The sequence below is a fragment of the Streptomyces sp. NPDC056628 genome, from assembly GCF_042792555.1.
Taxonomy (GTDB): Bacteria; Actinomycetota; Actinomycetes; order Streptomycetales; family Streptomycetaceae; genus Streptomyces.
The window spans coordinates 344,087-399,344 of sequence record NZ_JBHTWG010000002.1 but is presented as its reverse complement, the minus strand read 5'-3'; the positions used below and the strand labels follow the sequence as shown (position 1 = coordinate 399,344).

The 55,258-nt window shown below is 74.2% G+C and carries 50 protein-coding genes (1 of these 50 only partly in view); 22 read left to right on the top strand and 28 right to left on the bottom strand.

Annotation, left to right across the window (positions count from 1 at the left end):
* Window positions 1-202 precede the first annotated feature (202 nt).
* Both rho and ACFRAC_RS05210 read left to right on the top strand, forming a co-directional pair.
* Window positions 203-1,339: a transcription termination factor Rho gene (gene rho / locus ACFRAC_RS05215; protein WP_382920899.1), complete on the top strand. Its 1,137-nt coding sequence runs from the start codon at window positions 203-205 to the stop codon at window positions 1,337-1,339.
* A gap of 93 nt (window positions 1,340-1,432) precedes the next feature.
* Window positions 1,433-2,590: a D-alanyl-D-alanine carboxypeptidase family protein gene (locus ACFRAC_RS05210; RefSeq protein WP_382920896.1), complete on the top strand. Its 1,158-nt coding sequence runs from the start codon at window positions 1,433-1,435 to the stop codon at window positions 2,588-2,590.
* A gap of 10 nt (window positions 2,591-2,600) precedes the next feature.
* On the opposite strand, the gene ACFRAC_RS05205 is transcribed toward ACFRAC_RS05210, so the two are convergent.
* The 7 genes from ACFRAC_RS05205 to ACFRAC_RS05175 form a co-directional block, all read right to left on the bottom strand.
* On the bottom strand, window positions 2,601-3,533 hold the full coding sequence (locus tag ACFRAC_RS05205; RefSeq protein WP_382920893.1) for a glutaminase: 933 nt from the start codon (window positions 3,531-3,533) through the stop codon (window positions 2,601-2,603).
* Window positions 3,534-3,587: 54 nt separating this feature from the next.
* A complete protein-coding gene (locus ACFRAC_RS05200; protein ID WP_382921147.1) occupies window positions 3,588-4,604 on the bottom strand; it encodes an asparaginase in 1,017 nt (338 codons plus the stop codon).
* 50 nt (window positions 4,605-4,654) lie between these two features.
* Entirely contained in the window at window positions 4,655-5,410 is a 756-nt protein-coding gene (locus ACFRAC_RS05195; protein WP_382920890.1) for a FadR/GntR family transcriptional regulator, read from the bottom strand.
* A 57-nt stretch (window positions 5,411-5,467) separates the two neighbouring features.
* On the bottom strand, window positions 5,468-5,842 hold the full coding sequence (gene crcB / locus ACFRAC_RS05190; protein ID WP_382920887.1) for a fluoride efflux transporter CrcB: 375 nt from the start codon (window positions 5,840-5,842) through the stop codon (window positions 5,468-5,470).
* Window positions 5,839-6,204 carry a DUF190 domain-containing protein gene (locus tag ACFRAC_RS05185; RefSeq protein ID WP_361349016.1) on the bottom strand — a complete coding sequence of 122 codons (366 nt, stop codon included), beginning with the start codon at window positions 6,202-6,204 and terminating at the stop codon, window positions 5,839-5,841. The genes crcB (ACFRAC_RS05190) and ACFRAC_RS05185 overlap by 4 nt, the downstream gene beginning before the upstream one ends.
* On the bottom strand, window positions 6,201-6,662 hold the full coding sequence (crcB, locus tag ACFRAC_RS05180) for a fluoride efflux transporter CrcB (protein ID WP_382920884.1): 462 nt from the start codon (window positions 6,660-6,662) through the stop codon (window positions 6,201-6,203). The genes ACFRAC_RS05185 and crcB (ACFRAC_RS05180) overlap by 4 nt, the downstream gene beginning before the upstream one ends.
* Window positions 6,663-7,047: 385 nt before the next feature.
* Window positions 7,048-7,335, bottom strand: coding sequence for a helix-turn-helix domain-containing protein (locus tag ACFRAC_RS05175; RefSeq protein ID WP_382920881.1), 288 nt, complete (start codon window positions 7,333-7,335; stop codon window positions 7,048-7,050).
* A 313-nt stretch (window positions 7,336-7,648) separates the two neighbouring features.
* Here ACFRAC_RS05175 and ACFRAC_RS05170 point away from each other — a divergent pair, with 313 nt between their 5' ends.
* Window positions 7,649-7,999, top strand: a complete 351-nt coding sequence (locus ACFRAC_RS05170) for a VOC family protein (protein ID WP_361349005.1) — start codon at window positions 7,649-7,651, stop codon at window positions 7,997-7,999.
* 88 nt (window positions 8,000-8,087) lie between these two features.
* Window positions 8,088-8,477, top strand: a complete 390-nt coding sequence (locus ACFRAC_RS05165) for a MarR family winged helix-turn-helix transcriptional regulator (RefSeq protein WP_382920878.1) — start codon at window positions 8,088-8,090, stop codon at window positions 8,475-8,477.
* A 31-nt stretch (window positions 8,478-8,508) separates the two neighbouring features.
* On the opposite strand, the gene ACFRAC_RS05160 is transcribed toward ACFRAC_RS05165, so the two are convergent.
* Window positions 8,509-8,910: an SseB family protein gene (locus tag ACFRAC_RS05160; protein WP_382920875.1), complete on the bottom strand. Its 402-nt coding sequence runs from the start codon at window positions 8,908-8,910 to the stop codon at window positions 8,509-8,511.
* A gap of 196 nt (window positions 8,911-9,106) precedes the next feature.
* Between ACFRAC_RS05160 and ACFRAC_RS05155 the strand changes: the two genes are divergently transcribed.
* The gene (locus ACFRAC_RS05155; protein WP_382920872.1) at window positions 9,107-10,444 is read left to right on the top strand and encodes a phosphoribosyltransferase family protein; all 1,338 of its coding nucleotides are present in this window, start codon (window positions 9,107-9,109) and stop codon (window positions 10,442-10,444) included.
* 119 nt (window positions 10,445-10,563) lie between these two features.
* Window positions 10,564-11,454: a peptidoglycan-binding protein gene (locus tag ACFRAC_RS05150; RefSeq protein ID WP_382920869.1), complete on the top strand. Its 891-nt coding sequence runs from the start codon at window positions 10,564-10,566 to the stop codon at window positions 11,452-11,454.
* A gap of 61 nt (window positions 11,455-11,515) precedes the next feature.
* Here ACFRAC_RS05150 and ACFRAC_RS05145 read toward each other — a convergent pair whose 3' ends face one another.
* A complete protein-coding gene (locus tag ACFRAC_RS05145) occupies window positions 11,516-12,208 on the bottom strand; it encodes a type 1 glutamine amidotransferase domain-containing protein (RefSeq protein ID WP_382920865.1) in 693 nt (230 codons plus the stop codon).
* Window positions 12,209-12,323: 115 nt separating this feature from the next.
* Here ACFRAC_RS05145 and ACFRAC_RS05140 point away from each other — a divergent pair, with 115 nt between their 5' ends.
* The gene (locus tag ACFRAC_RS05140) at window positions 12,324-13,301 is read left to right on the top strand and encodes a LysR family transcriptional regulator (protein WP_382920862.1); all 978 of its coding nucleotides are present in this window, start codon (window positions 12,324-12,326) and stop codon (window positions 13,299-13,301) included.
* A gap of 337 nt (window positions 13,302-13,638) precedes the next feature.
* On the opposite strand, the gene ACFRAC_RS05135 is transcribed toward ACFRAC_RS05140, so the two are convergent.
* Window positions 13,639-14,598 (bottom strand): LysR family transcriptional regulator, encoded by a 960-nt coding sequence (locus ACFRAC_RS05135; RefSeq protein ID WP_382920859.1) that lies wholly within the window; start codon window positions 14,596-14,598, stop codon window positions 13,639-13,641.
* A gap of 159 nt (window positions 14,599-14,757) precedes the next feature.
* On the opposite strand from ACFRAC_RS05135, the gene ACFRAC_RS05130 reads away from it, so the two are divergent.
* On the top strand, window positions 14,758-16,203 hold the full coding sequence (locus ACFRAC_RS05130; RefSeq protein ID WP_361348981.1) for a glyceraldehyde-3-phosphate dehydrogenase: 1,446 nt from the start codon (window positions 14,758-14,760) through the stop codon (window positions 16,201-16,203).
* Here the strand turns inward: ACFRAC_RS05130 and ACFRAC_RS05125 are convergent.
* Window positions 16,182-17,045 (bottom strand): aminoglycoside adenylyltransferase domain-containing protein, encoded by an 864-nt coding sequence (locus tag ACFRAC_RS05125; protein ID WP_382920855.1) that lies wholly within the window; start codon window positions 17,043-17,045, stop codon window positions 16,182-16,184. The two genes, ACFRAC_RS05130 and ACFRAC_RS05125, sit on opposite strands and share 22 nt — an antisense overlap.
* 315 nt (window positions 17,046-17,360) lie before the next feature.
* Here ACFRAC_RS05125 and ACFRAC_RS05120 point away from each other — a divergent pair, with 315 nt between their 5' ends.
* The 8 genes from ACFRAC_RS05120 (at window position 17,361) to hypE (ending at window position 25,940) form a co-directional block, all read left to right on the top strand.
* Complete coding sequence (locus tag ACFRAC_RS05120) at window positions 17,361-17,873, top strand: hypothetical protein (RefSeq protein WP_382920852.1); 513 nt, start codon at window positions 17,361-17,363, stop codon at window positions 17,871-17,873.
* Window positions 17,874-18,036: 163 nt separating this feature from the next.
* Window positions 18,037-19,719, top strand: a complete 1,683-nt coding sequence (locus ACFRAC_RS05115) for a hydrogenase maturation protein (RefSeq protein ID WP_382920849.1) — start codon at window positions 18,037-18,039, stop codon at window positions 19,717-19,719.
* Window positions 19,716-20,360 carry a hydrogenase maturation protease gene (locus ACFRAC_RS05110; protein ID WP_382920846.1) on the top strand — a complete coding sequence of 215 codons (645 nt, stop codon included), beginning with the start codon at window positions 19,716-19,718 and terminating at the stop codon, window positions 20,358-20,360. The genes ACFRAC_RS05115 and ACFRAC_RS05110 overlap by 4 nt, the downstream gene beginning before the upstream one ends.
* Window positions 20,353-21,081 (top strand): hydrogenase nickel incorporation protein HypB, encoded by a 729-nt coding sequence (gene hypB, locus ACFRAC_RS05105; protein ID WP_382920843.1) that lies wholly within the window; start codon window positions 20,353-20,355, stop codon window positions 21,079-21,081. Before ACFRAC_RS05110 ends, hypB begins: the two co-directional genes overlap by 8 nt.
* On the top strand, window positions 21,078-23,414 hold the full coding sequence (gene hypF / locus ACFRAC_RS05100; protein ID WP_382920840.1) for a carbamoyltransferase HypF: 2,337 nt from the start codon (window positions 21,078-21,080) through the stop codon (window positions 23,412-23,414). The genes hypB and hypF overlap by 4 nt, the downstream gene beginning before the upstream one ends.
* A gap of 3 nt (window positions 23,415-23,417) precedes the next feature.
* Window positions 23,418-23,738, top strand: a complete 321-nt coding sequence (locus ACFRAC_RS05095; protein WP_382920837.1) for a HypC/HybG/HupF family hydrogenase formation chaperone — start codon at window positions 23,418-23,420, stop codon at window positions 23,736-23,738.
* Window positions 23,735-24,877 carry a hydrogenase formation protein HypD gene (gene hypD, locus ACFRAC_RS05090; RefSeq protein ID WP_382920834.1) on the top strand — a complete coding sequence of 381 codons (1,143 nt, stop codon included), beginning with the start codon at window positions 23,735-23,737 and terminating at the stop codon, window positions 24,875-24,877. Before ACFRAC_RS05095 ends, hypD begins: the two co-directional genes overlap by 4 nt.
* Complete coding sequence (gene hypE / locus ACFRAC_RS05085; protein ID WP_382920831.1) at window positions 24,870-25,940, top strand: hydrogenase expression/formation protein HypE; 1,071 nt, start codon at window positions 24,870-24,872, stop codon at window positions 25,938-25,940. Before hypD ends, hypE begins: the two co-directional genes overlap by 8 nt.
* A 10-nt stretch (window positions 25,941-25,950) precedes the next feature.
* Here hypE and hypA read toward each other — a convergent pair whose 3' ends face one another.
* The 8 genes from hypA to ACFRAC_RS05045 form a co-directional block, all read right to left on the bottom strand.
* Window positions 25,951-26,301 (bottom strand): hydrogenase maturation nickel metallochaperone HypA, encoded by a 351-nt coding sequence (hypA, locus tag ACFRAC_RS05080; protein ID WP_382920828.1) that lies wholly within the window; start codon window positions 26,299-26,301, stop codon window positions 25,951-25,953.
* A 7-nt stretch (window positions 26,302-26,308) separates the two neighbouring features.
* Complete coding sequence (locus tag ACFRAC_RS05075) at window positions 26,309-26,458, bottom strand: hypothetical protein (protein WP_382920825.1); 150 nt, start codon at window positions 26,456-26,458, stop codon at window positions 26,309-26,311.
* A gap of 73 nt (window positions 26,459-26,531) precedes the next feature.
* Window positions 26,532-26,738: a hypothetical protein gene (locus ACFRAC_RS05070; protein WP_382920822.1), complete on the bottom strand. Its 207-nt coding sequence runs from the start codon at window positions 26,736-26,738 to the stop codon at window positions 26,532-26,534.
* A gap of 38 nt (window positions 26,739-26,776) precedes the next feature.
* A complete protein-coding gene (locus tag ACFRAC_RS05065) occupies window positions 26,777-27,370 on the bottom strand; it encodes a DUF5947 family protein (RefSeq protein WP_382920819.1) in 594 nt (197 codons plus the stop codon).
* A complete protein-coding gene (locus tag ACFRAC_RS05060) occupies window positions 27,367-27,930 on the bottom strand; it encodes a NifU family protein (protein ID WP_382920816.1) in 564 nt (187 codons plus the stop codon). The genes ACFRAC_RS05065 and ACFRAC_RS05060 overlap by 4 nt, the downstream gene beginning before the upstream one ends.
* Window positions 27,923-29,716: a nickel-dependent hydrogenase large subunit gene (locus ACFRAC_RS05055; protein ID WP_382920813.1), complete on the bottom strand. Its 1,794-nt coding sequence runs from the start codon at window positions 29,714-29,716 to the stop codon at window positions 27,923-27,925. Before ACFRAC_RS05055 ends, ACFRAC_RS05060 begins: the two co-directional genes overlap by 8 nt.
* Before the next feature lie 65 nt (window positions 29,717-29,781).
* Window positions 29,782-30,870 carry a hydrogenase expression protein HypE gene (locus ACFRAC_RS05050; RefSeq protein WP_382920811.1) on the bottom strand — a complete coding sequence of 363 codons (1,089 nt, stop codon included), beginning with the start codon at window positions 30,868-30,870 and terminating at the stop codon, window positions 29,782-29,784.
* Between the two features lies 1 nt (window position 30,871).
* Window positions 30,872-32,311 carry a hypothetical protein gene (locus ACFRAC_RS05045; RefSeq protein ID WP_382920808.1) on the bottom strand — a complete coding sequence of 480 codons (1,440 nt, stop codon included), beginning with the start codon at window positions 32,309-32,311 and terminating at the stop codon, window positions 30,872-30,874.
* 221 nt (window positions 32,312-32,532) lie between these two features.
* Here ACFRAC_RS05045 and ACFRAC_RS05040 point away from each other — a divergent pair, with 221 nt between their 5' ends.
* Complete coding sequence (locus ACFRAC_RS05040; protein ID WP_382920805.1) at window positions 32,533-32,793, top strand: EF-hand domain-containing protein; 261 nt, start codon at window positions 32,533-32,535, stop codon at window positions 32,791-32,793.
* 68 nt (window positions 32,794-32,861) lie between these two features.
* On the opposite strand, the gene ACFRAC_RS05035 is transcribed toward ACFRAC_RS05040, so the two are convergent.
* Window positions 32,862-36,236, bottom strand: a complete 3,375-nt coding sequence (locus ACFRAC_RS05035) for a pyruvate carboxylase (protein ID WP_382920802.1) — start codon at window positions 36,234-36,236, stop codon at window positions 32,862-32,864.
* Between the two features lie 185 nt (window positions 36,237-36,421).
* On the opposite strand from ACFRAC_RS05035, the gene ACFRAC_RS05030 reads away from it, so the two are divergent.
* Together ACFRAC_RS05030 and ACFRAC_RS05025 are read left to right on the top strand one after the other, a co-directional pair.
* On the top strand, window positions 36,422-38,497 hold the full coding sequence (locus ACFRAC_RS05030; protein WP_382920799.1) for a SpoIIE family protein phosphatase: 2,076 nt from the start codon (window positions 36,422-36,424) through the stop codon (window positions 38,495-38,497).
* A gap of 172 nt (window positions 38,498-38,669) precedes the next feature.
* Window positions 38,670-41,120 (top strand): SpoIIE family protein phosphatase, encoded by a 2,451-nt coding sequence (locus ACFRAC_RS05025; protein WP_382920796.1) that lies wholly within the window; start codon window positions 38,670-38,672, stop codon window positions 41,118-41,120.
* 37 nt (window positions 41,121-41,157) lie between these two features.
* Here the strand turns inward: ACFRAC_RS05025 and ACFRAC_RS05020 are convergent, their stop codons facing one another.
* The gene (locus tag ACFRAC_RS05020) at window positions 41,158-42,789 is read right to left on the bottom strand and encodes a sigma-70 family RNA polymerase sigma factor (RefSeq protein ID WP_382920793.1); all 1,632 of its coding nucleotides are present in this window, start codon (window positions 42,787-42,789) and stop codon (window positions 41,158-41,160) included.
* 386 nt (window positions 42,790-43,175) lie between these two features.
* Between ACFRAC_RS05020 and ACFRAC_RS05015 the strand changes: the two genes are divergently transcribed.
* Complete coding sequence (locus tag ACFRAC_RS05015; protein ID WP_382920790.1) at window positions 43,176-43,967, top strand: thioesterase family protein; 792 nt, start codon at window positions 43,176-43,178, stop codon at window positions 43,965-43,967.
* A gap of 13 nt (window positions 43,968-43,980) precedes the next feature.
* Here ACFRAC_RS05015 and uppS read toward each other — a convergent pair whose 3' ends face one another.
* On the bottom strand, window positions 43,981-45,747 hold the full coding sequence (uppS, locus tag ACFRAC_RS05010) for a polyprenyl diphosphate synthase (protein ID WP_382920787.1): 1,767 nt from the start codon (window positions 45,745-45,747) through the stop codon (window positions 43,981-43,983).
* Window positions 45,748-46,105: 358 nt separating this feature from the next.
* On the opposite strand from uppS, the gene ACFRAC_RS05005 reads away from it, so the two are divergent.
* Window positions 46,106-47,500, top strand: a complete 1,395-nt coding sequence (locus ACFRAC_RS05005; RefSeq protein WP_382920784.1) for an MFS transporter — start codon at window positions 46,106-46,108, stop codon at window positions 47,498-47,500.
* A gap of 57 nt (window positions 47,501-47,557) precedes the next feature.
* Here ACFRAC_RS05005 and ACFRAC_RS05000 read toward each other — a convergent pair whose 3' ends face one another.
* From ACFRAC_RS05000 to lnt, 4 genes are all read right to left on the bottom strand, one after another.
* Window positions 47,558-49,498, bottom strand: coding sequence for a helix-turn-helix domain-containing protein (locus tag ACFRAC_RS05000; protein ID WP_382921144.1), 1,941 nt, complete (start codon window positions 49,496-49,498; stop codon window positions 47,558-47,560).
* 89 nt (window positions 49,499-49,587) lie between these two features.
* On the bottom strand, window positions 49,588-50,397 hold the full coding sequence (locus ACFRAC_RS04995) for a 3-hydroxybutyrate dehydrogenase (RefSeq protein WP_361348908.1): 810 nt from the start codon (window positions 50,395-50,397) through the stop codon (window positions 49,588-49,590).
* A gap of 55 nt (window positions 50,398-50,452) precedes the next feature.
* Window positions 50,453-50,932, bottom strand: coding sequence for an NUDIX domain-containing protein (locus ACFRAC_RS04990; RefSeq protein ID WP_382920779.1), 480 nt, complete (start codon window positions 50,930-50,932; stop codon window positions 50,453-50,455).
* A 72-nt stretch (window positions 50,933-51,004) separates the two neighbouring features.
* The gene (gene lnt, locus ACFRAC_RS04985) at window positions 51,005-52,615 is read right to left on the bottom strand and encodes an apolipoprotein N-acyltransferase (protein WP_382920778.1); all 1,611 of its coding nucleotides are present in this window, start codon (window positions 52,613-52,615) and stop codon (window positions 51,005-51,007) included.
* Between the two features lie 260 nt (window positions 52,616-52,875).
* Here lnt and ACFRAC_RS04980 point away from each other — a divergent pair, with 260 nt between their 5' ends.
* The gene (locus ACFRAC_RS04980) at window positions 52,876-53,943 is read left to right on the top strand and encodes an O-antigen ligase family protein (protein ID WP_382920775.1); all 1,068 of its coding nucleotides are present in this window, start codon (window positions 52,876-52,878) and stop codon (window positions 53,941-53,943) included.
* Between the two features lie 10 nt (window positions 53,944-53,953).
* Here the strand turns inward: ACFRAC_RS04980 and ACFRAC_RS04975 are convergent, their stop codons facing one another.
* The gene (locus ACFRAC_RS04975) at window positions 53,954-54,496 is read right to left on the bottom strand and encodes a hypothetical protein (RefSeq protein WP_382920772.1); all 543 of its coding nucleotides are present in this window, start codon (window positions 54,494-54,496) and stop codon (window positions 53,954-53,956) included.
* 105 nt (window positions 54,497-54,601) lie between these two features.
* Window positions 54,602-55,258, bottom strand: the 3' portion of a protein-coding gene (locus ACFRAC_RS04970; RefSeq protein WP_382920769.1) for a glutamate racemase. It continues 129 nt past the right edge of the window; the window shows 657 of its 786 coding nt (coding positions 130-786); its start codon lies beyond the right edge, outside the window — the gene reads right to left on this strand; its stop codon occupies window positions 54,602-54,604.

Below are 55,258 nucleotides of genomic sequence, written 5' to 3'. Positions count from 1 at the left end.
GCCGGTGCCTGCCTTTCTCCCGAGTCCGCCGGTCGGCGTACCGGCGGCTTTCTCCTCCCACCTCGTGTGACCAGCGGTCCGTACCGTTCGTCGAGGTGCTGTTCTCCGCCGCACGCGAAGGCCCGTTCCACGCCTTCCCGTCTCCGCGGCATCCCTTCCCGCACGCATGACCCCTGCCGTCCGTCCGAAAGGACCCCGCACCATGACCACCACACTCGAACACGCCCCGGCCGCGCAGCGGACCGCCGTCCACGCCGTCACCGGCGTGCTCGACGTCGACGCGAGCGGAAAGGGGCATCTGCGGGCCACGAGCCTGCTCCCCTCGCCCGCCGACCCGCAGGTCTCCCCCGCGCTGATCCGCCGGTACGGCCTGCGCAAGGGCGACCTCGTCGACGGCGAACACGGCGAGCGCCGCAGCCTCACCGACGTCGTCCGCGTCAACGGGCGCGCCCCCGGTGGCGACCGGCCCCACTTCGCCGACCTCACCCCGTTGCACCCGCGCGAGCGCATCCGTCTGGAGCACCCGGCGTCCGGCCCGGCCGGGCGGGTCGCCGACCTCATGGCCCCCGTCGGCAAGGGGCAGCGCGGACTGATCGTGGCCCCGCCCAAGACGGGCAAGACCGTGCTGCTCCAGCAGATCGCGGCGGCCGTCGCCGGCAACCACCCGGAGTGCCGGCTGATGGTCGTCCTCCTGGACGAGCGCCCCGAGGAGGTCACCGACATGCGGCGCTCCGTGCGCGGCGAGGTGTACGCCTCGACCTTCGACCGGGCGCCCAGGCAGCACATCGCGCTGGCCGAGCTGGTCATCGAGCGGGCCAAGCGGCTCGTGGAGGCCGGTGAGGACGTCGTCGTGCTGTTCGACTCGCTGACCCGGTTGTGCCGGGCGCACAACAACGCGGCCGCGTCCGGCGGGCGCACCCTGAGCGGCGGTGTCGACGCGGCCGCGCTGCAGGGTCCGAAGCGGTTCTTCGGCGCCGCGCGGCTCGCCGAGGAGGGGGGCTCGCTCACCATCCTCGCCACGGCCCTCGTGGAGACGGGGTCCCGGGCCGACGACTTCTTCTTCGAGGAGCTCAAGGGCACCGGCAACATGGAGCTGCGGCTCAGCCGGGAGCTCGCCTCCCGGCGGGTCTTCCCCGCCGTCGAGATCGACCCGTCCGGCACCCGCCGTGAGGAACTCCTGCTGTCCCCGGCCGAGTTGACCGCGGTACGGGGCCTGCGCCGGGCCCTGCGCAGCCGGGACGGCCTCAGCGGCACCGAGACCCTGCTGGAGCGGATGCGGGAGACCCCGGACAACGCCACGTTCCTGCGGCGGATCCAGCCGACGCTGCCGAGCGGCTGACACGCCTGCCGGGCATCGCCCGTCCGGGTGCCGGAGCGGCCCGCCCGGCCCGGCCAGCGCCCCGTGACGGCCTCCCGTTCCTACGTTGGCAGTATGACGATCGGATTTACTGCCCGGGCCCTTGTGTCAGCCTGCGCCCTCGGCGCCGCCGGTCTGCTGGCGCTGGCGCCCGCCACCGCGTCCGCGCTCACCGGGCACGACCCCGACCCGCCGCGCGGGCCCCGCGCGACCCCGCCGCCCGCGCTGCTGTACCGGTCCGGCACCCAGGTGCGGCCGCACGCGGACGCGCCCGCGCTGCCCCGGCTCTCCGCGCGCTCCTGGCTGGTGGCCGACGCCGGCTCCGGCGAGATCCTCGCCGCCCACGACGCGCACCGACCGCTGCCGCCCGCCAGCACCCTCAAGACCCTGTTCGCCCTCACGGTGCTGCCCACCCTTCCCGCCGGCGTCCCGCACACCGTGCGCCCCGAGGAGCTCGCGGGCATCGGTCCCGGAAGCAGCCTGGTCGGCGTCGCGGAGGGCCGCACGTACCGCGTCGCCGACCTGTGGCGCGGGGTCTTCCTCAGCTCGGGCAACGACGCCGTCCGGGTGCTGGCCTCGCTCAACGGCGGCTGGCGGGAGACGGCGGCCCGGATGCAGGAGAAGGCGCGCGCCCTGGGCGCCACCGACACCCGGGTGCTGTCGCCGGACGGCTACGACACCCCCGGCCAGGTGTCGTCGGCCTACGACCTGGCGGTGTTCGGCCGGGCGGGGCTGCGCAACGCCGACTTCGCGCGGTACTGCGGCACGGCGGAAGCCCTGTTCCCCGGCGAGGGCGGCCGGTCGTACGGGATCCGCAACACCAACCGGCTGCTGACCGGCGCGGACGGGGTGGCCCGCTACCCCGGGGCGATCGGTGTCAAGAACGGCTACACCACCGAGGCGGGCAACACCCTCGTCGCCGCCGCCCGCCGGGGCGGGCGCACCCTCGTGGTGACGGTGCTCGCTCCGCGGGCGAGCGGCGGGCACCCCGTGTACGAGGAGGCGGCCGCCCTGCTCGACTGGGGATTCGGAGCGTCCGGACACGTCGAACCGGTCGGGTCGCTCGACGGCCACCGGGCCCGGCCCGGACCGGGGCCCAGCACGGAGCCCGTGGTGGCCGCCGCGGCACCCAGGAAGGGGGCGACGGGCTGGGCGGAGGCGTGTGCGATCGCCGGCGCGGCAGGGATGGGAGCGGGTGCCGTGTCGCTGGCGACACGGGGCCGGACCCAGTGACCGGGAGGTGTCAGAAGACCGACACGCCGGTGAGCGTGGTGAACCGGTCGAGCGCCGCCACGCCGGCCACCGAGTTGCCGCGCTCGTCCAGTCCGGGACTCCACACGCACAGCGTGCAGCGGCCGGGGACGACGGCGATGATGCCGCCGCCCACCCCGCTCTTGCCGGGCAGGCCCACCCGGTAGGCGAAGTCGCCCGCGGCGTCGTACGTGCCGCAGGTCAGCATGATCGCGTTGATCTGCTTGGCCTGGCTGCGGCTGAGCAGCCGGGAGCCGTCGGCCCGGAGGCCGTGCCGCGCCAGGAACACGGTCGCCAGGGCGAGGTCCGCGCAGGACGCCATGACGGAACACTGCCGGAAGTAATCATCCAGCAGGACGGGCACGGGGTTGCCGATGTTGCCGTAGGACGCCATCAGGTGGGCCAGGGCGGCGTTGCGGTCGCCGTGCGCGGTCTCGGAGGCGGCCACGTCGTGGTCGAAGTCCAGGCCGGCGTTGCCGCTCTCGGCGCGCAGCAGGGACAGCAGCTCGCCCGCCGCGTCGCCGGTACGGGTGTGCAGGCGGTCGGTGACCACGAGGGCGCCGGCGTTGATGAACGGATTACGCGGGATGCCGTGCTCGTACTCCAGCTGCACCAGCGAGTTGAAGGGGTTGCCGGAGGGCTCGCGGCCCACGTGCTCCCACAGCGCGTCGCCCTCACGGGCCAGGTCCAGCGCGAGGGTGAACACCTTGGTGATGGACTGCGTGGAGAACGGCTCGCGCCACTCCCCCACGCCGTACACGGTGCCGTCGAGCTCGGCGACCGCCATACCGAAGCTGCGGGGGTCGCGGGCCGCGAGCGCCGGGATGTAGTCGGCGGCCAGGCCCCGGCCGGGGGTCCGCTCGATCTCCTCGGCGATGCGCTCCAGGACCGGCTGGAAGGTCAGGGACGACGTCGACGCTGCCATGATCACATCATGCCTCTCCGAGGGTCCCGCGTGCCCCGCGGCCGGGCCCGGCTCTCAGGCGGTGGCCGTGACCGGCGCCGGCTCCAGCGCGTGGACGGGCCGCACCCGGCCGACCTCGCGCCCGCCGCCCAGCAGGGCGGCACCCCGGAACTCGGTGAGCGACGCGGGGTCGACACCCGCCCACGCGAGCGCCGCCGCGGCGACCGGGACACGCGCCCGGTCCGCCCCGTCGGCGATCTTCACCGCGACGGCCCGCCCGTCCGGGAGGGCGGCGACCTGCACACCCTCGAAACCGTCCTTGGCGAGCAGTCCGGGCACCGCCCGCATCAGCGCCGCGACGTCCCGGCCCGAGCCGGAGGCCATCTCGGCGTGGGTGCGCATGGCGTCGGCGACGCGCGCCTCGGGGGTGCCGGGCGCGGCCGTGGTGATTCGGGCGGTGGCACGCGCCAGCCCGTGCAGCGACACGGAGAACAGCGGCGCGCCGCACCCGTCGACGCTCACCCGGGCGACGCACTGCCCGGTGAGGTCCTCGACGATCTCGGCGATCGCCTGCTGGAGGGGGTGGGCGGGGTCGAGGTAGTCGTCCAGCGACCAGCCGTTGAGCCGGCAGGTGTACAGCATGGCCGCGTGCTTGCCGGAGCAGTTCTGGGCGAGCCGCGACGGCGGACGGCCCTCGCGCACCCAGGTGTCCCGCACGACCGGGTCGTACGGCAGGTCCGGGACGTTGCGCAGGTCGTCCTCGGTGAGTCCGGCGAGTTCGAGGATGCGCCGGGTGCCGGCGAGGTGGCGTTCCTCGCCGGAGTGGCTGGCCGCGGCGAGCGACAGCAGCACTCCGTCGAGCGGGAGCCCGGCGCGCACCATGGCGACGGCCTGGACCGGCTTGATCGCCGAGCGCGGGTAGAAGGCGGCCTCGATGTCGCCGAGCTGGAACCGTACGGTGCCGTCGGGGCCGAGGACGACGACGGAGCCGTGGTGGGTGCCTTCGATGACGCCGCTGCGTATGAGGTGGGCGACGGGGGCGTGGAGGGGCGCGCGGACAAGGGGTGCGTCCGCCATGGTGCTGGTGTACATCACTGCCTGGGGGTCGTGGGTCGGTGAGAGGTGGCCGGCGGTCGCGGGGATCACGCGCCGGGCCTGGGGTTCGGGGTCCGGTGCCCGGCGGCGGGGGTGGCGCCGTCGGGGCGCCCGCGGCGCACGATGTCGGTGAGGGTGGTCCCGACGCGGTCGAGATGGTGGGTCATGGCCTTGGTGGCCTCGCCTTCGCTGCCGTCGGTCAGGGCGCGGAGGATCGCGCGGTGCTCGCGGTCGGACTGCTCGCGGCGGCCGCCCAGCTCGTTGAGGAAGGCCGACTGGCGGGCCAGCGCGTCGCGGATCTCCTCGATGACCCGGCGGAAGACGGGGTTCTGGGCGGCCTCGGCGACGCCGAGGTGGAAGAGGGTGTCCATCGCGACCCACGCGGTGGTGTCCGTCTCCCGCTCCATCCGGTCCAGCAGGTGGGCGAGGTGGTCGAGGTTCTCCGGGGTGCGGCGCCGCGCCGCGTACCCGGCGACCGGGATCTCGACGTGCCGGCGCACCTCCATCAGGTCGCCGGCCGTGTAGTCGCCGAACACGGGTTCCTCGACGCCGCCGGCGACGACGAAGGTGCCCTTGCCGGTCTTGGAGACGGTCAGCCCCATGGTCTGCAGGGCCCGCAGGGCCTCCCGCAGCACGGGCCGGCTGATCTCCAGGGTGCGGCACAGCTCCGCTTCGGAGGGCAGCTTGTCGCCCACGGCGTAGTCGCCGCGTTCGATGGCGTCGCGCAGGTGCGCCAGCACGGCTTCCATCGCGCTGACGCGGCGCGGCGGCTGTCCGGCTGTCCGGCTGTCTGACAGGTTCACGGAGCCGATGGTCCGTTCGAGCGGCGGGTTCTGTCAAGCGGCGCTCGCCCGGGCGTTCTACGCCCACACCGCCTCGGCGATCGTGACGCCCAGGAGGACGGCGCCGAGTCCCGCGACCAGGCTGCCGGCCACGTTCGCGACCGCGTAGCGCCCCGCTCCCGTCTCGGTGAGCCGCAGGGTCTCGTAGGAGAAGGTCGAGTACGTGGTGAGGGCGCCGCACAGGCCCGTGCCGAGGAGCAGCCGGACGTGGGAGTCGGCGGCGCCGGCGGCGACGGCGCCGGTGAGCAGGCCGAGGACGAGACAGCCGGCGATGTTGACGGTGAAGGTGCCCCACGGGAACACCGAGTCGTGCCGGGACTGGACCGCACGGTCGGTGAGATACCGCAGGGGCGCGCCGACGGCGGCGCCCGCGATCACCAGGAGCCAGTTCACGCCGGTGTCCCCCCTTCCCCGGGCGCGGTGCGGCCGGTGTACCGGACGACCTCGCAGTCGTCGAGGGTGACAAGCCCCTCGGTGACGAGTTCGTCGAGCTGCGGCAGGAAGGCGCGGACGCGCTCCTCTGCGTCGACGATCACGACGGCCACCGGCATGTCCTCGCTGAGGGACAGCAGCCGTGAGGTGTGGATCATCGAGGAGGCGCCGAACCCCTCGATGCCGCGGAAGACGCTGGCGCCGGCGAGACCTGCCCGGTGGGCCCGGTGCACGATCTCCGAGTACAGCGGGCGGTGGTGGCAAGTGTCGTGTTCACCGACGAGAACGGTCAGGCGCACGGCGCGGCCGGTCGGTCCGGTCATGAGGGCCTCCTCCTCAGGGCTTGGCGGGTGAGCGTCGACGCGAGCCAGACGGCGGTGAGCGCCGCGGCCAGGGTCGCGGCGAGGTACGCCAGCGCGGTACGCGGGTGCCCGTCGCCGACGAGGGTGCGGATGTCGACGGCGTAGGTGGAGAAGGTGGTGAAGCCGCCGAGCACGCCCGTGCCGAAGAAGGGGCGGAGCAGACGGTGGGCCGGCCATCTCTCGGTGATCAGCACCATGAACACGCCGATCAGGGCGCAGCCGGTGACGTTGACCCAGAAGGTCGCCCACGGGAACGCGCCCGGCTCGGTGGACCACCCGAGGGCGGCCGCGTAGCGGGCGGTGGCACCGAGGGCACCGCCGACCGCGACGACCGCGACGACCGGCGCCTGGGCCCGCCAGGCCGGCGGCCGGGGGGTCCGCGCGGGGGCGCGCAGGGGGTCGGTGTCCTGGGTGGTCATACGTCTGTCTCCTACTCGCCTGAGCCCGGCAGCGGGCCGCGCGGGTGCAAGTAGGGACCGTTGGCGGCGCACTGCCGCGGTTCGGGTACGGCGGGCCCCACCGCCGCGCCGCGAGCGTGATCGCGGCCGGACACCAGGGTATCGGCCCCGCCCGTCGCCCGCCTCGCCCGCCCTCCGCCGCGGAGGGCGGCCGGGTGCCGGCCGGTTACGGTCGAGCGGCCCGACGAGCCTGCGGGGCCCGGAACCCGGATGCACGGGCTGCCCGTCGCCTGCCTCGTGGCGATCCGCAACGGCATGACGCTCACGAAGCCGGCCCGGGTCGCGGTGCGCGAGCACCACGAGTCCGGCCGGTAGCCGGTGCCCCACCCGGTAGCGGGCCCGTCGGCTACCAGCCCTTCTCGAACATGCGGGCCACTTCGGCGATACGCACCTCGTCCCGCCGGTAGTGGGTGCGCCGCCTGACGCGTTTGGTGCGCAGCAGGCCGAGGCCGGCGAGGAGGGCGAGGTGGGTCTCGGCGACCGCGCGGGGCACGCCGAGGCGCGCGGCCACGGCGGAGGCGGTGACGCCGTCCTCGCCGGCGTCACCGCCCCGCCGCGCGGGGAAGTGCGCGACCGGATCCCTGAGCCACTCCAGGATGGCGAGGCGCGTCTCGTCGACGGGAGTCCTCAGCATGTCGTTCCCCTCCGTCCGGCCGCGGCGTGGCGCGTGCTTCCACTGTCCCGCAGGACGCACCGCCGTGTCCGGGACTCCCGGGTCCTTGTCCGGTACCGAACGTCCCTGTACGGGACGGGAGTTCGTGTGCGCACGCCACGGCCGGTCCGGACGCCTCCGGCACGGGGCGGCAGGGCCCGGAGGGCGACCGGAAAAGGGAGGCGGGGCCCGGTACCGGCAGCCGGTCAGGAATCGAGAAGCCGTCCGGCGCGGCGCGTCCTAGCGTGAGAGCACCGACGACGAGCGTCGGCACAGCTCACCGCAGGAGGACGCCATGACCGCCGGAGCCCGCACGATCATCTACCCCGTCAAGGACCTCGCCTCGGCGAAGGCCGTGTTCGGCGCACTGCTGGGCGTCGCGCCGTATGTGGACGAGCCGTACTACGTCGGCTTCAAGGATGCCGGGCAGGACGTCGGCCTGGACCCCAACGGGCACGCGAAGGGCATGACCGGCCCGGTCCCCTACTGGCATGTGAGCGACATCCGGGCGACCTGTGCCGCGCTGGTGGCGGCGGGCGCCGAGACGGTGGAGGACGTCCACGACGTCGGCGGCGGCCGGCTGATCGCCTCGGTGCGGGACGCGGACGGCAATCCCGTCGGGCTGCTCCAGGACCCGACCGGCTGAGCGGTACCGGTCCGGGGGCGTGCCGGCCCTCTGCGCATGCACTAGTTGCGCGATCAACAAATAGTCGGATCGGTGCTACGGTGCGGGTATGGCAGCGAACACGGCCGAGGCGGGGCTCGAGGAACGGTGGCGGGACATCCTGTCGGTGCACGCCCGGACGATGTGCGAGATCGACCGCGTGCTGCATCCGCACGGACTGGGCGCCAGCGACTTCGAAGTGCTGGACATCCTCGTGTCCGCCGTCCCCGACGCGGGCTCGCCGTGCCGGGTCCAGAACCTCGTCGGGCGGGTCCACCTGAGCCAGAGCGCGCTGTCGCGGCTCATCGGGCGTCTGGAGAAGGACGGCCTCGTCGAGCGTTCCGTCTGCGCGGAGGACCGGCGCGGGGTGTACGTCACCCTGACCCCCAAGGGGCGTGACCTGCACGCCGAGGTCCTGCCGTTGCAGCGCGCCGCGCTGGCCCGGATGCTCGGCGCCTGACCCGCGGGCCGGCGCCGGGCGTCCGGCGCGTTCAGGGACGGGCGAGCAGCGTGCGCACCCCTTCGGACGTGAGGGTGAGCGGGTGCTCGGACCCCGCGTCTATCGACAGGGCCAGCTCGTCCGCGGGCCACTGCGACGCGAGCGCTCCGAGCGGCACCACGCGGTAGCGGGAGACGTACGGCAGCAGCTCGGCCATCGCGGGCTCCGAGGTGAACACGGGGACCACGGGCTCGGCACCCGACCGTTCGATCACCGGGAGCGCCACGACACCGGGGTCCATGGCGTCGCCGTCGCCGGCGTCGTCGGGCACGGGCACGAGGACGTCACTGCTCGCCAGCGTGTCCATCGCCGCCCGGTCCTCGGTGTTGTCGGCCAGCGCGTCCAGCGCGCGCCTGGCCGGTGTGGCGGTGTTGTCATTCGCGGGTGTGTTCATGGCGAATCCCCTGGTAGCGGCGGTCGTACAACCCGCCAAGGGCAGACTTCGGCCTCGGCGCGCTCCTGCCCGCCTACCCGATCCGGAGTGGGGCATTCCTGCACGGTGCGGGAGGCGCTGAGGACGACGCGGAAGGGTCGTAGCCTAAAGGCACGGGACGCTGCGGATTCCGGTCCTCGCGGATGCGGAGGCGGGTATGCGGTACGACGACCGCCGGAGTGCCGGGCGGCTCCTCGCCGCGGAGCTGGCGGAGCTGCGGGGCCGCGACGCCGTCGTCCTGGGCCTGCCGCGCGGCGGGGTGCCGGTGGCGGCGGAGGTCGCCCAGGACCTGGCGGCGCCCCTCGACGTGCTGGTGGTGCGCAAGCTGGGTGTGCCCGGTCAGCCGGAGTGGGCGTTCGGGGCGATCGGTGAGCACGGCGTGCGGGTCCTCAACCCGGACGTGATGGCCTCGGCCGGGATCACGCCCTCCGCCCTGGAGTCGGTCGAGGCGGCCGAGCGCGTCGAGCTGGAGCGGCGGGTGCGCGCCTACCGGCGGGAGCGGGAGGCGGTGCCGGTGGCCGGCCGTACGGCCGTGGTGGTGGACGACGGACTCGCCACCGGCGCCACCGCCGAGGCCGCCTGCCGGGTGGTGCGGGGGCAGGGCGCGGCCCGGGTCGTCCTCGCGGTGCCCGTGGCGCCCGAGCACTCGGTGGCCCGGCTGCGGCAGGTGGCCGACGCGGTCGTGTGCCCGCGCACTCCCTGGGACTTCGGGGCCGTGGGCGCCTGGTACCGGGACTTCGCCCAGGTCGCGGACGCGGAGGTGGTCTCCCTGCTCGCACAGGCGGGGGTGCCGGACCCGCCCGGCGCGGACGGCCCGCCCGGGACGGCCGCCCCGGCGGACCGGGAGGTGCGGATCCCGGCCGCGGGGACGCACGTCGGCGCGTGGCTGGTGGTGCCGGACGGGGCCATGGTGGCGGTGGCGTTCGCGCACGGCAGCGGCAGCAGCCGGCACAGCCCGCGCAACCGGTACGTGGCGGCCGCACTGCAGCGGGCGGGTCTGGCCACGCTCCTGCTCGACCTGCTCACCGACGGCGAGGCGCACGACCGGCACAACGTGTTCGACATCCTGCTGCTGGCCCGGCGGCTGCACGCCGCGTCCGAGTGGCTGCACGCGGAGACCGGTCTGCCCGTCGCCTACTTCGGCGCCAGCACCGGGGCGGCGGCCGCGCTGGAGGCCGCCGCCCTGTCCGGCTCCGACATCCGCTCGGTCGTCTCCCGGGGCGGCCGGCCCGACCTCGCGACTCCTGCGGCGCTGACGCGGCTTCGCGCGCCGACGCTGCTCATCGTCGGCAGCCGGGACCCCCAGGTGCTCAGCCTCAACCGGCTGGCGGCGGACCGGATGCGCTGCGAGCACCGGATCGCCGTCGTCCCGGGCGCGTCCCACCTCTTCGAGGAGCCGGGCGCCCTGCGCACGGTGGCCGAGCTGGCCCGCGACTGGTTCACCGGGCATCTCGGACGGCCGACCACGGGAACCTCGCCGCGCCGCTCGGCCTGAGGGTGCGGCGGCTGCTTTCGGCCGCCCGGGGATCGGCCTCCGCCATCCTCCCGCACTGAGGAGATTGAGTGTTGAACTTATGTCTAGACTCTGGGTCCCGCATGGAGAAGGACCCCCTCGTGAGCGAACCCGACCGCCTCGTCTGCCCGGCCTGCGGAGCCACCCGGGCGCCCGACGGCAGCCCTACCTGCGACTGCGCGGACCGGGCGTCCGACGCCCGCCGGAAGGCGCGCACGGCCGAGGTGGCGGCCGCGGAGGACTTCGATCCGGTGCGGATCCGTCCGTTCGTGGGTCTGGGCGAGGCGCACGACAGCGGGGCCGAGGTGCCTCCTCCGGACGGGGAGCCACCGACCGAGCGGGCCGCAGGCCCCGCCCTCCGCTCCCCCACCCCGGTCGAGGAGCCGGCGGCCGCCCCGGAGCGCCCCCGCCGACGGCGCGCCCCGCTGATCGCCGGGGCCGGCGCCCTGCTGGCGGTGGCGGTGACGGGCGCGTCGTTCGGCGGCCTGATCGGCTACGACGGCCCGGAGCGGGACGGCGCCGCCGACGGTCTGCGGGCACCCCTCCCCGACGCCGCGTCGTCCGAGGCCGGGAGCTCCGCCGCCGCCGGTATGCCCTCCAGCACGCCCCCGGCGTCGTCCGGGCCGTCCGTGGAAGCGCCCTCGGCGACCCGGTCCACCGGCGCCTCCCCCACGCCGACGGGAGGTTCCGGCGCCCCGTCGGCGGGGGCGTCCGACGCGGCCCCGTCCGGAAGCCGGCCCCCTTCCCCGACCGGGCAGACGGGGAAGCCGCCGGTCCTCCGCCGGGGCGACCGCGGCCCCGAGGTCGTCGAACTCCAGCTCCGCCTGCGCCGGGCCGGCCTCTACGCGGGTGAGGCCGACGGGGTGTACGGCCGTTCCGTCCAGAACGCGGTGCGTGCCTACCAGCTGACCCGTGTCGTCCTCGACGACGAGTCCGGTGTGTACGGGCACCCGACGCGCGCCGCGCTGGAGTCCGAGACGCCGGAGCCCTGAGGGATGTCAGAGTCTTGAGGGGCGCCGCCTCCTTGAGGGGACGGCCGACCCTTGAGTGGCGTCAGCCGAGGCGCTTCAGCAGCTCCGCGGCGAGCGGGGCCGAGGACGCCGGGTTCTGTCCGGTGACCAGGTTGCGGTCGACGACGATGTGCGGGGCCCACGGCTCGCGCGCGTCGACCTCGATGCCCGCCTCGGTGAGCCGGTCCTGGAGGAGCCATGTGAGCCGGCCGGCGAGGCCGCCCTGGGTCTCCTCCTCGTTGGTGAACCCGGCCACCCGGTAGCCGGCGAAGGCGTTGCCGCCGTCGCCGGTGGCGGCGAGCAGCGCGGCCGGGCCGTGGCAGACGACGCCCAGCGGCTTGCCGGAGCGCAGTGCCCGGGTCAGCAGGTCACCGGAGACCGCGTCGGCCGCCAGGTCCTCCATGGGGCCGTGGCCGCCGGGGTAGAACACGGCGGCGTAGTCGTCGAGGCGCACGTCCTCCAGCCGCAGCGGCGCGTCGAGCTCGGTCATGGAGGCGAGCACGGCGGCGATCCGGTCGGCGCCGTCCTGGCCGCCGTTGAACTCGGGCGCGAGGCTCGCCTTGTCGACGGTGGGCACGACACCGCCCGGCGTGGCGACGGTGATCTCGTGGCCCGCGGCCTTGAACGCCTCGTAGGGGGCGACGGCCTCCTCGGCCCAGAAGCCGGTGGGGTGCTCGGTGCCGTCGGCCAGCGTCAGGTGGTCGCTGCCGGTCATCACGAAAAGGATCTTCGACATGGGTGCTCTCTCTGGAGACGGAGTTGCTGCCGGGCGGCGGGGCGGTGGGCCGTCCCTGCCCGGAGATGTCGACCGTATGCCCGCTGACCCATTCGAATCCAATAGCCTTCCCCATATGAGGCATAGGGATTCCGATGACAGTGCGGACGGTGGGGCGGAGGCTGTGCGGGTCCCGCCGGGCTCCGTGGCCCCGGTGGACCTGAACCTGCTGCGGACCTTCCTCGCCGTCTACCGCACCGGCTCGTTCACGGCCGCCGCCCGGCTGCTGACCCTGTCCCAGCCGACGGTCACCGCTCAGATCCGCACCCTGGAGCGGCAGCTGGGCCGGGAGCTGTTCCAGCGCCTGGCGCGCGGGGTCGCCCCGGTGCCGTACGCGGACGAGCTGGCCGGCCGGATCGTGGAGCCGCTGGACGCGCTGGCCGGGGTCACCGGGCCGGGCGGCGCGGGCGACACCCACCCGGCGGAGCCGGTGCACCTGGCCGGCCCGGCCGAGCTGCTGACCCGCCGGGTGATGCCCGCCCTCGCTCCGCTGGTCGACCGGGGGGTGCGGCTGCGGGTCACCCCGGGGCTGACCGAGCCGCTGCTGGCGGACCTGCCGGCGGGCCGCTACGACCTGGTGATCGCGACCTACCGGCCGCGCGGCCGCGCCCTGGCCTCGGTGCCGCTCATGGACGAGGAGTTCGTGCTGGTCGCGTCGCCCGGCTGGGCCGAGCGGGTGGGCGGTCCTGCCCGGCTCGCGGCCGACGGCCCGGCCGCCCTGCACGGGGTGCCGCTGGTCGCGTACGCCGAGGACGTGCCGATCGTGCGCCGCTACTGGCGCCATGTCTTCGGCCGCCGGCTCACCCGGCAGCCGGCGGTGACGATGCCGGATCTGAACGCGGTCACGGCGGCGGTCGCGGGCGGTACGGGATTCAGCGTGCTCCCCCGCTATCTATGCGCCGCCGAACTGGCCTCCGGCGCCCTGACGCTGCTGCACGACCCGGACGACCCGCCGATCAACACCGGTTTCCTCGTGCAGCGCCCGGGGTCCTCCGGCAACCCGCACGTCGCCCTGGTCCGCGACCACCTGCTGGAGCTCGCCGGCGCCTGGTGAGCTCCGCGGCCGCGCGGGGGGCCGTCCCGCACGGCCGCGACCGTGGCTCGGCCCGCCGTGACCCCGGCCGCACGGGCGCCCGCGGCGCACTCCGTCGGCCAGGCGTCGCAGTCGGCGTCGTAGCGGGTGCCATCCCGGTGGCGTACACGGCGTGTCCGCCCGCGCGGTCACCGGCGCGGAACCGCTCCAGCACGCGGTGCACGTCGGCCGGGTGCCGTTCGGGAATGTGGCGCACGGCCAGGTGTCCCCCGTGCCGGTGGGCTCCAAAAACGTCGCGTGGCAGAGCACTTGACGCAGCGCGTCCGTGATGTCCGCGCGCTCGGGGGCCGTTGCGGCGCTACGCTCCCGGCACTCCCCAGGTGCGGGCGGCCCAGGTCCTCAAGTGCGGTGACTGGGCGACGAGTTGGCGGTGCGCCTCGGCGGCGGACTGGAACAGCGCGTCGACGAGTTCCGCCGAGACGGCCGTGGGCCGCCAGGCCAGCACGTACCGGCACCACAGCGGTGTGCCCTGCAGCGGCTTGACGACCACCTGCGGGAGGGGCCGCATCGTGGGCTGCACGACGGCCACGCCCAGACCGTCGGCGATCATGCCCTGCAGCTGCTGGTGGTCGCCGAGGAACTCGTGCGCGACCGCCGGGGTGAACCCGGCGGCCGCGCAGGCCGCGTGGAACACCTCGGGCCAGCCGGCCCCGTCGTCCGGCGTCAGGAACCACTCCTCCCCGGCCAGGTCGGCGAGGGCGACCTGGGAGCGCTGGGCGAGCGGGTGCCGGGACGGCAGGGCGACGAAGGTCGGCTCGGTGACGATCCCGCGGTGGGCGACCGCGCCGGAGTGCCGGAGCTCACGCCCCGGATAGTCGGCGGCGAGGCCGGCGTCGACCGCGCCCTCCTCCAGCAGTTCGACGATCCGTGAGGACGCGTACACGCTGGTCACCGCGAGGGAGACGTCCGGCGTCCGGGCACGCAGCCCGGACACCATGCCCGCCAGCATCGGCGAGTTGGTGGCGGCGACCCGCAGCGTCCGCCGAACCGCGGCGGCCCCGGCGGCGGGACGCCGGCCGATGGCGTCCGCGCGGGCCAGCACGTCGCGCGCGGACGCGACCACCTCGAAGCCGTACGGGGTCAGTTGCACTCCGGCCGGACCGCGCTCGAAGACGGGCTCGCCGAAGTACCGCTCGATCCGGCGGAGCTGGGTGCTGACCGCGGGCTGGGAGTAGCCCAACCCCGCGGCGGCCCGGCCGACGCTCCCCGCGTCCGCGATGGCGCACAGCACCCGCAGATGGCGCAGCTCCAGCTCCACCCGTCACACCCTCCTCGTCAGGGCCGCCGCTCCGCCGCACTCCGGCGGAACAGGGCGCCACGGGGCCATCTCATCACGCGCGGACCCCCCTTCGAACACGCCTCGAACCCTCCGGTTACCATATGAGCGCCACCTAGCTCGAAAGATAGGCCCGCGCCCGTGACTGTCAACGACGACTCGTTCACCAGCTGGAAGAACCGCGAGGAGATCGCGGAATCGATGATCCCGATCATCGGGAAGCTGCACCGGGAGAGGGACGTCACCGTCCTCCTCCACAGCCGCTCCTTGGTGAACAAGTCGGTGGTCAGCATCCTGAAGACGCACCGCTTCGCCCGGCAGATCGCGGGCGAGGAGCTCTCGGTCACCGAGACGCTGCCGTTCCTCAAGGCCCTCGCCGCCCTCGACCTCGGCCCCTCCCAGATCGACCTGGGCATGCTGGCGTCCGCCCACAAGGCCGACGACCGCGGTCTGACGGTGGAGGCGTTCACCGCCGAGGCCGTCGCGGGCGCCACCGGCGCCAACAAGATCGAGCGGGGCGAGGGACGCGACGTCGTCCTGTACGGCTTCGGGCGCATCGGCCGTCTCGTCGCCCGTCTGCTCATCGAGAAGTCCGGCTCGGGCAACGGCCTGCGGCTGCGGGCCGTCGTCGTGCGCGGCGGCGGCGAGCGGGACATCGTCAAGCGCGCCTCGCTGCTGCGCCGCGACTCCATCCACGGGCAGTTCCAGGGCACGATCACCGTGGACGAGGCGAGCAGCACGATCTTCGCCAACGGCAACGCGATCAAGGTGATCTACGCCGACGACCCCTCCGAGGTCGACTACACGGCGTACGGCATCAAGAACGCCATCCTGATCGACAACACGGGCAAGTGGCGCGACCGCGAGGGCCTGTCGAAGCACCTGCGCCCCGGAGTCGACAAGGTCGTGCTGACCGCGCCCGGCAAGGGCGACGTCCCGAACATCGTGCACGGCGTCAACCACGACACGATCAAGCCGGACGAGCAGATCCTGTCGTGCGCCTCCTGCACCACCAACGCCATCGTCCCGCCGCTGAAGGCGATGGACGACGAGTACGGCGTGCAGCGCGGGCACGTGGAGACCGTCCACTCGTTCACCAACGACCAGAACCTGCTGGACAACTACCACAAGTCCGAGCGCCGGGGCCGCTCCGCGCCGCTCAACATGGTCATCACCGAGACCGGCGCGGCCTCCGCCGTCGCCAAGGCACTGCCCGACCTCAAGGCCCGCATCACCGGCAGCTCCATCCGGGTGCCGGTGCCGGACGTCTCCATCGCGATCCTCAACCTGCAGCTGAAGCGGGAGACGACCCGCGAGGAGGTGCACGACTACCTGCGCGAGGTGTCGCTGACCTCGCCGCTGCGCCGCCAGATCGACTTCATCACGGCGCCCGACGCGGTCTCCAGCGACTTCATCGGCTCCCGGCACGCGTCGATCGTGGACGCGGGCGCGCTGAAGGTGGAGGGCGACAACGCCATCCTGTACCTCTGGTACGACAACGAGTTCGGCTACTCCTGCCAGGTCATCCGGGTCGTCCAGCACGTCTCCGGTGTGGAGTACCCGACCTACCCGGCGCCGGCCGTCTGATCCGGTCCCCCGTGCCCCGCGGCCGGGGCGGACACCCTCCGGTGGGCGTCCGCCCCGGCCGTGTCGTCCATCTGCCCGGCGACCCAGGCCAGGAAGTCCCGCACCTCACCGGCGGGCAGCGCGGTCGCGTCCGTGCGTGAGGGCCGCTCGTAGCTGCGCAGGGCGGCCTCGACGAGCGGGCGGAAGCGTTCCTCGGCGGCCGCGACGTCACGGGCCGCCCGGCGCTTGGGCTGCCAGCGCCCGGTTCGGCGGTAACAGACCGAGCGGCACCCGTTGAGGACCCGGTTGTCCGCCAGGTGCCCGTCGCCCGCGCTGTGCTCCCGGACGGAGGCGCGGATCGCGGCGAGCAGGTCGGCGCGGGCGGGCTCGGCGATCACCTCGCGGGCCGGGGACCCGTACAGCGTCCGCCCGGCCTGATGGGCGACGGAACGGTCGATGACGTACCAGAACGCCGGGGACCCGGCCGGGTCGAGGCTGAGCCGGGCGGGCAGCAGCGGGCCCGTGTTGAGGTCCAGCAGGTATCCGGCCCCGCCGGACGGCCGCGCGGCGAAGCCCGCGTCGTACACCACCAGTTCCAGTCCGGCCGCGGGGCAGGGCAGTGCGGGGTGCGTGAGGGCGGCGGCGAGCTCGGAGAGCAGCGGGGCGGGCGGCCTCCCGTCCAGGACCACCGTGACGTCGGTGTCGCTGCGGCCGTGCCGGTAGTCGCCGAGCGCGACCGAGCCGACCGCCACGACGCTCACCAGGCGCGTGCCGCACAGGTCGTGCGTGCGGCGGACCAGTTCCGTGAGGTAGGGCCGCAGTTCGGCGGGGACGGCGTGCGGATCCACCAGTGTCCGGGTCATACGCCCAGTGTTCCGCACGGCCGGAAACCGGCGATCGCCCGAGACCGACCGGTCCGGTCCGGTCAGTCGGGTCGCGCCGGTGTCCCGGTTCCGGCCAATATCGACGTACGACGCGACGGGCGGCGTGCCGGAACCGCGCGCCCGGCCCCTGGTCGCCGTCCTCGGGCTGCCCTGCGCGGACGCCGCCCCGCCCGCACCTTCACATGGCTGCCACGTCTCCTCCATATATAGGACACATCCAGCCGGGCCGCCCGGCGCGGGGCAGACGGTGCGCGCGCCGCCTGCCTAGCCTCCCGGGCCATGCGATCACCCCGTATGAGACGTCTGGGTCTCACCACCGTCCTCGCCCTCCTGCCGGCCGTGTTCGGGCTCGCCCCCGGCGCGAGCGCCGCGGACCCCGCGCCGGCGGACCTGGCCTTCGCCACCGACGCCGCGACGACCACGCCCGGCGGCACGGTGCGGCTCTCGATGACGTTCACCAACAACAAGTCGTACGACGTCCTGTTCGTCCACCAGACGATCCAGCCCACCTGGCTCACCACCCAGCGTCCCGACCTGAAGTACGGCTTCACCGGCTGCACGCTCGCCACCGCCGCGGGCAGCGCCCCGTGCGCCGGAACCGGGCCCGCCGACCTCGGCGCGAACTACGGGGCGACGGTCCCGCCGGGCCAGAGCCGCACCGTCACGCTGACGCTCCGGATCGCCGCCGACTCCGGCTGCAACGGCGACATCGGCTTCTACTCGTACTACTACGCCGAGTTCAGCGACGCGACCAGCATCAGCGGCGGCCCGGTCTTCACCCCGGAGACCCGGGTGCTCTGCGCCTGAGGTCCGGCCTGCCGTATGACCGCCGGCGCCCCGCGCGGGTCCCTCCCCCGCGCGGGGCACGGTGCCGAAAGCGAGCCGTATGGAGCAAGCGACCGGCCAGGGGGCGGCGAAACGCCGTCGTGGTCCTTCTCGCCCCTCGCCAAAGGGACGAACATGCCCGGTCATGGAGATCTTGCTCGTCGCCAGCGCGTTCAACAGCCTGTCCCAGCGCGTGTACGCGGAACTGTCCGACCAAGGGCACCGGGTGGACGTCGTCCTCGCCTCGCAGGGCGACGAGGCGGTCCGGACCGCGGTCCGCGCGGCCCGCCCGGAACTGATCATCGCCCCCATGCTGAAGACGGCCCTGCCGGAGGACGTGTGGCGGGAGCACACCTGTCTCGTCGTGCACCCGGGCCCACCGGGAGACCGCGGGCCGTCCGCCCTGGACTGGGCCGTCGCCGACGGGGTGACCCACTGGGGCGTGACCGTGCTCCAGGCCGAGGCGGGGATGGACGCGGGCGCCGTGTGGGCCGCCGAGACCTTCCCGGTGCCCGAGGTCGGCAAGAGCGACCTGTACCGGGGCGAGGTCTCCGACGCCGCCTCGGCCGCGGTGCTGCAGGCCGTGCGCCGCTACGCCGAAGGATCGTTCAAGCCGAAGCCCCAGACCGACCCCGCGGTCCGCGTGCTGTGGCGCGACGCCTACCGCCAGGACCAGCGCCGGATCGACTGGGACAGGGACGACACCCGGACGGTGGTGCGCAAGCTGCGCGGCGCCGACTCCCAGCCCGGGGTCCTGGACGAACTCCTCGGCCGTGAGCTGTTCCTGCACGGCGGGCACCCCGAGGACCGGCTGCGCGGACGCCCCGGCGAGCTGCTGGCGACCCGCGCCGGGGCGGTCTGCCGGGCCACCGTGGACGGCGCGGTCTGGATCCCCGAGCTGCGGCCCCGCAAGGCGTCCGGCGACCCGGCGCCGTTCCGCCGTCCGGCGGCCTCCGTGCTGGACTCCTACCAGCGGCCCGCCGAGCACCGGCTCCCGGAGATCGCCGCGCCGCTCGAACTGCCCGCCGACCGCACCACCTGGACCGACATCCGCTACCGGCAGCGCGGCGACGTCGGCTTCCTGCGCTTCTCGTTCCCCGGCGGCGCGATGAGCACCGAGCACTGCCGCCGGCTGCACGCCGCCTACCGGTACGCCCTCACCCGCCCGACCCGGCTGCTGGTGCTGGGCGGCGCCCGTGACTTCTTCGCCAACGGCATCCATCTGAACGTCATCGAGGCGGCGCCGGACAGCGCGGGCGAGTCCTGGTCGAACGTCAACGCCATGGACGACCTGGTCGAGGCGGTGCTGCGGACCACCGACCGGCTGGTGGTGGCGGCTCTCGGCGGCAACGCGGCGGCCGGCGGGGTCATGCTCGCCCTGGCCGCCGACGAGGTGTGGTGCCGCTCCGGCGCCGTCCTCAACCCGCACTACCGGCGGATGGGCCTGTACGGCTCCGAGTTCTGGACGTACTCGCTGCCGCGCCGGGTCGGCGTCGAGACGGCGCACCGGCTGACCACCGAGGCGTTCCCGGTGAGCGCCCCGAGCGCCGCGCGGATCGGCCTGGTGGACCGTCTGGTGCCCGTGCCGCCGCGGGAGTTCGGCGCCGAGGTGGACCGGCTGGCCGACGCCCTGGCCGGTGCCCCGGACCTGGAGCGGCGGATCGAGGCCAAGGCCGCGGCACGCCAGGCCGACGAGAAGCGGCAGCCGCTCGCCGAGTACCGGCGGGACGAACTCGCCCGGATGCGGGCCATCTTCTTCGACCCTCGCGCCCCCTACCACGCCCTGCGGTCGGCCTTCGTGCGCAAGCTGCCGGCAGGCGCACGGTGAGCGCGCGGCTGCTGGTGGCGGGCGTGGGGAACATCTTCCTCGCGGACGACGCCTTCGGCCCGGAGGTGATCCGTGCCCTGGACGACCGGCCCCTGCCGTCCGCAGCGACCGTGCGGGACTTCGGGATCCGCGGGCTCGACCTCGCCTACACCCTGCTCGACGGCTACGACACGGCCGTCCTGGTCGACGCGGCCGTCCGCGGCCACACCCCGGGCACCCTGTCGCTGATCGAGCCGGAGCTCCCCGACGGCTCGGCCGGCGGGCCGCCGCCCGAGGCGCACGGCATGGACCCGGCGAAGGTCCTGGCCCTCGCCGCCCACCTGGGCGACGGACCGCTCCCCCGGGTCCTCGTCCTGGCCTGCGAGCCCGAACGGGTCCCGCGCGGCGACGAGGACATCACCCCCGGCACGAGCGCGACCGTGCGGGCGGCCGTACGGCAGGCGGTGGCGGCCCTGCACACCCTGGTCCCGGCGCTGCTCGCCGACCCCGCGGCGACGCCCGCGTTGCGCCGCCCGGACGAATCCACGGGACCCTCCACGGCCGGGGTCCGGCCCGCGGGGACCGGCGGCGCGGAGGATCGGCAGCGGACCGGCACCCCGGTCCCTCCCCCACCGACCGCGAGGAGCAGCGCCGATGTGTGAGGCCGTGGAAGAGGTCGGCCAGGCCGTCCTGGCGAGGAACGACGGTCTGGCCGCGCACCTGCGCGAGGAGTTGGCCGGGCGCGGGGTGAGCGTGGTCAACCTGCTGTCCAGCCCGGGCAGCGGCAAGACGGAACTGCTGGGCCGCGTGCTCGTCCGGGCGATCGGGCGGGGCGTCCAGGTGGCCGCGCTCACCGCCGACCTGGCCACCGAGAACGACGCCCGGCGCCTCGCGCGGTCCGGCGCCCCGGTGAAACAGCTCCTCACCGACGGGCTGTGCCATCTGGAGGCCCGTCAGCTGCGCGGGCACGTCGAGTCCTGGCCGCCCGAGGGCACCTCGCTGCTCTTCGTGGAGAACGTCGGCAACCTGGTCTGCCCGGCCTCCTACGACCTCGGGGAGAGCCTGCGGATCGTCCTGATGGCGGTGACGGAGGGCGAGGACAAGCCGCTGAAGTACCCCACCGCGTTCGGCTCGGCCCACCTGGTGGTGCTGACCAAGTCCGACCTGGCGGCACCGGCCGGTTTCGACGCGGCCGCGTTCGAGGCGCATGTGCGGCGGGTCAACCCCGGCGTCGAGGTGGTCCGGTCCTGCGCCCGCACCGGGGAGGGCGTCGGCACCCTCCTGGAGCGGGTGCTCGCCGTCCGGGACGGCGCCCCGGCGCACACGCCTCCCCTCGCGCCACGGCCCCACTCCCCCGTCCACGCGGCCGGCCCGGTCTCGTGACCGCGCCCGTCAGCAACGGGGCGGTGCGCCGCCGCGTCGTCGTGCGCGGCACCGTGCAGGGGGTGGGGTTCCGGCCGTTCGTGCACCGCCTCGCCACCGATCTCGCGCTGGCCGGCTTCGTCAGCAACACGGCGAACGGGGTGCTCATCGAGGTGGAGGGACTGCCGGACGGCGTCGACCGGCTGTGCGACCGGCTGGCCGCCGAGCCGCCACCGCTGGCGGCGGTCACCGGCGTCGAGGTCGAGGACCTGCCGGTCACCGGCGCCGACGACACCTTCACCATCCGCTCCACCGACCGCTCCCCGGGCCGTACCCTCCTGCCGCCCGACACGGCGACGTGCGACGCCTGCCTGCGCGAGCTGGCCGACCCGCAGGACCGCCGCCACCGGCACCCCTTCCTCACCTGCACCCACTGCGGCCCCCGCTTCACCATCGCCACGGGCCTGCCCTACGACCGTGCCGTCACCACCATGGACGGCTTCCCGATGTGCGCCGCGTGCGCCCGGGAGTACGGCGATCCCGCCGACCGCCGCTTCCACGCCCAGCCGGTGGCCTGCCCGGACTGCGGGCCCCGGCTGCGCCTGGAGCCGGCCTCCGGCACCGGGGTCCGGGCCGCGCGGGACGGTGACGCGCTCGCGGTGGCCCGAACGCTGCTGGCGGGTGGCCGGATCGTCGCCGTGAAGGGCCTCGGCGGCTACCACCTGGCCTGCGACGCGACCGACGCACGAGCCGTGGACACGCTGCGCGGCCGCAAGGAGCGTGGTGGCAAGCCGTTCGCGGTGATGTGCGCGGACATCGACGCCGTACGGCGGGTCGCGCTGCCCTCGCCGGCCGAGCTGGCCGCCGTGACCGGACCCCGCCGGCCCATCGTGCTGATGCGCCGGCGCGGGGCCGACGAGCCGCTCGCGCCCGGCGTCTGCCCCGGCAGCCCGCACCTCGGGGTGATGCTGCCGTACACCCCGCTGCACTCCCTGCTGTTCGGGCTGCCGGGCGATCCGCCGGGTCCGCGGGTGCTCGTGATGACCAGCGGGAACCGGTCCGGGGAGCCGATCGTCACGGACGACGAGGAGGCGCTGACCCGGCTGGCGGGCCTCGCGGACGCCTGGCTCGCGCACGACCGGCCCATCGCCTCGCCGTGCGACGACTCCCTGCTGCGGGTGCGCAGCGACGGCACCGAGCAGGTGCTGCGCCGCTCCCGCGGGTACGTCCCGAGCCCGCTGCGGCTGCCCGTGACGCTGCGTCCGGCGCTCGCGGTGGGCGGCGACCTGAAGAATGCGCTGTGCGTCGGCGAGGGCGACCTGGCGTGGTTCGGACCGCACATCGGCGACATCGGAGAACTCGCCACCCTGGAGGCGGCCGGCCGGGCCGAGGCGCACATGCGGCACCTGACCGGCGTGGCCCCCGAGGTGGTCGCCGCGGACCGGCACCCGGGGTACCACTCGGCGCGGTGGGCCCGGCTGCAGGCCGCCCACCTGCGGCTGCGGTCACCGGTGTTCGTCCAGCACCACCACGCCCACGTCGCCTCCGCCATGGCCGAGCACGGGCTCGACGGCAGCGATCCGGTGATCGGGGTCGCGTTCGACGGCACGGGTTACGGCGACGACGGCACCGTCTGGGGCGGCGAGTTCCTGCTCGCCGGCTACGGCGGCTACCGGCGCCTCGCCCACCTCACACCGGCCCCGCTGCCCGGCGGGGACGCCGGGGTGGCCAACCCCTGCCGGCTGGCGCTGGCCCGGCTGTGGGCCGCGGGGGTGCGATGGGAGCCGGACCTGCCGTGTGTCGCCGCCTGCGAGCCCGACGAACTCGCGCTGCTGGAGCGTCAGCTGACGCGGGACGTGGCGTGCGCGGCGACCTCCAGCATGGGCCGGCTCTTCGACGCGGTGTCGTCCCTGGCGGGCGTCTGCCACCGCGCCGAGTACGAGGCGCAGGCCGCCCTGGAGCTGGAGGCGGCGGCCACCACCGCCTGGGACGCCGACGACGAGGCGTACACCTTCGGGACGGCCGGCGGCCTGTGCGACCCCGCGCCCGTCCTGCGCGCCCTCGTCGCCGACCTGCGGGCGGGGGCGCCCGTCCCGGTGCTCGCCGCGCGCTTCCACCGGGGTGTCGCGCGGGCGGTGGCAGAGCTGTGCCGGCAGGCCCGGGAGGACACCGGCCCGGGCACGGTCGCCCTGAGCGGCGGGGTGTTCGCCAACGCGCTGCTGGAGGAGGAGTGTGCGCGGCTGCTGGCCGCGGACGGCTTCACGGTGCTGCGGCACGGCGAGGTCCCGCCGAACGACGGCGGGCTGGCCCTCGGCCAGCTGGTGGTCGCGGCGCACCGGCGAACGAAGGAGTGACGCATGTGTCTGGCAGTGCCCGGCAAGGTGGTGGCCATCGAGGACGGCGCCGACCCGCTCACCGGGCTGATCGACTTCGGCGGGGTGCGCAAGCAGGCGTGCCTGGAGTACGTGCCCGACGTCCGGGTGGGTGAGTACGTCATCGTGCACGTCGGCTTCGCGCTGCAGCGCCTCGACGAGGAGTCCGCCCTGGCCTCGCTGAAGCTTTTCGAGGAACTGGGGCTGCTGGAGGAGGAGTTCGGGGACGCCTGGCAGCAGGCGGCCCGGGAGTCGGGGGAACCCGCGCCCGCGGGGCGCCAGGACGGCGGGAGTGAGCCCCGGTGAGGTACATCGACGAGTTCAACGACCCGGAGCTGGCCCGACGGCTGCTGGACGAGATCCGCGCGACCGCCACCCGCCCCTGGGCGATGATGGAGGTGTGCGGCGGTCAGACGCACTCGATCATCCGGCACGGCATCGACCAGTTGCTGCCCGAGCAGGTCGAGTTGATCCACGGCCCCGGCTGCCCGGTGTGCGTGACGCCGCTGGACGTCATCGACAAGGCCCTGGAGATCGCCGCCCGCCCGGAGGTGATCTTCTGTTCGTTCGGGGACATGCTGCGGGTGCCCGGCACCGACCGGGACCTGTTCCGGGTCAAGGGCGGGGGCGGCGACGTACGGGTGGTGTACTCGCCGCTCGACGCGCTGGAGCTGGCCCGCCGCAACCCGGACCGGCAGGTGGTGTTCTTCGCGATCGGTTTCGAGACCACCGCCCCCGCCAACGCCATGGCCGTGCACCGGGCCCGCCGCGAGGGGCTGGGCAACTTCAGCCTGCTCGTCTCGCACGTGCGGGTGCCCCCGGCGATCGAGGCCGTCATGACGGCGCCGTCCTGCCGGGTGCAGGGCTTCCTCGCCGCCGGGCACGTGTGCAGCGTGATGGGGACGGCCGAGTACCCGGGGCTCGCGGACCGGTTCGGCGTGCCGATCGTGGTCACCGGGTTCGAGCCGCTGGACATCCTGGAGGGCATCCGGCGCACGGTGCGGCAGCTGGAGCGCGGCGAGCACCGGGTGGAGAACGCCTACCCGCGCGCGGTCCGCGACGACGGCAACCCGGCGGCCGTACGGATGATCGAGGAGGTGTTCGAGGTCACCGACCGCAACTGGCGGGGCATCGGGCGCATCCCGTCCAGCGGCTGGCGGCTGAGCGAGGCGTTCCGGGCGTACGACGCCGAGCACCGCTTCGACGTGGCCGGCATCCGGACCGAGGAGCCCGCCGAGTGCCGCAGCGGCGAGGTGCTGCAGGGCCTGATCAAGCCGACCGAGTGCGCCGCGTTCGGGACCACGTGCACGCCGCGCACACCGCTCGGCGCCACGATGGTCTCCAGCGAGGGCGCCTGCGCCGCCTACTACCTGTACCGCCGGATGAACACGCCCGTCCCGCAGGGCGTCCGGCCCGCGGCCGAGGAGCTGAACCCCGTTGCCTGAACGTCTCGCGGACGTGGTCGACCCGGCCGCTTGGACCTGTCCCGCTCCCCTGCGCGACCAGCCCGTCGTCGTGATGGGGCACGGGGGCGGCGGCGCGCTGTCGGCGGAGCTGATGGAACAGGTCTTCGCCCCGGCCTACGGCAACAGCACGCTCGCCGCGCTCACCGACTCCTCCGTCCTCGAACTCGGCGGCGCGCGCCTCGCGTTCTCCACCGACTCGTACGTGGTGCGGCCCCTGTTCTTCCCGGGGGGCTGCCTCGGTGACCTCGCGGTCAACGGCACGGTCAACGACCTGGCGATGAGCGGGGCCCGGCCGGCCTACCTGTCCGCCGCGTTCGTCCTGGAGGAGGGCGTGGAGCTGGAGGTCGTGGAGCGGATCGCGCGGGCCATGGGCGCCGCGTCCGAGGCGGCCGGGGTCACCATCGCCACCGGCGACACCAAGGTGGTGGAATCGGGCCACGGCGACGGGGTGTACGTCACCACCGCCGGGGTGGGACTGGTGCCCGACGGGGTGGACATCCGCCCGCAGCGGGCGCGGCCCGGTGACGTCGTCATCGTCAGCGGCCCGATCGGGCTGCACGGCGTGGCGATCATGAGTGTCCGGGAGGGCCTGGAGTTCGGGGTCGAGGTCGCCAGTGACAGCGCGCCGCTCGCGGACCTGGTGGCGGCCATGCTGGCCGTCACACCGGACGTGCATGTGCTGCGCGATCCCACGCGGGGCGGTCTTGCCACGTCGCTCAACGAGATCGCCCGCGCCTCCGGGACGGGGGTGCGGCTCAGCGAGCGTGCCGTCCCGGTGCCGGACGCGGTGGCCAACGCCTGCGGGTTCCTCGGGCTCGACCCGCTGTACGTGGCCAACGAGGGACGGCTGGTCGCGTTCGTGCCCCCGTCGGCGGCGGACGAGGTCCTCGCGGCGATGCGGGCCCAGCCGCACGGGGCGCAGGCCGTGGTGATCGGTGAGTGCGTCGCCGAGCACCCCGGGATGGTCGTCGTCGCGACGGGCCTCGGCGGCACCCGGGTGGTGGACCTGCCGCTGGGCGAGCAGCTTCCGCGGATCTGCTGACGGGCGTGTGTCAGCGGACGGCCGGTTCGATGCCGGTGATCTCCAGTTCCCGGCCGCTGCGCAGGTCCGAGGAGGGCCGGTCGCAGCGCGGGCACCAGAAGAACGGTGGCATGCCGACCGCGAACTCCTCGGCGCACGCCCCGCACCAGGCCTGGGCGGGGACCTGCTCGACCACCAGCCGCGCGGCGGCGAGGGCGGTGCCGTCGCGGGCCACCTCGAAGGCGAAGTCCAGGGCGTCGGGGACGACACCCGCCAGTTCGCCGACGCGGACGGTCACCGCCGACACGGTGTCCGCCCCCTCGGCCCGGGCCAACTCGCCGGCCCGCTCGATGATCGCGGTCGCGATCGACAGCTCGTGCACGGCCCGCTCACGGGTAGCGGCGGCCCGCGCGCAGACCGCCCGCCATCCGCCAGATCCGTACCTCGCGCCGCAGGCTGGGCAGTTCCCACACCAGCAGGACCAGTGCGAGGGCGCCCAGCAGGACGGCCTCGGCCTTCAGCACCCGCATTCCGCTCATCCCGGCTCCTTTGCTCCCGGCGCCGCACCGGCGCGCCCGTCGGTCGTTCATCGCGGTCACTCCCCGCCGTCCGTCATCCCGGTGAGATGTTCGGCATGGCGTCCACCAGGGCGTCGTGCCGCTTCCAGCGGATCCCGGTGGAACGGCGCGCGTCGGAGGTGCCGTCCCGGTGGTGGCCCGTCTGGTCCTGGTAGCGGCCGTGGTTGCCCTGGTGCGTACCGGACACATGGCCGGGGGTGTCGGGCTTGGCCTGGGCCCTGCCGACCCGGATGCTGCCCATGGTGTTCTCCTTCCTCGTCGGCGCGCCGCGGGGCGCGCTCACGACCTCTCGGTGAGGGCGGCGAAGAACTGTTCGACGGCCGGCCAGATCGCGCCGCCGCCGGACAGCCCGCGCCAGTGCCGGCGGACGACGGCGACCATGCGGTAGCAGTCGTCGACCGGCACGATCCAGTGGTGGTCGGCGCCGTGCACGGTGTTCACCAGCAGTGCCTCCACCTCGGGTTCCACGGTGGCGAGCGGCGGACACGTCCGCGTGAGGCGCCGCCAGGCCGCCGCGTCCACCTCCCACCGCATGGCCCCGGCCGGGCTCGGCCCCTCGGCGGTGACCGTGCCGTCGGCGCGGGGCACGAAGAAGACCAGCCCGACGGGCACGCCGAGGACGTCCGTCTCGACCGCGGGCAGCCGGACCCGACGTCGGGGCACCAGCCGGTACCGGCCCTCGCCCCCACCGCCCCGGTCGAACAGCACCGAGCAGGGGCCGCACACACAGCGCACCCGCTGCTCCTCGGCGTCGTGCAGATGGGCGTGGTCCTCGGGGACCGGCGCCGCGCACAGCTCGCACACCTCCGCGTCCGCCGCCGCGCGGCCGGCCGTGGAGCGGATGAGCCGGGCCAGGGCGCCGCCGGTGGTCACGGCGCGCTCCGGTGGGTCAGGGTGGTCAGCGGTACGAACGCCGGGGCGGACGGGCCTCCGGCGGGGTCCGGCACCGGTTCGACGTCCGTCAGTTCCGGGGCGGCGGCGAGGACGGCGGCCCGTACGGCGCCGGTGACGTCGGCTCCGCCGCTGCCGCAGCCGCCGCCGCAGCCGCCTCCCGCCGTCAGCCGCACCCGGGCGACGCCGCCCTCCACACCGACCCATTCGACGTCGCCGCCGCGTTCCCGGACGGCGGGGCGCAGCCGCTCGACGGCGCGGGCCGCCCGGCGTTCGGCGGGTTCGGGGTGGATGTCGTGCAGCACCAGCAGGTGCCCGAGCAGTTCGTCGTCGGCGAGGCGTGCGGCGAGGGCGGCGTCGGCGAGGTCCAGGACGCGGGCCAGTGCCTCGCCGTAGACCTCGGTCAGCAGGCCCAACGCCTCGGTGGCGGGGCGGGCGACGGGTCCGGGTGTGGACTCCAGGCCCTCCAGGAGATCGTCGAGCCGGGCGAGCCGGGCCTCGACGTCCGGATCGGCCAGCCGGGCGGGGCCTTGCTCACCCATGGCTCGCCCCGTAGGTCGGGGAGTGCGTGGTGGTCAGCGTCTTCCCCTTGCCGACGTACATGTGGACGCCGCACGGCAGACAGGGATCGAAGCTGCGGACGGTGCGCATGATGTCGACGCCCTTGAAGTCGTCGGGGCCGTTCTCCTCGAAGATCGGCTGTCCCTGGACGGCGTCCTCGTACGGGCCGGGTGTGCCGTACATGTCCCGGGGGCTGGCGTTCCACGGGGTGGGCGGGTACGGGTGGTAGTTGGCGATCTTCCTGTCCTTGATCACCAGGTGATGGGAGAGGACGCCGCGCACCGCCTCGTGGAAGCCGCAGCCGATCGCCTCGTCGGGCACCTCGTAGTTCTGGAACACCCTGGTGTCGCCGACGCGGACGAGGTCCATGGCCTCCTCCAGGAACTGGAGGGACATGGCGGCCGCGTAGGCGACGAAGTAGGGGCGGGCGCGGTCCCGTTCGATGGTGTTGCTCCACTTGGGGATGCGCCATTCCAGGGTGGTCTCCGGCAGGCTCTCCCCCTTGGGCAGGGAGATGCGGACGCTGTCGCCGGTGGCCTTGACGTACGGGGTGTCGACGATGCCGCTGAGCGCGGTGGACCACAGGCGGGCCAGCGGGCCGCCGCCGGTGTCCAGGGCGAGGTGGTCGCCGGTGCGCGGGTCGAGCCAGCGCGGGCTCATCACCCAGCTGTAGTTGCCGTCGAAGTCGCGCTTCTGCGGGACCGGCACCGTCGTCTGGTTCCAGGGGTGGCGCATGTCGACGGGGTTGCCGAGCGGGTCGCGGGTGACGAAGGGCTCCTCGTTGACCCAGTCCTCGTAGAAGGAGCTGCCGAGCATGACGCGCAGGCCGAGGTTGATGTCGACGAGGTTGTTGGTGACCAGTTCACCGTCCACGATGACGCCGGGGGTGACGTACATGGCCTTGCCCCAGGTGTTCATCGTCTCGTAGCGGTAGTCGACGACCTTGGGGTCCTGGAAGGCGCCCCAGCAGCCGAGCAGGACGCGGCGGCGGCCGACCTCCTCGTAGCCGGGCAGCGCCTCGTAGAAGAAGTCGAAAACGTCGTCGTTGAGGGCGACGGCCTTCTTGACGAAGTCGATGATCCGCATGAGCCGGCTGAGGTAGTCGGTGAACACGGTGGGCTGGGGCATCGTGCCGACGCCGCCCGGGTACAGCGTGGAGGGGTGGACGTGCCGCCCCTCCATCAGGCAGAACATCTCGCGGGTGACGCGGCTGACCTTCAGGGCCTCCTTGTAGATCTCGCCCTCGAAGGGGTTGAAGGCCCGCATGATGTCGGCGATGGTCCGGTAGCCGTGGATGTCGCCGCGCGGCGCGGCGGTGCGTTCGGCGCGGGCCAGGACCCCGGGGTTGGTGGCCTTGACCATGGCCTCGCAGAAGTCCACGAAGACCAGGTTGTCCTGGAAGATGGTGTGGTCGAACATGTACTCGGCCGCTTCGCCGAGGTTGACGATGTGCTCGGCGAGGGTGGGCGGCTTGACGCCGTAGGCCATCTGCTGGGCGTAGTCGGAGCAGGTGGTGTGGTTGTCGCCGCAGATACCGCAGATGCGGGAGGTGATGAAGCCTGCGTCCCGGGGGTCCTTGCCCTTCATGAACACCGAGTAGCCACGGAACAGCGACGAGGTGCTGTGGCACTCGACGACTTCCCGGTTGGCGAAGTCGATCTTCGTGTAGATGCCCAGGTTCCCGATGATCCGGGTGATCGGGTCCCAGGACATGTCCACGATCTGTGGCGGCTTGCGCTCCGTCGCGCGCGCCTCGGTGGTCGTCATCTGCGGTACTGCCCCTCGCTGTCGATGGCCGTGAGTGGGTGGCGGCGGGTGGGTGTGACCCGGGGTCAGGGCCGCCAGTGCGGGTCGTAGCCGCTGGTCAGCTTGCGCTTGTTGTGCCGCCACCTGGGCTCGTGGTTGACGAGTTCGTTGGTCATCCCGCGCAGGCGGCGGATGATGGCGCCGTACGGCTTGATGGCGAGCGTCGACAGGGTGCCGCCGGGTGGCTCGTCCATGAACGGCATGAAGGCGTCCGGGAAGCCGGGCATCGTGCAGCCGATGCAGATGCCGCCGACGTTCGGGCAGCCGCCGATGCCGGCCATCCAGCCCCGCTTGGGCACGTTGCAGTTGACGACCGGACCCCAGCAGCCCGTCTTCACCAGGCACTTGGGCGAGTTGTAGTCCTTCGCGAAGCTCGCCTGCTCGTAGTACGAGCCGCGGTCGCAGCCCTCGTGGACGGTCTTGCCGAACAGCCACTGCGGGCGCAGCATGTGGTCCAGCGGCGGCGGGGGCGCCGATCCGGCCGCGTGGTACAGGACCCAGACCAGGGTCTCCATGAAGTTCTCCGGCTGGATGGGGCAGCCGGGCACGTTCACCACGGGAAGGCCGCCCCGCGAGCGGTAGTCCCAGCCCAGGTAGTCGGCGAGGCCCATGGAGCCGGTCGGGTTGCCGGCCATGGCGTGGATGCCGCCGAACGTGGCGCAGGTGCCGGCGGCGACCACCGCCCATGCCCTGGGCGCGAGTTGGTCGATCCATGAGTTCAGCGTCTGCGGCTCGCCGGTCTCCGGGTCGTTGCCGAACGACGTCCAGTAGCCGTCGCCCTCGATGATGTTCTGGTTGGGGATCGACCCCTCGATGACCAGGATGAACGGAGCCAGGTCGCCGCGGGCCGCCGCCCGGTAGGGGGCGAGGAAGTCCTCGCCGCCCAGACTGGGCGAGAGCACCTTGTTGACCAGGTCGACCTTCGGCAGTCCGGGGATCAGACCGAGCACCAGGTCCTCGATGGACGGCTGGTCGGCGGCGGTCAGGGAGACCGTGTCGCCGTCGCAGCTCATGCCCTCGGAGATCCACAGGATGGTGATCTCGTCGAAGCCCTGCCGGTCGTCGCCGCGCACGGGTTCGCCCGCGACCTCGGTGGTGCTGCTGTGCCTCGTCATGTCATGCCTCCGCCGCGGGGGTGTCGGACGGTGCGGGCTCCAGCGGCTCGAGTTCGTCGGGCCGGAAGTAGTGGAAGCGGCCGTACCAGGTGTGCAGTTCGGATGCGGGATCGTCGTCGAGGGCGACGGCCAGGTGCACGCCGCCGTCCACGTCGTGGAAGACGGCGGCCACCTCGGCCGTCCGCCCGGTCAGGAACATGTCCTGCGCGTCCGCGCCGCGTCCCCGCGGGCGCAGCCGGACCCGGCTGCCGCCGCCGAGGGGCACGCCGTCGGCGAGCACCGTGTCGGTCGCCGGGGAGAGTCCGTCGTCGCCGCCCTCCTGCCACCACGCCGGGCGGTCGCCGAGCGGCGTGACCGGGCGGGCCGGGGTGAGGGAGCGGACGGCGCCGTGCAACCGGGCGAAGACCTCCGGCGGCATGGTGTCGACCCGGTCGAGGATCGCCGCGGCCCTGGGATCGGTGGCGCGTGCCTCGCGCTTCTCCTCGTCCGTCAACAGCATGGTGCGCAGGGTGAGGATCTCGTCGATCTCCGCCGCGTCGTGCAGGTCGCCCGGGCTCTCCGGCGCCACCTGCGGGTGGTCGGGGAGGATGATCGGTGCGGACAGCACCACGCGCGCGGTGCCGGGTTCGCCGCCGAGGACGGGGAACGTGAACTCGTTGCGGCAGGCGCGGGCCTGGTCGTGCAGCCCCGCGGGCGGGTCGATCAGCGAGACGAACTCGACGCCGTCGCCCCCGATCAGCGTGTGGGTGGCGAGGAACGCGCCGCGCAGGGCCTCGTCGCGTGCGGTCCGCGGGCCGGGGGCGAGTCCGGTGTGGGTGGTGCGCACCTGGAGCCGGACCAGGTCGGGGGCGCTCCGCTCGGCGGTGACGGTGACGCTGCCGCGCAGTTCCTCGCGGACGCGCACCACGCGCCCGGCGTCCGCGGGCAGCGGTTCGACGTCCGTGCCGCCGGGTGCCCCGACGGGGGCCGTGGTCCCCCGGACGACCCGCTCGTCGAGGCTCAGGGTGAGCGCTGCCTCGCGGGGCACGGCCTCGTCGAACGTCAGATGCACGGTGCCGTCGGCGGCACGCAGGGACGGCACGTCGCGGTGCCCGCCGTCCGCGCCGGCCTCCTGGACCTGCTTGCGCTGCATCTGCAGGAACCGCAGCCGGACGTGCACCGAGGCGCCGGGCCGCGGGGTCCGCAGCAGGCACTCGGTGCGCTGGTACCAGGAGTCGGCGGAGCCGGACACGGTGGGGGCGACGGGTCCGTCGGACTCCACCCAATCACGGGGGAAGAGCACGCCGAACTGCCAGCGGACCCGGTTCTTGGCGGAGGACCGGCGGTAGGGGTAGAGCAGATAGCCCTCGCAGAGCACGGCGTCGGCGACGGCGCCGATCCGCTCGAAGTCCCCCTCGGGCGCTGCCGCCGTGGCGGCGCCCGCGACCGGTCCGTCCGCCATCCTGCCTCCTCGGGTGCGGGTACCGGCGGATCCCTTCCACCACGGAAGCACCGCGCACCCGACCTCGCCCCTCCGGCTCACTCCGGGTGAGGCATTCGGATGACGGAGGCGGCCCACGGGCCGGGGCGCCCGCGGACGGCGGGAGCAACCGCGCGGCGCGGCAACACGTCTTCGTACGGGCGAGGGACCGTCCGGCTCCCCGCGACAGGAGGACGCGCACGATGAGCGAGAAGGCACGGCGGCTGTTCGAAGCCCTCGACCTCGACGACAGCGGGACCCTGACCCGCGCGGAGGTCATCGTCGCGCTCCGGTCCAAGGGCCCGTCGCTGGCCGCCTCGGGGGATCTGCCGCCCTGGGGTCTCGGGGACGAGAACGACTCGTCCGCGCTGTTCGACGCCGCCGACCTGAACGGCGACCAGGTGGTGACGCTGGAGGAGTTCGCGGCGGTGGTCGACCGCCGGTTCGGCTGGCGGGACCAGTGACGGCGGCGCCCCGCGCGGGATGACTCCCCGCGCGGGGCGCTCGGTCGTACGGCGAACGGGGTTACGGCTCAGGCGAGTTCGACGAGCAGGTCGCCGCCCTCCACCTGCTGGATCTTCCCGATGGCGAGCCGGGTCACCCGGCCGGCCTTCGCCGCGGTGATCGACGCCTCCATCTTCATGGCCTCGATGGTGGCGACCGTGGCGCCGGCCTCCACCTCGTCGCCCTCGCTGACCGTGAGGGTGACCACGCCCGCGAAGGGTGCCGCCACATGGCCGGGGTTCGACCGGTCGGCCTTCTCCGTCACCGGGACGTCCGAGGCCGCGACCCGGTCGCGGACCTGGATGGGCCGCAGCTGACCGTTCAGGGTGGACATCACGGTGCGCATACCGCGCTCGTCGGCGTCGCCGACGGCCTGCAGCTCGATGAGCAGCCGCACCCCGCGCTCCAGGTCGACGGCGTACTCCTTGCCCGGACGCAGTCCGTAGAAGAAGTCCTTGCTGTCCAGGACGCTGGTGTCGCCGTAGGAGTCGCGGTGCGTCTCGAACTCGCGCGTCGGGCCGGGGAACAGCAGCCGGTTCAGCGTGGCGCGCCGGTCCTTGGCCAGGCCCTCGCGGTCGTCGGCACCCAGCTCCGCGATCGGCTTCGCCTCGGCGCGGCCCTGGAGCGCCTTGGTCCGGAACGGCTCGGGCCAGCCGCCGGGCGGGGTGCCCAGCTCGCCGCGCAGGAAGCCGATGACGGAGTCCGGGATGTCGAAGCGGTCGGGCGCCGCCTCGAAGTCGGCCGGGGACACACCCGCGCCCACCAGGTGCAGCGCGAGGTCGCCGACCACCTTCGAGGAGGGGGTGACCTTGACGAGCCGTCCCAGCATCCGGTCCGCGGCGGCGTACATCGCCTCGATCTCCTCGAAGCGGTCGCCGAGGCCGAGGGCGACGGCCTGGGTGCGCAGGTTGGAGAGCTGCCCGCCGGGGATCTCGTGGTGGTAGACCCGGCCGGTGGGCGAGGCGAGCCCGGCCTCGAAGGGGGCGTAGACCTTGCGGACGCTCTCCCAGTACGGCTCCAGGTCGCCGACCGCCTGGAGGTCGAGCCCGGTGGGCCGCTCGGAGTGGTCGGTGGCGGCGACGATCGCCGACAGCGACGGCTGGGAGGTGGTGCCCGCCATGGACGCCACGGCCCCGTCGACCGCGTCGGCGCCCGCCTGGATCGCGGCGAGGTAGGTGGCGAGCTGACCGCCCGCGGTGTCGTGGGTGTGCAGGTGCACCGGCAGCTCGAACTCCCGGCGCAGCGCCGACACCAGCTTCGCCGCGGCCGGAGCCCGCAGCAGTCCCGCCATGTCCTTGACGGCCAGGACGTGCGCGCCCGCCTCGACGATCTGCTCGGCGAGGCGCAGGTAGTAGTCCAGGGTGTACAGGCGCTCCGACGGGTCGGACAGGTCGGAGGTGTAGCACAGCGCCACCTCGGCCACGGCCGTGCCGGTCTCCCGTACGGCCTCGATGGCCGGGCGCATCTGGGAGACGTCGTTGAGGGCGTCGAAGATGCGGAAGATGTCGATACCGGTGGCCGCCGCCTCCTGCACGAACGCGTCGGTCACCTCGGTGGGGTACGGCGTGTAGCCGACGGTGTTGCGGCCGCGCAGCAGCATCTGCAGGCAGATATTCGGCACGGCCTCCCGCAGGGCCGCCAGCCGCTCCCACGGGTCCTCGGCGAGGAAGCGCAGCGCCACGTCGTACGTCGCGCCGCCCCAGCACTCCAGGGACAGCAGCTCGGGCAGGGTGCGGGCCACCACCGGGGCGACGGCGAGCATGTCCTTGGTGCGCACCCGCGTGGCGAGCAGCGACTGGTGCGCGTCACGGAAGGTGGTGTCGGTGATCCCGATGGTCGGCGAGGACCGCAGCCAGTGCGCGAATCCCTCGGGGCCGAGTTCGGCGAGCCGCTGCCGGGAGCCGGGCGCCGGGTCGCCGGCCGGGAGCGGGGGCACCTTGGTCAGCGGGTCGAGCAGGTCGGGGCGTTCGCCGTGCGGCTTGTTGACCGTGACGTCGGCGAGATAGGTGAGCAGCTTCGTGCCGCGGTCGGCGGAGTGGCGGGCGGTGAGCAGGTGCGGGCGCTGCTCGATGAACGACGTGGTGACCCGGCCGGCCTGGAAGTCGGGGTCGTCGAGGACCGCCTGCAGGAAGGGGATGTTGGTGGCCACGCCGCGGATGCGGAACTCGGCCACCGCGCGCCGGGCGCGGCCCACCGCGGCGTTGAAGTCCCGGCCCCGGCAGGTCAGTTTGACCAGCAGGGAGTCGAAGTGGGCGTTGATCTCCGTACCGGCGTGGGTGGTTCCGCCGTCGAGCCGGATGCCGGAGCCGCCCGGTGAGCGGTAGGCGCTGATGCGGCCGGTGTCCGGGCGGAACCCGTTGGCGGGGTCCTCGGTGGTGATCCGGCACTGCAGGGCGGCGCCGCGCAGGGTGACGGTCTCCTGGGCGAGGCCGAGGTCGGCCAGGGTCTCGCCGGCGGCGATCCGCATCTGCGACTGCACCAGGTCGACGTCGGTGACCTCCTCGGTCACGGTGTGCTCGACCTGGATGCGCGGGTTCATCTCGATGAAGACGTGGTTGCCGTCCTGGTCGAGCAGGAACTCCACGGTGCCCGCGTTGCGGTAGCCGATCTGCCGGGCGAAGCGGACGGCGTCGGCGCAGATGCGGTCGCGCAGCTCCGGGTCGAGGTTGGGCGCGGGGGCCAGCTCGATGACCTTCTGGTGGCGGCGCTGCACGGAGCAGTCCCGCTCGTACAGGTGGATGACGCCGCCCTGCCCGTCGGCGAGGATCTGCACCTCGATGTGGCGGGGCTCGACGACGGCCTTCTCCAGGAAGACGGTGGAGTCGCCGAACGCCGACGCCGCCTCGCGGGACGCCGCCTCGATGGCCTCGCGCAGCTGGGCGGGCTCCTCGACCCGGCGCATGCCGCGCCCGCCACCGCCGGCGACCGCCTTGACGAAGACGGGGAACCCGACGTCGTCGGCGGCACGGACGAGTTCGTCGACGTCGGTGGAGGGCGCCGACGAGCCGAGCACGGGGACGCCGGCCTCGCGGGCCGCGGCGACCGCGCGGGCCTTGTTGCCGGTCAGCTCCAGGATGTCCGCGCTGGGGCCCACGAAGGTGATGCCCGCCTCCTCGCAGGCCCGCGCCAGGTCGGGGTTCTCGGACAGGAAGCCGTACCCCGGGTAGACGGCGTCCGCTCCGGCACGGCGCGCGGCGCGGACGATCTCCTCGACGGAGAGGTAGGCGCGGACCGGATGCCCGGGCTCCCCTATCTCGTACGCCTCGTCGGCCTTCAGCCGGTGCAGGGAGTTGCGGTCCTCGTGCGGGAAGACGGCGACGGTGCGCGCGCCCAGCTCGTAGCCCGCGCGGAACGCGCGAATCGCGATCTCCCCGCGGTTGGCGACCAGCACCTTGCGGAACATTCTTGATCCCTTCGGCCGGAGACTGAGCACCCATGGTGTCGGGGCGATCGTTTCCACGCTATGTGAGCCGGGCCACTGACAGTCGGCCCGGCGCCGGCCGCCACGCGCGCGTACGTGGGCGACCGGACGGGCCTACGCTGTTCCTGGGCCTCCTGTCGTCGCGGGAGGTGTGAGCGAGGTGCCTCATGGCCGGCGCGACTGACCACGGTGTGCCGACGCACGGCGCGATCGGCGACACGACGGGTCCGCTCACGTCCGCGGCGGGCCACGCGGATGTCTTCGAGGACCTGCTCCCGCTGGCCCTGTGGGTCGCCGACGGCGACGGGCTCCTCGTGCAGTGGTCGCCGGCCGCGCAGGACCTGCTCGGGTACACCCAGGAGCAGATGCTGGGGCGGGAGGCCAGGGTCGCGTTCGTCCCCGAGGAGAACCAGCGGCTCGCGGACCGGCTGGCCGGCTCGGTGCGGACCGGCGCGGCGGTGGTGGCGCGGCTGCCCCTGCGCCACCGCGACGGCACCCTCGTCGACGTGGAGATGTGGAACTGCCCGATCCCGGACGCCCGGGGCCGCACCGGGGTGCTGGCCATCGCGGCGGACACCTCCGCCGTGAAGGGGATGCGCGACGCGCTGGCGGCTCTGGAGGGGCTCTTCGAGCAGTCCCCCGTCGGGCTCGCGATGCTCGGTCCCGATCTGCGGTTCCTGCGGGTCAACGAGGCGCTGGCCCGGATGGACGGCGTCCCGGCGGCCGACCACGTCGGCCGGAGTGTCACGGACGTCTCGCCCGGCGCGGCCGCTCTCGAGACGGTGATGCGGGGGGTCCTTGAGCGGGGGGAGGCCGTGGTGGACCACCGGCACACCTGGCCCGGCGCGCACCCGGCACGGCGGCGGACCTGGTCGTGCTCCTACGCGCCCCTGCTCGGCGCGGCCGGCCGGCGGGTCGGGGTGATCGCCTCCCTGATCGACGTGACCCGCGAGCAGCGCGCCCACCTGGAGGCCGAGCGGGCCCGGCGGCGCCTCGCGCTGCTCGCGGAGGCGGGCGCGCAGATGGGCTCGACCCTGGATCTGCGGCAGACGGCCGAGGAGGTCGTCCGGGTGCTGGTGCCCCGGCTGGCCGACTCCGCGGACGTCCAGCTCCTGGAGGAGGCGGTGGCGCCGGACGAGACCGCCGCGTCCGCGCACGGCGTGGTCCGCCGGGTGGCGGCGTCCTTCACCGACTCGCGGGCACCGGCGGACCAGCTCGCGGTCGGCATGACCCAGCAGGTCCCGCGCGGATCGGTGTACGAGCAGGTCATCGACGCCGGCCGGGCCATGAACCTGTACCTCGCCGACATCGGGCAGCTGATCCCCGCCCCCGAGGCGCAGCCGCTGCGCGCGTACCTGCACGCGAGGGTCGGCTCGGCGCGGCTGGTGCCGCTGGTGGCCCGGGGGACGGTGCTGGGCGCGGTGGTGGTGACGCGGACGAGGGACCGCGAGCCGTTCGACCACCAGGACACGCTGCTGATCGACGAGCTGGTCGCGCGGGCGGCGCTGAACATCGACAACGCCCGTATGTACAGCCGGGAGCGGGACGCCGCGCTCACCCTGCAGCGCAGCCTCATGGACCCCTGTCTGCCGGACGTCCGCGGGCTGGAGCTCACCGGGCGCTATCTGCCGGCCGGCGAGCACGAGGTCGGCGGGGACTGGTTCGACGCGATCGCCCTGCCGGGCGGGCGGACCGCGCTGGTGATCGGGGACGTGATGGGGCACGGCATCCACGCGGCGGCCGTCATGGGACAGCTGCGCACCGCCGTACGGACCCTGGCGCGCCGCGACACCACCCCCGACCAGGTGCTGCGGTACCTGGACGCCGTCGTGGCCGATCTCGGGGAGAACGAGATGGCCACCTGTCTGTACGCCGTGCACGATCCGGTCTCCGGGCACTGCCTGGTCGTCAGCGCGGGGCATCCGCCGCCCCTGGTCGCCGACCGGCGGGGTGCGGTCGCCTTCCTGGACGGCCCGGCGGGCCCGCCGCTGGGTCTGGGCCGGCAGGACGGGCGGGTGCAGCACCTGCGTCTGGAGCCGCGCAGCCTCCTGCTGTCGTACACGGACGGGCTGATCGAGGCACGGGGCACCGACCTGGAGCAGGGCATGTGCCGGCTGGCGCGGGCGGTGCGCGACCCCGGCCGCCCGCTGGAGCGGATCTGCGACGACCTCCTGGCGGACCTCGTGCCCGGCACGGCCGACGACGACGTGGCCGTGCTCCTGGCGCGGGCCCTGCCCAGGTGAGAGGGCAGGACCGGCCGTCACCCGACCGAGGCACCCCGGCCGCCGTGATCAAGCACGGGGTGGGTACTCGGCTGATACTGGGAGGGAACGCCGCAAGGCCAGGCGTTCGGAACGGCAGCAGCGCCCGTGCGCGGGCCCCCGGGTCCCGCGCACGGCGCGAGATGGGTGGGCGATGCACGACACATCCCCTACGTCGGTCAGCGAGAGTCCCAAGGACCCTTTCTCGGTGCTCCGGTCCGCGGCGGCCGTGCTGGACCGGCGTGGACGGGTGGTCGCCTGGAGCGAGCAGGCGGCCGGGCTGCTGGGGTACCGGGCGGACGAGGCGCTCGGCCGGCCCGTGCACGAGTTCCTGGTCGACGCCGGTGACGAAGGTGTCGTCGCCGAGGCCGCCCGGTCCTGTCTGCGGGAGCACGGCTGGTTCGGGCTGCTGCCGGTGCTGCACCGCTCGGGACGCCGGCTGCACGTGGGGTTCCGGGCCCGGCGGGTGCAGCGGCTGGGCGGCGGAGACGAGTGGCTGCTGGTCGGCTCGCTCGCCCATGAGATCGCCCAGTGGGAGATCGACCGCGCGGTGCTGGACGGCTTCTTCCTGCGCTCCCCGATCGGGGTGGTGGTGCTCGGGCCGGATCTGCGCGTGCTGCGGGTGAACCAGGCGATCGCCCGGTTCGGCGGGCTGCCGGCCGGCGCCTACCGGGGGCGCCGGGCCGGCGATTTCCTGCTCGGTCCGGTCGCGGACTGGGTGGAGGGCAAGCTCCAGACCGTCCTGGACACGGGCCGGCCGATGATCTTCGCGGAGCACCGGTGCCGGCTGCTCGCCGAACCCCACAAGGAGATCGTGATCTCCGTCTCCGCCTTCCGGATGGAGGACCCGTCCGGAAGGGTGCTGGGCGTCACCGAGATCGTCGAGGACGTCACCGACCGCCACCGGGCCCGCCGGCGGCTGGCTCTGCTCAACCAGGCCGGCACCCGGATCGGCAGCACCCTCGACGTGGCCCGCACCACGCGCGAACTCGCCGAGGCGGCCGTGCCGGAGCTCGCCGACGCCCTCTCGGTGGACCTGCTGGAACCGGTGACGCGCGGCGAGGAACCGGACCCGGACAGCATGGGCCCGCTGCGCCGGATGGCGGCCCGCTCGATCCGGCCCGAGGGGGTGCGGGTGATGTACCCCGAGGGCCATCTGTTCTTCTTCCCGCCGGACACCGCGCCCCATCGCTGTCTGGCCGAGCGGCGGCCCGTGCTGCTCCCCGTCCTGAAGACGGGCTCGGGCTGGACCGCCGCCGAACCGGAACGGGCCCGGCAGGCGCTGGAGGCCGGTGTCCACTCGCTGATCGTGGTTCCGCTGGCCGCCCGTGGTGTGGTGCTCGGCGTGGTCTGCCTGTGGCGTTCGCAGCGGCCGGAACCCTTCGAGGCGGACGACCTGACCCTGGCGGAGGAGTTCGCGGCCCGGGCCGCCGTCTGCATCGACAACGCCCGCCGCTACACCCAGCAGCACCAGGCCGCCGAGGCCCTGCAGCGCAGTCTGCTGCCGGGCGAGATGCCGGAGCAGCCGGCCGTCGAGACCGCGCACCGCTATCTTCCGGCGCGGGCGTCCACCGGGGTGGGCGGTGACTGGTTCGACGTGATCCCGCTGTCGGGGCTGCGCGTCGCCCTGGTGGTGGGCGACGTGGTCGGGCACGGCATGCACGCCTCGGCCACGATGGGGCGGCTGCGGGCCGCCGTGCACACCCTGGCCCACCTCGACCTGGCGCCCGACGAAGTGCTGTCCCGGTTGGACGATCTGGTGGACCACCTCGCCACCGAGCAGCGGCAGGCGGACGCCGGCGCCCCCCAACTCGTGGGTGCCACCTGCCTGTACGCCATCTACGACCCGGTCACCCGGCTCTGCGTCATGGCCCGTGCCGGGCATCCGCCGCCGACCGTGCTGGACCCGTGCGGAAAGGTGCGGGACGTCGACGTGCCCGCCGGACCGCCGCTCGGCCTGGGGGGACTGCCGTTCGAGAGCGCCGAGTGCGAACTGGCGGAGGGCAGCCTGATCGCTCTCTGCAGCGACGGCCTGCTGCTGGCAGGCGACCGCGACATCGACGAGGGCCTGTCGCTGCTGCGGACCACGCTGGCCGGTGCGGCACCGTCGCTGGAGAGCACCAGCAAGGCGGTGGAGGACGCCATGATTCCCGGCCGCCCCGACGACGACATCACCCTGCTGCTGGGCCGCACCCGCGTCCTGCCGGCGGGGAACGTCGCCACCTGGGAGCTGCCGGCCGAGCCGACGGCCGCCGGCGACGCCCGGGCGTTGGTGCAGGACCAGCTGACCCAGTGGGGCCTCGACGAGGAGCTGGCCTTCACCACCGAACTCATCGTGAGCGAACTGGTCACCAACGCCTACCGGTACGCCGGCGGTCCCGTGCAGCTGCGGCTGATCCGGGACGGGCGCCTGATCTGCGAGGTCTCCGACTCCAGCAGCACCTCGCCATACCTGCGCCAGGCCAGCAGCACCGACGAGGGCGGACGCGGCCTGTTCCTGGTGGCCCAGCTGGCGGAACGGTGGGGCACCCGCTACGGCCGCAACCGCAAGACGATCTGGACCGAGCAGCCCCTGACCGCGAACGGCGGTGCGCTGAGCCTGTGACCGGCGCCGGCGGTCTTCGTCCGCCGTGCGGAGCTCGTCAGAGCTTGGCGCCGAAGTTCTGGGTCCACCACGGGCCGCCGGGGCCCTCGTGGACGCCGACGCCGATGTCCTTGAACGAGCAGTTGAGGATGTTGGCCCGGTGGCCGGGGCTGTTCATCCAGGACTCCATCACCGCCTCGGGGGTCTGCTGCCCCATCGCGATGTTCTCGCCGTACGTCGACCAGCGGTAGCCGGCCGCGGTGATGCGCTGCCCGGGGTCGGCGCCGTCGGGGTTGGTGTGGTCGAAGAAGCCGCGGGTGGCCATGTCCTCGGAGTGGCCCTGCGCCGACTTGTCGAGCAGGGAGTCCTCGGCGACGGGACCGCACCCGGCGGCGGCCCGCTCCTTGTTCACCAGGGCGACGACCTGGGCGACGGTGCCGGACGGGGCCTCCTGCGCCTGGGGGGCGGCGGTGGCCGCCTTGCGGGACGCCCGGGTGGGTGCCTGGGTGGTCGGCGGGGCCTTCTCCGTCTTCTTGGCGGACGGCGAGGCCGTGGCCTTCTTCGTGGGCGAGGCGGACGCCGACGGGGACGGCGAGGCCGACGCCGACGCGGACTCCGCGGTGCTGACCGGGCTGGGCTCGGCGAATTCGTCCGGCACGGCGGCGCCGGCGCCGCGCGCGGAGGCCGGTTCGTCCCGCCCCGTGCCGGGGGTGGAGTCGAAGTACCAGAAGCCGCCGCCCGCCACGCAGACCGCCACGACGGCACCTCCGACGGCGCGGCGCCGGTTGCGGCGGCGCCGGCGGGCCTCACCGCGGGAGACGGCCCGGCTGCCGGCGGCCCGGTGCCCGCCGTGTCCGGTGGAGGCGAGCGCGGATGCCGAGCCGGCCGGTGCCAGGTCCGCGGCCGACCGGACACGGTCCAGCAGCGCGGGCGCCGCGGCCACCAACGCCAGTCCGGCGAGGAGTCCTTCGGCGGGCATCAGCCCGCTCCACAGTCCGGAGCAGCGGGCACATCCCCGGGCATGCCGGGCTATTCGCTTGCGCCACAGCGCCGAGGGGCGGCCGTCCCAGGAACCGAGCAGGCCGTGCAGTTCCTCGCAGCGGGGGCGCGAGTCGAGCGCGCGCACCACCACCCGGGCGGCTTCGAGCTGCGCCTTCATCCGCTGCACCCGTACCGCCGTGTGCTGCGGCGACAGCTCCAGCGCCTGCGCCACCTCGGCGCGGGTCAGCTCACCGGCGCACTCCAGCCACCACAGCGACAGCAGGCCCCGGTCGTCGGGCTCCAGCCAGCGCGTGGCGCGAGCCGTCTCCCGGCGCTGCCCGGACAGCTGGAGCCGCACCATGGTCAGATCCACGAAGTCGGCGCCGGGGTCGGCGAGTTCCCTCGCCTCCTCCACCCCGCCGGGGGCGGCCTGCCGGGCGTGCCAGTGGGCGCGCACCTGGTTCATCGCGATCGCCACGAGCCAGGAGCGGAAGCTCTCGGGCCTGCGCAGCCCGTGGAGCGCGTCGAGGGCGCGCAGCATGGTCTCCTGCACGACGTCGTCGACGTCGACGGAACCGTTCAGAGCCCTTCCCACGACGTTGTAGACCAGCGGGAGGTACGCGCCGACCAGGGTGTCCTGGGCCTCCGGGTCGCCGTCGCGGGCAGCGGTGACCAGGGCCGTCAGTTCCCTCGTGCGCTCTGTACTCATCAATACTTCCCTGTCCTCGACGCCGGACGGTGGTGTCCGCTACCTGGGAGACCGCTCGGCGGGCCTCGGATAACGGTTCTTCGGACGATTCGCCGGACCGTTCTCCGGACGCGCCCGGTGGGGACCGGAAGGTGTCGGACGGTTCAGGCCGCGCGCTGCCCGAGAGCCTCACGAGCGCCACCCGGACGCGCAATGGGGAACATCACACCGGGTACGGAGTGCACGGGAACGTCACCGTATATTCCGAATAGGACGGTCAGCGGCGCGAGTTCCGATATGCGCATCCCACCGGAGCTGCGCGGGACGGCGGCGAACTACCCTGACGCCACACCGCCTTGCCGGGCCCTGGCCCGGCGGCCCCTCGCACCCTGGGGAGAAGACCCGCTGTGACGCCCGACAGCTACTTCGAAGCCATCGACGACCGCCGCTACAAGCCGACACCGCACGTGGGCGGCGCCTGGCACCGCGACGAGCAGCACTTCAGCCCGCTGGGCGGGCTCGTCGTGCACGCCCTCGACCGGCATCGCGCGGCGTCACCGGACGACGGTCTCGTGCTCGCCCGCATCAGCTACGACATCCTGGGCCAGCTCGCCGTGGACGAGTGCGAGATCGAGGTGGAGACGGTCCGTCCCGGGCGCACCATCGAACTGCTCGAAGCGGTCGTACGCATCGCCGGCCGCCCGGTGCTGCGGGCCCGCGCCTGGTACCTGACGGCCCTGGACACCTCCGCGGCCGCCGGCGGCACGGCCGAACGCCTCACCCCTCCCGACGCGCTGGAGCGGTGGCCGATGTCCGAGCTGTGGTCCGGCGGCTACATCGCCTCCCTGGACGTCCGGCCCGTCGCACCGCCCCGGGCGGGCCGGACGACGGCCTGGGTGTCCACACCGCTGGGCCTGGTGGCCGGGGTGCCCGTCAGCCCGCTCGCCTCGTATCTCGCGCTGGTCGACACCGCCAACGGCATAGCCGTCCTGCGACCTCCGACCGAGTGGATGTTCCCCAACGTCGATCTGACCGTCCATCTGCACCGGCAGCCGCGCGGCCGCTGGACCGGGCTGGACACCACGGTCTCCTTCGGCCCTACTGGGCAGGGGCTGACCAGCACCGTCCTCCACGACGTCGACGGCCCCGTCGGCACGGCGCAGCAGATCCTCACGGTCCGCCCCCAGCCCGGAGCGTAAGGTCCTTCGTGCCTCAGGCGCCTTCGCCGGCAGCGGTGGCCGGTGCGCGGGGGGCGGGACCGGCGGCGCCGTGCCGGCGCTGGCGGCGCGTGTACTCGGTGATGGCCCGCCACAGGTCGCGCCGGTCGACGTCGGGCCAGTGGTCCGGCGTGAAGTGGAGTTCGGCGTAGACCGCCTGCCAGGGCAGGAAGTTCGAGGTGCGCTGCTCGTTGCCGGTGCGCCACAGCAGATCGACGTCCGGCATGTCCGGCCGGGGCAGATGCTCGGCGAAGTCCTTCTCCCCGATCAGGTCCGGGTCGAGCAGGCCGTCGCGCACCTGCCGGGCGAGGGCGGCGGCGGTCCGGGCGATCTCGTCACGGCCGCCGTAGTTGACGCACATCGTCACCGTCAGCCCGGTGCGGTCGCGTGTGCTGCGCTCGCGCAGGTCGAGCAGGTCGACCAGGTCCTGCGGGAGGCTGTCGGCGCGGCCGTGCCAGCGCATCCGGACGTCGAGGTCCTCGAAGGGGTACGCGCGCGTCTCCTGGCGCAGGAGGTCGAGGATCCCGCCGGTCTCCTCGGGGTCGCGTTTCCAGTTCTCGGTGGAGAAGGCGTACAGCGTCAGATGCCGCAGGCCGATCTCCAGGGCGCCGTGGACGACTTCGCGCACGGCGGCGGCGCCGGCGCGGTGGCCCTCGTGCCGGGGCAGCCCGTGACGCTGCGCCCAGCGGCCGTTGCCGTCCATGATCACGGCCACGTGCGCCGGCATCCGGTCGGCCGGGATCCGGGGCGGCCGCTCCCCGCTGGGGTGGGGTGGCGGGCTGCGGAAGGCCGGGCGGCGCGGGGGACGGGGAGGAGTCGACGGGAGATGCGGCTCGGTACGGCGTGCGGGCGGCGCCTGCACCGGGGTCAGGGACCAGGCGAGGGCCGCGCGTGCCCGGGCGGGGGCCAGCAGGCGGGCGGTGGTGAGCAGCGCGGGCCGGGGCCGGGCGCGCAGCAGGGCGGGGCCGGCGGCGTCGACGGCGTCGAGCTGGGCGAGCAGCAGGTCGGCCATGGTGGCGACGACCGTCGCGGGGCCGGGGTGCATCCCGCGGGTGAGCGCGGGCTGGGCCACCCACCGGCGGCCGAGCTCCGTGAGGTGGGCGACCAGGGCGGCGACGGCGGGGGTCCAGCGCAGGCCGGTCAGGTCCTCCTCGGCTCCCGGGCAGCGGTCGAGGGCTTCGGCGGGCAGCAGGAGGTCGCCCTGGGGGAGGTCGGCGGACAGGTCGGTGAGGATGTCGGTGAGGCGCATCCCGTCGAGGAACCGCTCGTAGGACTCCTGGGTGTCCAGGCGCAGGGCGACGGGTACGCCGGCCCGGTCGAAGAGGTCACGGACCTGCTCGAACCAGGGCAGCAGATTGCCCCGCCCCCAGGCGCGCCAGCCGCTCCAGTCGGTGAAGCGGCGGCCGTGCGCGTCGACCGCGACCTCGGTCATGGCGTCGTGCAGCCCGGTCAGGTCCAGGCGCCAGCGGGCCGCGGTGTCCACCAGGGCACGGCGGACGGGGTCGGGGCTGGTCCCGGTCGTGAGCTCGCGCTCCAGGGCGTCGATCCACCTCCGCACCCGCGCCGCCCGCTCGTCCGCCGCCGCCGTGCGGTCGTCGGCGAGGTCGTCGATGGCGTTGGCGGCGGCCCACAGGGCCCAGCAGGCGGGGCGCAGCGCGGCGGGCACGAGCTGGATCAGCGCGTACTCCGCCGGGTCCTCGCGCCGGGTGCGGTCGCGGCACAGCCGGTACGCCGACCGCAGCGCCGGGTCGTCACCGATCACCGCCGCTACGGATCTGGTCGAGCGGTGGGCCGCGGGCGGGGCGTGACGCCGCCGACCTGAGAAGGTGAAGAACACGCAGATCACAACGAGAGCGGCACGCCGAGGTTTTTCCGCCGGCCAACGGGCCGCGTTCGAGCGCGAGTTGTCGAGGTCCGACGCGGGCGGGCGGGGGCGGCCCGCGGCTGTGCCGCGCGGACCGGGGTGCTCGCCGCACCCCCGCTCCCCCACCCGCGCATGGTGGTCCGACGGATAACAGCACCCGGAACTGTGTTGCCCCACCACATGTGCGCCCGACCTGCGTGTTCCTACGGTGTGCCGACACGTACCCGTCCCCACCGCACACGAGGAAGTGGCGCACATGGCCTCCGCAGCATCCGCTCCACCGCAGCCCACAAGCCCTGGCAGTCTGAAGCGCATCGTCGCCGCCAGCCTCATCGGCACCACGATCGAGTGGTACGACTTCTTCCTCTACGGCTCCGCCGCCGCCCTCGTCTTCAACAAGCTGTTCTTCCCCGAGGAGGACCCCCTGGTGGGCACCCTCCTGTCCTTCCTCACCTACGCCGTGGGCTTCGCCGCCCGGCCCCTGGGCGCCCTGGTCTTCGGGCACTACGGGGACCGGCTGGGCCGCAAGAAGCTGCTGGTGCTGAGCCTGCTGATGATGGGCGGGGCGACCTTCGCGATCGGCCTGCTGCCGACACACGCCAGCGTAGGCAGCATGGCTCCGGTGCTGCTGACGGCGCTGCGCCTGGTGCAGGGCTTCGCACTGGGCGGTGAGTGGGGCGGCGCGGTGCTGCTGGTGTCCGAGCACGGGGACGCGCGCCGGCGCGGCTTCTGGGCGTCGTGGCCGCAGACCGGGGCGCCCGCCGGGCAGTTGCTGGCGACCGGTGTGCTCTCGCTGCTGACGGCGGTGCTGTCGGAGAGCGCCTTCATCAGCTGGGGCTGGCGGGTGCCCTTCCTGCTCTCCGGTGTACTGGTGATGGTCGGTCTGTGGATTCGTCTCTCTGTCGATGAATCTCCGGTGTTCAAGCAGGCGCTGGCGCAGGCCGAGGCCCGCAAGAGCTCCGCGACCGCCACCGCGGAGAAGATGCCGCTGGTCGCCGTGATGCGCCATCACTGGAGGGACGTGCTGGTGGCGATGGGCGCGCGCATGGCGGAGAACATCAGTTACTACGTCATCACCGCGTTCATCCTCGTGTACGCCACGACGTCGGCCGGCGTGTCCAAGCAGACCGCGCTGAACGCGGTGCTGATCGCCTCCGCGGTCCACTTCGCCGTCATCCCGGCCTGGGGCGCGCTGTCCGACCGGCTCGGCCGCCGTCCCGTCTATCTGATCGGCGCGGTGGGGGTGGGCCTGTGGATGTTCCCGTTCTTCTCCCTCATCGACACCGGCGGCTTCGGCAACCTGCTCCTCGCGGTGACGGTGGGCCTGGTGCTGCACGGCGCCATGTACGCGCCGCAGGCCGCGTTCTTCTCGGAGATGTTCGCGACCCGGATGCGCTACTCCGGTGCCTCCATCGGCGCCCAGTTCGCCTCGGTCGCGGCGGGCGCGCCCGCTCCGTTGATCGCCACCGCGCTGCTGAAGGACTACGGAAGCTCCACCCCGATCGCCCTGTACGTCATCGCGGCGGCCCTGCTGACGGTGGTCGCCGTCGCCGTGGCGAAGGAGACCCGCGACCGGGACCTCACCGACGTCGAGTCCGCGGACGGCGAGGTGCCCGCCAAGGCCCCGGCGGCCGGAGCGCCCCTCGTCTGACCCGGTCGACGCCCTGACGGGCCGGCCCCCGTACCCCGTACGCCGGGGGTACGGGGGTCAGCGCTGTGCGGGTCCGGAGAGACGCTGCAGCCGCAGCGCCAGCTGGATCTCCAGGGCGCGGGCCGGGCTCTGCCAGTCGTCGCCGAGGAGGCGGCCGACGCGCTCGAGGCGCTGGGCGACGGTGTTCACGTGGACGTGCAGGTCGTCCTTGGTGCGGGCCGGGCTCATCCCGCAGGCGAAGTAGGCGTCGAGGGTGCGCAGCAGGTCGGTGCCGCGGCGTTCGTCGTAGGCGACGACCGGGCCGATCGTGCGGTCGACGAAGCCCGCGACGTCCCGGTCGCCGGCCAGGAGCAGTCCAAGGAACCCGAAGTCCTCGGCGGCGGCGCCGTCCCCGGGGCGGCCGAGCAGCCGCAGGGCCTCCAGGCAGCGGCGGCCCTCCTCGTAGGCGGCGGCCACGGCGTCCGGGTGGACGGCCAGGTCCTCGACCGGGGCCGAGGCGCCGACCGTGACCGCCTCATGGACGGCCGTGCCCAGATGGCGTGCGGTGCGGCGGGCCAGCGCGGTGGCGGTGTCGTGCTCGGCGAGGGGGAGCAGAAGCACCGTGCCGCCGTCGCGGGCGGCGGCCAGGCCGTGCCGGGTCGCGGCCAGATGGGAGGCGGCGGACCACAGGCGCCGGCGGGCGTCCGCCTCCTGTTCGGCGTCGGCCGCGACGGCGTCGAGGCGGGCGGCGAGGACGACGTGCCGGGCGTCGAGGTCGGCGTGCAGCCGGGCGGCTCGCTCGCGCAGCAGGCGCGGGTCGCGGTCGCGGGCGTCGAGCAGGTCGTCGAGCAGTTCGCCCCGGACGCGCTGCTCGGCCTCGGCGGCGGAGCGCCGGGCGAGGAGCAGCAGGGAGGTGACGGTCGCCGCCCGCTCCAGGGTGCTCTGGTCGACGGGGTCGAGACCGGGCTGCCCGCGCAGGACGAGGGCGCCGAGCAGTTCACCGCCGGCCACCACGGCCGCGATCCAGTCGTCGCCGTACCGGACGGCGTGGCCCTCGGCGCGGGACGCCTCCAGGGCGGTGGCCGGGACCGCGGTGGCCTCGGTGAACTGGACGGTCCCGTCGAGCACTTCGGAGACGGCGGCCGCCACGTCGTGCACCCCGCCGCCGTGCAGCACGAGCTGCGCGAGCCGGTCGTGTACGTCGGAGGCCCGCTCGATGACTCCGCTGCGGTCCCGGATGATCTCGTTGGCCCGCTCCAGGCCGGCGAGGGCCGAGCGGGTCTCGGAGAGCAGGTTCGCCGTGTCGATGGCGGCCGCGGCGAGCGCGGCGAAGGAGCCGAGCAGCGCGATCTGCTCCCGTTCGAAGACCCGGGCGCGCCGGTCGGCGGCGAAGAGGACGCCGATGACATGGTGGCCCAGCGTCAGCGGCACGCCAAGGATGGCGACCAGTCCCTCGTCGCGGACCCCGGCGTCGATGGCCAGGGTGTGCTGGAACCGCGCGTCCTTGAAGTAGTCGTCGGTGACGTAGGGGCGGGCGGTCTGGGCGACGAGTCCGCCGAGGCCCTCCCCCATGCCGAGCCGCAGCTGCTGGAAGCGGGCCGCGACCGAGCCCTCGGTCACCCGCATGTAGGTGTCGCCCCTGGCCGGGTCGTTGAGGCTGAGGTAGGCGACGTCCGTGCCGAGGAGGGACCGCGCGCGCTGCACGATGGCCTGGAGGACGGCGTCGAGGTCCCGCAGGCCCGCCAGGTCGTGGGCCGTCTCGAAGAGGGCCGACAGCTCGGCCTCGCGTCTGCGCCGGCCCTCCAGCTCGGAGCGTACGCGCAGCGCGAGCAGCTTGGCCTGTTCGAGGGCGACGATCTGCTCGGTGGGCCGGCCCTCGGCGCGGGCGAGCAGCACCGGCTGCTCGTAGGCGTCGGCGGACGCGCCCCTGGCCAGCAGTTCGAGATAGGGCGTCTCGGCGCCGGTCGGGGGCGCTCCGGCGGCGGAACGCTCGGTGGGCTGCACGTGATCGCGGGACATGCCGACAGGATTGCTCATCGCACCGCCACCTCGTCAGCCCTGTGGACAACTCCGGATTCCGCCGGTCCGGGGCGTCGCCGTGCCACGGCTCAGTGCGCGGTCCAGCCGCCGTCGAGCACGAGCGAGGTCCCGGTGACGAAGGACGCCTGCGGGGTGCACAGGTACGCCACCGCCTCGGCGACCTCCTCCGGCTCGATGAGCCGCTTGACCGCGCTGTCCTGGAGCATCACCTCGGCCAGCACCCGCTCCTCGGGGATGCCGTGCGCCCTGGCCTGGTCGGCGAGCTGCTTCTCGACCAGAGGGGTGCGCACATAGGCGGGGTTCACACAGTTCGAGGTCACCCCGTGGGCGGCGCCCTCCAGGGCGGCGACCTTGGACAGTCCCTCCAGCCCGTGTTTGGCGGCCACATAGGCCGACTTGAACGCGGAGGCGCGCAGCCCATGGACGGAGGACACATTCACGATCCGGCCCCAGCCCTGCCCGTACATATGGGGCAGGGCTCCGCGGATGAGCCGGAACGGCGCCTCCAGCATCACGGTGAGCACGGTGTGGAAGGTGTCAGGCGGGAACTCCTCGAGGGGGCGCACCAGTTGGAGCCCCGCGTTGTTCACCAGGACGTCGGTGCCGGCGGCGGCCTGCTCGGCGGCGTCGAGGTCGGTGAGGTCGAGGACGTGGGGCTCGACGGCGCCCCCGAGGTCCTGGGCGCGTTCGGCGAGCGACTCCAGACCGGCCGCGTCCCGGTCGACCGCTCTGACCTTGGCCCCCGCCGCCGCGAGCCGGAGCGCGCAGGCGCGCCCGATGCCGCCGGCGGCACCGGTGACCAGGGCGGTGCGCCCGCCGAGGTCGAGCGGGGAGGACGGGGTCGAGCCGTGGGCGGGAGGGATGCTGGGCGGGGTCATGGGCTCGACCCTAGGCAGCCCCCTCCCCCGGCCACATATGGCCGCGGCCCATACTTCAGTCCGAATCCATAGGTTCGAACCACGTGGGTTCGTCGGCCAGGGCTTGCTTGATCCGGAACAGCTGGCTTTCCTTCATCCGGGGCAGGGCGTCCACCTCGAACCAGCCCACTTCCAGGGACTCGTCGTCGTTCACCCGTGCCTCACCGCCGAGCGCGCGGCAGCGGAAGGTGATGTCCATGAACTGGCACATGTCCCCGTTGGGGTAGGTGACCTCCTGGCCGGACCTGACCAGGACGACCCGTTCGGCGACGCACCGGACGCCCGTCTCCTCGTGGACCTCGCGCACCGCGGCGGCCGCGGGCTGCTCGCCCGGTTCGGGAATGCCGTTGATCACCGTCCACTGCTGGTTGTCGGCCCGCTGCCCGAGCAGGACCCGCCCCTCGTCGTCGAAGACGACGGCGCTGACGCCGGGGAGCCACAGCAGCTGGTGGCCGGCGGCGGCGCGGATCGTCCGGATGAAGTCAGGAGTAGCCATGCCCCGACCCTAACGGCGCCGCCCCCGGCCCCGGGGCGCCGGGAGCGGGGGCGGAGTGGAAGGAGAACCCGGTCAGGCGGTGCGAGGGCGCCGGGTGCGGATGCCCGAGCCGATCGCCCAGCCCAGTCCGCCCGCGGCGACCAGCACCAGGGCGATCTCCGGCATGACGCCGAGCCGGGTGGCGGGGGTCTCGGTGGAGCGCAGCGGCACCTTCTGGACGAGGGAGTCGGCGACGAACATGCCCGTCCGCTGGGTGATCGTCCCGTCCGGCATGATGATCGCGCTGACGCCGCTGGTCACCGGGACGGTGACGGTCCGGCTGTGCTCGACCGCGCGCACCCGGGACATGGCGAGCTGCTGGTAGGTCACCTCGCTGCGGTCGAAGGTGGCGTTGTTGCTCGGGACGGAGATGATCCGCGCGCCGTCCTCGACCTCGGAGCGCACCGCCCAGTCGAACGCGGCCTCGTAGCAGGTGACGAGGCCGACCCGGGTGCCGGCCATGGTGAACACGCCCGGTTCGCTGCCCCGGCTGAAGTCCTTGCGGACCATCGAGGTCCAGTCCTCGTTGATGGCCCCGACGAGCGAGCGCAGCGGCAGGTACTCGCCGAAGGGCTGGATCTGCCGCTTGTCGTAGGTGTCCACGGGCCCCTTCTCCGGGTCCCACAGGATCTGCTCGTTGAGCAGCCTGCCGTCCCGCTCGACGACGCCGCCGACCGAGACGGGCACGCCGATCGCCTTGGCGGCCGTGTCGATGACGGCGCGGGCGTCGGCGTTGGCGAACGGGTCGATGTCGGAGGAGTTCTCCGGCCACAGCACGAAGTCGGGGCGGGGGACCTTGCCGGCCTTCACCTCGGCCGCCAGGCGCTCGGTCTCCCGCGCGTGGTGGTCGAGGACGGCCCGGCGCTGGGCGTTGAAGTCGAGGCCGGCGCGGGGCACGTTGCCCTGGATGACCGCGACGGTCGCGGTCCCGTCCTGCGCCGTGTCGCTGACCAGGGGCCGCGCGGCCAGAGCGCCCGCCACGGGCACGGCCACGCTCAGCAGGGCGACGGCCGCGGCGGACCGCCGCGCCGTCCGGGTGCGGCGGTGGTCGACGGCGAGCCGCACGACCTCGTACAGGCCGAAGCCGCACAGGACGACGGCGAAACCGAGCACCGGGGTGCCGCCCACGGCGGCCAGCGGCAGGAAGACTCCGTCGGCCTGGCCGAACGCGATCTTGCCCCAGGGGAAGCCGTTGAACGGCGCCCGCGCGCGGGCCGCCTCTCCGGCGATCCACAGGGCCGCCGCCCAGAGCGGCGAGCCCGGGAGCTTCGACACCGCGGCGATCCCGGCGCCCACCAGCGCCACGAAGACCGCCTCGATGGCCACGAGCGCCAGCCAGGGCCCGGGGCCCACCTCCACACCGGTCCACACCAGCAGCGGCAGCAGGAAGCCGAGGCCGAACAGGTAGCCGAGGCCGAGTCCCGCCTTCCAGCTACGGCCGCGCAGCACCCAGCCGAGGCCGGCGAAGGCGGGCAGGGCCAGCCACCAGAGGGTGCGGGGCGGGAAACTGACGTAGAGCAGCACTCCGGAGAGCGCCGCGGTGAGGGCCGGAACCACACGCATGAGCCGTGCCGCGCGCGGCGGGGGCGCGATCGGCGGCTTGAGCTGGTCCGACTCGTCCACGGAGGTTGCGGTGACGGTCACTCCGGGAGTGTACGGCGGCCCGGTGCGCGGCCGACAGCTCGGCCGGGGCGGCGGGCGGCCTCCCGGCCCGGCGCGCCCCACCGCCGCCGGGCCCTCTCCGGGGCCCGTCGCCGGATGGCCTGTGCACGAGGCGTCCACAAACCGCCCCCATGCCGTTACGGTATGCCGCAGCCCCGGTCGCATCCGGTTCAGGTCCGGTGGGACGGGGTCCGTCACAGGTCGGGGGACCGGGTTCGGGGGGCGGGGTGGGTTCCACGGGGATGACGTCCGGGGCAGGGCCGGACGACGAGAGCGACAGACGAAACGTTTCTGACGCGACGGGCGTCGTGGTGCTGGGCGCCTGCGCCGCCTGGTCGCTGATCTCGGCGGCCGTCCACGGAGGGCGCCCCGAGGGCGTCCTGCTGGCGGTGCTCGCGGTCGCCGCGGGCTACGCGGTGGGGCGGATCGGCGGCGCGCTGCTGCCGGTCGCCGCGCCCTGCGCCGGCGCGCTGGCCGGGGTGGCCCTCACCCTGACCGTCCCGCAGCTGGCGCCGGGCCCCCAGCTGGTCGCCCCGCTGGGCCACGCCGGGGCCACCGCCGCCGTTCTGACCCTGTCGGCCGGCGCCGCCTGCTGCGCGGCCTGGTCAGCGAGGTCCGCGGTGCTCCGCCTCAGCCTGCGCGTGCTGGCCGCCGGGATCGCGGTGACCGCGGCCGTGCTCGGCTCGACCAGCGGATTCGTCACCTGTACCGCCGTCCTGCTGTGCTCGCTCGCCGCCGCTCACCTGCGCCGGGGCGTGGCCATCGCGGGGCTGGCCGCGGCGGCGCTCGCGGTGACCGGGCTGACCTGGGCCGTCGCGGCGAAGGCGGTGCCGGGCGGGCTCGGCGGCCGGCTGGAGGGGCGGCTGACCCGGCAGCGCGTCGAGCTGTGGCACGACGCGCTGCGCCTGGCCGGCCACGATCCCGCCCTGGGCGTCGGTCCGGGGCGCTTCGGGGAGTTCGGCGGGACGACCGGCGGTGTGGTGCTCGCGGACGCCAAACCGCACTCGGCGCCGTTGCAACAGGCCGCGGAGCAGGGGGTCGTCGGTCTGCTGCTGCTCGCGGCGGCCTTCTGCTGGATGCTGTTCGCCCTGTGGCGCACCCGGCGGCCGACGCCTGTCGCCCTCACCGCGGCCGCGACACTGACGGCCGTGGCCGCGATCGCCGCCGTCGGCAACGCGCTCAGCTTCACGGCGGTGTCGGTGGGCGCCGGGTTGCTGGCGGGGCTGGCGACGGCACGGCCCCTGACGGCCGAATCGTCCCGGAGCAGCGGGTCACCGTCCCGCGCGCGGGACGGTCATCCCGTGCCGTGAGCCGCCGCGGTCACAGCGCGGTGCCCGCCGTCCGGGCGCGCAGGCGGTCCTCGATGACCCGTACGGCCGCCTCGGCGTCGTCCACGGTCACGGTGAAGCTGTGCCCGTCCCGCAGCCGCAGGACCAGTCCCTCACCCCGGCGTACGACGACGGCGGTGCCCTTCTCCGGTCGCCACCGGTAGCCCCAGCCGCCCCAGTGGCGCGGGGTGACCAGGGGCAGGAAGTCGGCGCCCTCGACCTCTGAGAGGGGGATGCGCCGGCGGGGCACGCCGATGTGGCCGCAGCGCACCTCCAGACACTCCTGATCGACCTTCAGCGCGACGTGCACGAAGGCGAGGGTGCCGAAGAGGACGAGCAGTCCGGCGGCGATGCAGCCGACGACGGCCATGACGAGGGGGGCGAGGCCACCCGTCCACGCGGAGTCGACCGCCAGCTCGATGCCTAGCGCCATACAGGCGGCGCCGGCGAGCGCGAGCAGCCACTGGACCCTGTTGGTCGCCCGCCCGGTCCAGACATCGGGATGCGGCTTCCTGCCGTGGGGGTGGTCCCTCATGGCTATGAGATTACTCAGATTCCGCTGAGGTGGTACCGCGCTGCACAGCGTGACTGCTCCGACCGGCCGAGAGCGGACCGAACCGGTCCGCACGGCGGCGGGCGGTCAGCCGGCCGGACTGGTCGCCTTGAGCAGACGGCCTTCCGCGTAGGACAGGGCCGCCGCCGGCAGGGGGCCCTCGCGGCCGCTGAGCAGCACGGTCAGGATGCCGGTGACCGCGGCCCGCGGGGCGGGCTGCTCGCCGAGCCGGCGCAGCGCCTGCGCGGCGACCGCCCCGGCGGAGCCGTGCAGGACGAGCGGCGGGAAGCCGGGGCGCTGCACGGCGGCGCGGATGCGCTCGGCGACCAGCTCGTAGTGGGTGCAGCCCAGGACGACGGTGGTGACGTCCCCGGGGGTGAGCGCGGCGGCCGCGGCGACGGCGGCGTCGATGGCCGTCTCGTCCGCGTGCTCGACCGCCTCGGCCAGCCCGAAGCACGGGACCTCGGTGACCCGCACACCGCCCGCGAAGTCCTGGATCAGCCCGCGCTGGTAGGGGCTGCCGGTCGTGGCCGGAGTGGCCCAGATGGCGACGGGGCCCCCGCCGGCGGCGGCCGGCTTGATCGCCGGGACCGTGCCGACGACCGGTATGCCGGGTTCGAGGCGGGCACGCAGGGCCGGCAGGGCGTGCACGGTGGCGGTGTTGCAGCCGATGATCAGGGCGTCGGGGCGGTGCTCGGCGGCGGCCTCCGCGACGGCCAGGGCACGCCCGGTGAGGTCCTCGGG

Excerpts from the sequence above, each read along its gene's own strand:
- ACFRAC_RS04975 (WP_382920772.1), bottom strand. The coding sequence starts at position 54,496 with ATGAGGGACCACCCCCACGGCAGGAAGCCGCATCCCGATGTCTGGACC.
- ACFRAC_RS05025 (WP_382920796.1), top strand. The coding sequence starts at position 38,670 with ATGCACGACACATCCCCTACGTCGGTCAGCGAGAGTCCCAAGGACCCT.
- ACFRAC_RS05045 (WP_382920808.1), bottom strand. The coding sequence starts at position 32,311 with ATGGCGGACGGACCGGTCGCGGGCGCCGCCACGGCGGCAGCGCCCGAG.
- ACFRAC_RS05050 (WP_382920811.1), bottom strand. The coding sequence starts at position 30,870 with ATGACGAGGCACAGCAGCACCACCGAGGTCGCGGGCGAACCCGTGCGC.
- ACFRAC_RS05160 (WP_382920875.1), bottom strand. The coding sequence starts at position 8,910 with ATGAACACACCCGCGAATGACAACACCGCCACACCGGCCAGGCGCGCG.
- ACFRAC_RS05120 (WP_382920852.1), top strand. The coding sequence starts at position 17,361 with ATGAGACGTCTGGGTCTCACCACCGTCCTCGCCCTCCTGCCGGCCGTG.
- ACFRAC_RS05005 (WP_382920784.1), top strand. The coding sequence starts at position 46,106 with ATGGCCTCCGCAGCATCCGCTCCACCGCAGCCCACAAGCCCTGGCAGT.
- ACFRAC_RS05165 (WP_382920878.1), top strand. The coding sequence starts at position 8,088 with ATGGCAGCGAACACGGCCGAGGCGGGGCTCGAGGAACGGTGGCGGGAC.
- hypB (WP_382920843.1), top strand. The coding sequence starts at position 20,353 with ATGTGTGAGGCCGTGGAAGAGGTCGGCCAGGCCGTCCTGGCGAGGAAC.
- ACFRAC_RS05095 (WP_382920837.1), top strand. The coding sequence starts at position 23,418 with ATGTGTCTGGCAGTGCCCGGCAAGGTGGTGGCCATCGAGGACGGCGCC.
- ACFRAC_RS05125 (WP_382920855.1), bottom strand. The coding sequence starts at position 17,045 with ATGACCCGGACACTGGTGGATCCGCACGCCGTCCCCGCCGAACTGCGG.
- ACFRAC_RS04995 (WP_361348908.1), bottom strand. The coding sequence starts at position 50,397 with ATGACCCCGCCCAGCATCCCTCCCGCCCACGGCTCGACCCCGTCCTCC.
- ACFRAC_RS05060 (WP_382920816.1), bottom strand. The coding sequence starts at position 27,930 with ATGGGTGAGCAAGGCCCCGCCCGGCTGGCCGATCCGGACGTCGAGGCC.
- ACFRAC_RS05000 (WP_382921144.1), bottom strand. The coding sequence starts at position 49,498 with ATGTCCCGCGATCACGTGCAGCCCACCGAGCGTTCCGCCGCCGGAGCG.
- ACFRAC_RS05055 (WP_382920813.1), bottom strand. The coding sequence starts at position 29,716 with ATGACGACCACCGAGGCGCGCGCGACGGAGCGCAAGCCGCCACAGATC.
- ACFRAC_RS05170 (WP_361349005.1), top strand. The coding sequence starts at position 7,649 with ATGACCGCCGGAGCCCGCACGATCATCTACCCCGTCAAGGACCTCGCC.
- rho (WP_382920899.1), top strand. The coding sequence starts at position 203 with ATGACCACCACACTCGAACACGCCCCGGCCGCGCAGCGGACCGCCGTC.
- ACFRAC_RS05200 (WP_382921147.1), bottom strand. The coding sequence starts at position 4,604 with ATGTACACCAGCACCATGGCGGACGCACCCCTTGTCCGCGCGCCCCTC.
- ACFRAC_RS05205 (WP_382920893.1), bottom strand. The coding sequence starts at position 3,533 with ATGGCAGCGTCGACGTCGTCCCTGACCTTCCAGCCGGTCCTGGAGCGC.
- ACFRAC_RS05030 (WP_382920799.1), top strand. The coding sequence starts at position 36,422 with ATGGCCGGCGCGACTGACCACGGTGTGCCGACGCACGGCGCGATCGGC.
- ACFRAC_RS05075 (WP_382920825.1), bottom strand. The coding sequence starts at position 26,458 with ATGAGCGGAATGCGGGTGCTGAAGGCCGAGGCCGTCCTGCTGGGCGCC.
- ACFRAC_RS05175 (WP_382920881.1), bottom strand. The coding sequence starts at position 7,335 with ATGCTGAGGACTCCCGTCGACGAGACGCGCCTCGCCATCCTGGAGTGG.
- crcB (WP_382920884.1), bottom strand. The coding sequence starts at position 6,662 with ATGACCACCCAGGACACCGACCCCCTGCGCGCCCCCGCGCGGACCCCC.
- ACFRAC_RS04990 (WP_382920779.1), bottom strand. The coding sequence starts at position 50,932 with ATGGCTACTCCTGACTTCATCCGGACGATCCGCGCCGCCGCCGGCCAC.
- ACFRAC_RS05140 (WP_382920862.1), top strand. The coding sequence starts at position 12,324 with ATGAGGCATAGGGATTCCGATGACAGTGCGGACGGTGGGGCGGAGGCT.
- ACFRAC_RS05155 (WP_382920872.1), top strand. The coding sequence starts at position 9,107 with ATGCGGTACGACGACCGCCGGAGTGCCGGGCGGCTCCTCGCCGCGGAG.
- ACFRAC_RS05040 (WP_382920805.1), top strand. The coding sequence starts at position 32,533 with ATGAGCGAGAAGGCACGGCGGCTGTTCGAAGCCCTCGACCTCGACGAC.
- ACFRAC_RS05070 (WP_382920822.1), bottom strand. The coding sequence starts at position 26,738 with ATGGGCAGCATCCGGGTCGGCAGGGCCCAGGCCAAGCCCGACACCCCC.
- ACFRAC_RS05035 (WP_382920802.1), bottom strand. The coding sequence starts at position 36,236 with ATGTTCCGCAAGGTGCTGGTCGCCAACCGCGGGGAGATCGCGATTCGC.
- ACFRAC_RS05185 (WP_361349016.1), bottom strand. The coding sequence starts at position 6,204 with ATGACCGGACCGACCGGCCGCGCCGTGCGCCTGACCGTTCTCGTCGGT.
- ACFRAC_RS04980 (WP_382920775.1), top strand. The coding sequence starts at position 52,876 with ATGACGTCCGGGGCAGGGCCGGACGACGAGAGCGACAGACGAAACGTT.
- ACFRAC_RS05020 (WP_382920793.1), bottom strand. The coding sequence starts at position 42,789 with ATGAGTACAGAGCGCACGAGGGAACTGACGGCCCTGGTCACCGCTGCC.
- ACFRAC_RS05210 (WP_382920896.1), top strand. The coding sequence starts at position 1,433 with ATGACGATCGGATTTACTGCCCGGGCCCTTGTGTCAGCCTGCGCCCTC.
- ACFRAC_RS05115 (WP_382920849.1), top strand. The coding sequence starts at position 18,037 with ATGGAGATCTTGCTCGTCGCCAGCGCGTTCAACAGCCTGTCCCAGCGC.
- ACFRAC_RS05145 (WP_382920865.1), bottom strand. The coding sequence starts at position 12,208 with ATGTCGAAGATCCTTTTCGTGATGACCGGCAGCGACCACCTGACGCTG.